We start from the raw sequence: 55675 nt of genomic DNA, 5'->3' as shown, positions 1-55675 counted from the left end.
CTGGGCGAGGATGCGCTGACCAAGCGGATCGAGAGTGAGCGAGTGACGGCGACGGCGCTCCGGTAGGACCTGTCCGGCCGGACAGGTCCTGGGTGGGGCGGGTGTTGGTTGCGGGGATTCCTTTCCCGGCGGGGCGCTCCTGCGGGGATCCGTAACGCCGTGCCGCCGGGAGGTTGTCCGGAAGCTGCGGGCCGTCGCGGCCGGGCGCACGGTTCCCCGCACCCCTGACGGGGCCCGCCCCCGGACACCCCACCAGATGCGCACCCACGCCGCGCCCGGCCCCGCCAGAGGCCGTCTCGAAACTGCCGGGCCGTCGCGGCCGGGCGCACGGTTCCCCGCACCCCTGACGGGGCCCGCCCCCGGACACCCCACCAGATGCGCACCCACGCCACGCCCGGCCCCACCAGAGGCCGTCTCGAAACTGCCGGGCCGTCGCGGCCGGGCGCGCGGTTCCCCGCACCCCTGACGGGGCCCGCCCCCGGACGAGGGTGCACCCGTGCGAAGTCGCGCGGGGCGTCGGCCGCGTCGTCTGACGCGGGGCGGCCGGGGTCATCCGTTCGGCGCAGTATCGGTCACCCTCATGGGCGGCCCCGGGACATGGTCGTAGGAGCACGCACCGTCGCACGGGACGCTCGTACGCCATGAGGGGGGACTCAGACGTGATCGACAGCGCAGGCACGTCTTCCGGGCAGCCGGAGGGGTCGGGAACGGGGGCGTCGCCGACCGGCGACGGGCTGATACGCCGGCGGCGGCGCTGGCTGCGGTACTCGACCCTCGGTCTCACCGTCCTCGTATTCGGCGCCGCCGGAATCGGCTGGGCCGTGTACGAGAAGCTGAACGCGAACATCACGCCGGACGAGGCCGCCGCCGCCGAGCTCGCCCGCTACGAGAAGGAGCGGCCCACCGCTCTGGTGCGCGACGCGCAGAACATCCTGCTGATCGGGTCGGACTCGCGGTCGGGGGAAAGGAACCAGCAGTACGGGAGGGATACCGGGACCGAGCGGTCGGATACCGCCATTCTTCTGCATCTTGGCGCGAACCGGCACAGCGCGACCGCCGTCTCGCTGCCCCGTGACCTGATGGTGGACGTGCCGAGCTGCCGCCGGCCCGACGGCAGCCGCACCCGGCCCATGTTCGCGATGTTCAACTACGCCTTCGAGACGGGTGGCTCGGCCTGCACGATCCGGACCGTCGAGAAGCTCACCGACATCCGCGTCGACCACCACGTGGTCGTGGACTTCAGCGGGTTCAAGGACATGGTCGACGCCGTGGACGGCGTCGAGGTGTGCCTGAAGGAGCCCATCGACGACAAGGACGCCCAGCTGAAGCTGCCCGCGGGCAAGGTGCTGCTCGACGGTGAACAGTCCCTCGGCTACGTACGCGCCCGCAAAAGCCTCGGCGACGGCAGCGACACCGACCGCATGGACCGTCAGCAGCGATTCCTGGGCGCGCTGGTCAACAAGGTGCAGAGCAACGGCGTCCTGCTCAATCCGGCGAAGCTCTATCCCCTGCTCGACGCGGCCACCTCGTCGCTCACCACGGACCCCGCCCTGGCGAACCTGCGCGGTCTGTACGACCTGGTTCGCGGCCTGCGCGATATCCCCGCGGAACGTGTGCAATTCCTGACGGTGCCGCGGACTTCCTACGTCCACAACGCCAATCGCGACCAACTCGTGGAACCCGAGGCCGACAAGCTCTTCGCCCGACTGCGCGAGGACGCCCCGGTGGCCGTCAGCCAGGACCTTCCGGATGATTCAACCGACATGAGCAGAAATACGGCATCGGGACGTCCGAGCAGTGCGGAGAACTCGAACAGGGGTGGTGATGACGGCACACACGACTCCCCATTCGATTACGAAGAGGAGTCGCGCGACGACGGGAAGTCGGGCGGAAAGCGGGCTTCCGGCTCCGCCGACACCGCCACTCCCATGCCGACTTTCCGCGGGAACACGGCGGCCGAGGACGCCTGTGAGTAAAGCGCACACCAAGCGGGGAACCGCGGAACTAAGAAGTCTCTGAGAAATAGGGCGGATTGCCCAGTTGTAGGCACATCGAATTGGTCACCTTCGTCGCTGGACATCGAACTGGGCGGATAGTGTGAGCGATCCGGTGCACCCGGCCACGAGGTCCGTCCTGGGGGTCGCGCACTGGTTGACCGAGACCCGAGCGCCTTTTGAGGGGGAAGGGCGCCGCGTGGCCCCGACGGAGGATTCAGACAACCGTGGACGCGCAAGGCCGTGGGCGGGCGGACGACATCGATCCCGCAGACCAGTGGGTACTCAATCCGAGCACCGGCGAATACGAACTGCGACTGACTCCTTCCGCACCGCAGTCGGGAGTCCCCAGACCGCGCCGCGGATCACCCGCGGAAGCCGCGGGGGGAAGGCGTGCGCGTAGCGCGCCAGGTCGCGAGAGTCCCGCGGCTGCGGGCACCGGCGTGCCCGGGCCGCGCCGACGCCGCGGCACCCCGGAGGAACCGCCGCCGGGCCGCCGCCGCACGCGGACGAAGCCCAAGAAGTCGAGGGCGAAGAAGATACTTCTGTGGACCGGCGGCACCATGGCCTTCGTCCTGGTGGGCGTCTCCGCCGCCGCGTACGCCTACCTCAAGCACCTTGAGGGCAACGTCAGCACGACGGACGTCGGCAGCGCGGGCAAGAAGGGCTTCAGCAAGGACGAGGCCTTCAACATCCTGATCATCGGCACGGACAAGCGCACCGGCTCGGGCAACGAGGGCTACGGCGACACGGGCAGCGTCGGGCACGCCGACACCAACATCCTGCTGCACGTCTCCAAGGACCGTACGAACGCGACCGCGTTGAGCATTCCGCGTGACCTGATCGTCGATGTGCCCGACTGCACGACGAAGGATTCGGACGGCACCGAGACAGTCATCCCGGGCACGCAGAACGTCCGCTTCAACACGAGCCTCGGCCAGGACGGCCGGAACGCGGGCTGCACCATGCTCACGGTCAAGGAGGCCACGGGCATCACGCCCGACCACTTCATGATGGCCGACTTCAACGCGGTCAAGACGCTGACCACCGCGGTGGACGGCGTCGAGGTCTGCCTCGCCAAGGACGTCGACGACGACGACTCGCATCTCAAGCTCTCCAAGGGCAAGCACACGATCCAGGGTGAGACGGCGCTCGCCTTCCTGCGCACCCGGCACAGTTTCGGCAACTCGGGTGACCTCGACCGCATCAAGGTGCAGCAGCAGTTCCTGGGTTCGCTGATGCGCAAGATGTCCTCCAGCGACACTCTCACCAGCCCCACCAAGCTGGTGAAGCTGGCGGAGGCCGCCACCAAGGCGCTGACCGTGGACACCGGCATCGGCAAGGTCAGCACGCTCAAGGACGTGGCCCTGGAGTTGAAGGAGGTGCCGCCGAAGAACATCTCCTTCACCACGGTGCCGGTCGTCGACAACCCCGCCGAGACGGTCAAGGCGACGGTCGTCGTCGACCCGACCAGGGCTCAGCCGGTCTTCGACCTGATCAGGGACGATGTGTCGTTCACCGCGGTGAAGCAGAAGGCCAAGAAGGAGAAGGCCGCGGTGACCGCCCGCCTCAAGGGCACCCGTTCCTCGGCCGCCGACATCCGAGTCAACATCTACAACGGCGGCGCCGAGTCCGGCAGCGCACAGGAGACTCTCAACTGGCTGCAGAATGATGAGGGCGTGACCAAGTCCAGCCAGCTCGGAAACGCCGACGAAACACTCAGTAAGACGACCCTGGAGTACTCTCCCGACCAGGCCGATCAGGCGCGCAAACTGGCGGATCTCATGGGGTTGTCCGCCTCGGCGATGAAGCCTGGCAAGAGCGAGACGAACTCACAGGGTCTGCCCGCGATCGTGCTGACCCTGGGCAAGGACTTCAAGGGCGCCGGGGTGTCCATGACGACGCCGACGACGGCGCCTTCGACTGTCGAGAAGTCCACGGCGGACAAGACGGTGTGCGCCAGTTGATGACCTAACGGGTCTGTCGAGCGTCTAAGAAGACGCAGGAGTGTCCGAAGCGGCCGCGGAGGCGTCCGCACCGGGCGCAGTCGTGACCGCACCGGACGTAGGGGTGTCCGGTGCGAGGCGCGCGCGTCCGGCAGGGCGCGGGACGACGGACCCGTTTGTCAGGTGCAGGGTGGGGAGGGGCAGGAAGATGGCGCGAAGCGGTGTGCGTGGGAAGGGGGCTCGACCACGTGTCCGGCAGGCCGGTGATCTGGGCTGGGACGACGGCCTGTACGACAAGGACGGGAATCCCGCCGACGGAGGTGGCGATCCCCCCGAGGGGCGTGGCAATCCCGTCGGCAGTGGTGGCGATGCCTCCGGCAAAGGCGGCAATCCCACTGACGAAGACGGTGATTCCGCCCAGGGGAGCGGTGGTCGTGCGGACGAGAAGGGCGGCGGTCCGCCGTCCGAACCCCGGGGCCAGGGTCGGCACGGTGGTGGCAAGGGACGGCCACGGCGCAGACGTCGCGTCCTGCGCTGGTCGGCGACGGTCCTGTCGGTACTGATACTTGGGACCGCGGGCGCCGGTTACCTCTACTACCAGCATCTGAACGACAACATCAAGAAGGAAGACCTGTACCTCGGCGACGACGAGGACCGGCCGGCCAAGAGCAAGGCGAACGCGGCCGGGCAGACCCCGCTGAACATCCTTCTGATCGGCTCGGACGCCCGGGACACCAAGGAGAACCAAAAACTCGGCGGCGCCAAGGACACCTTCGGCGGCATCCCGCTCGCGGACGTCCAGATGCTGCTGCACCTCTCCGCCGACCGCACCAACATGTCGGTGATCAGCATGCCGCGCGACACGCTGGTGGACATCCCCAAGTGCACCGACCCGGACAACGACGAGGTGTACGAGGCGTCCACCGTGCCGGTGATGACCAACCGGTCGCTGGGGCGCGGTGGTCCGGGCTGCACGGTGGCCACCTGGGAGAAGCTGACCAAGATCCACATCGATCACTTCATGCAGATCGACTTCTCGGGTGTGGTGTCGATGGCGGACGCGATCGGCGGCGTCCCGGTCTGCGTGGACGCCAACATCGAGTCCAAGGACAGCGAGGGCCACGGTTCCGGGCTGAAGCTGACGGAGGGCACGCACTCCGTCAAGGGCGAGCAGGCCCTGCAGTGGCTGCGGACGCGGTACGGCTTCGAGGACAACACCGACATCGGCCGGGCCAAGGCCCAGCACCAGTACATGAACTCGATGGTCCGCCAGCTGCGCAAGAACGCCACAATCACCAACCCGGGCAAGCTGCGCAGCCTCGCGGAGACGGCCACCAACGCACTGACCGTCGACAAGGGCCTGGGCACGGTGAAGGAGCTCTACGACCTCGGCACCCAGCTCAGGAAGGTCGAGCCGAAGCGGATCACGATGACCACGATGCCCTGGCAGCCGGCCGTGTCGGACATCAATCGTGTGGAGCCCAAGCCGGTCGAGGCCGAGCAGTTGTTCCGGCTGGTCCGCGAGGACATCGCGCTCGACGGCAAGGACAAGAAGAAGGCGACGACCGAGGAGAAGGCGCCCTCCGACCCGGCCGCGGCGGACGACCAGATCGGCGTGACCGTGCAGAACGGCACCCGGACCGACACGCTGGCCCCGGTCGGCGGGCGTGCGCGCACGGTGAGCCAGTTGCTCGTCGACGAGGGCTTCACCCAGGCGTCGGCGGAGACGACGACGGCGACCTCCGAGGCCACCACGGTGATCCGCTACCCGAGCGCCGACCTTGAGGGCGACGCCCGAGCGGTCGCCAAGGCGCTGGGGATTCCGACGAGTTCGGTGAAGAAGTCGACGGACGTCTCCGGTGTCACGCTGGTGGTCGGCGCCGACTGGCGCGACGGTACGACGTACAAGGCACCGGTGAAGGACGACACCACCCCGGAGTCCGCGGACGCGCTCAACGGCGCCGACACCGACGCCTGCATGCATGTGAACCCGAACTACATCTGGTCGTAGGCCGGTTGGGTGAACAGTTGGGCCCCTCTCGATCCGAGAGGGGCCCAACTGTCGTACAAAAAGCCTTAGTTGGAGGCGGCCTCGGCGGAGGTCTCGGTGGAAGTGAGAACCGCCGGGCGGCGCGATGCGATGACCTTCTTCGCCAGCGCCTTCGGGCTGGCGAGGAAGCCGAAGCCCCACGACATGTGCATCGTCGCGAGGGCGACGGGGATCTGGGCGCGGGCCTTCAGCGGCAGCCCCTTGCCCGCGGGCAGCGAGCCCGCGACTATCGCCGCGAGATAGCCGCCGGGGATCAGGAAACCCCAGGGCGTCAGCGCCGCGCCCACCACGACGCCCGCCGCGATCGCGCACACGGCGGTCGGCGGGGCGAGGTAACGCAGGTTGATGGAGCCCTCGTGGTAGCGGGCGACGACATGCCGCCAACGCCCGTAGTCCTTGTACTGCTTGGCGAGGGCCTTGACCGACGGCCGCGGCCGGTACGACACCTTCAGCTCGGGCGAGAACCAGATCAGCCCGCCCGCCTCCCGGATCCGGAAGTTCAGCTCCCAGTCCTGGGCGCGGATGAACTCCTCGTTGTAGCCGCCCTGCCGCTCCAGCGCCTCGCGCCGGAAGACACCGAGGTACACCGTCTCCGCCGGTCCCGCCTCGCCACCCGTGTGGAAGGCGGCGTTGCCGACGCCGATCTTCGAGGTCATCGCGGCGGCGACCGCGTGCTCCCAGTCGTTCTCGCCCTCGGCGTGCATGATGCCGCCGACGTTCTGCGCGCCGGTCTCCTCCAGGAGGCGTACGGCCGTCGCGATGTAGTTCGGCGAGAGCATGCCGTGCCCGTCCACGCGCACGACGACCGGGTGCCGGGACGCCTTGATCGCCGCGTTGAGCGCGGCGGGGGTGCGGCCGGTCGGGTTCGGCACGGTATGGACGCGCTTGTTCTCATGGGACGCCGTCTCACGTACGAGCTCGGCGGCGATCTCCTCGGTACGGTCCGAGGACGGACCGATGGCGATGACCACCTCCATCTCGCCGTCGTACTGCTGCGCCAGGATCGCTTGGACGGCCCCGCGCAGATGCCGTTCCTCATTGAGGACGGGCATGATCACGGATACGGCGGGGGGCTGCACGTCAGACTTGTCGCTCATCGGACGTCACGTTACCGCGAATGGGGGACACGGGCGCGCGCCGCCCGGTCCACGAGCCGGGCAGCAGATCGTATGGACCTACGGTGCTCACGGATCCCACGCCCAGCCTCGCGGAGGTGTCCCCCCCTTGTCCACGCCGCCCCGGTCCCCCGCCCGCCCCCGGACTCGCCCCCAGCCGTCACCCGCCCGGCGGCCCCCCGTGCAGCGGCCCCCCGTACGGAGGAAGAAGCCGCGCTGGGCCATGCGGGTGGTCACCACGATCTCGGTGGTGGTCCTCGCCTCGGCGGGCATCGGCCACGCGGTCGTCACCAGCCTGGACGCGGAAATCGCACGGGTCGACCCCTTCAAGGACATGAAGAACCGCCCCGCGGCGGGCCACGGCATGAACGTCCTTCTGGTCGGCACCGACGGCCGCGACCGGATCACGGAGGCGGAGCGCCGGAAGTACCGCCTCGGCGGCGCCCCCTGCCACTGCACCGACACGGTCATGATCGTGCACATCGCGGAGGGCCGGGAACGCGCCAGCATCGTGAGCCTGCCGCGCGACTCGTACGCCGAGACGCCCGCGCACACCGACCAGGTGACCGGCAAACAGCACGGCCCGCACCCGCTCAAGCTCAACGCGGCGTACGCGGAGGGCGGCCCGCAGCTGACCGTCCGCACCGTGGAGAGCATGACCCACGTCAAGATCGACCACTATCTGGAGGTCGACTTCACCAGCTTCATGCGGACGGTGGACGTGCTGGGCGGCGTGGAGGTCTGCACCGTACGGCCCCTGAAGGACTCGTACAGCGGACTCGACCTTCCGGCCGGCTCGCACACGCTCAACGGCGGGCAGTCCCTCCAGTACGTCCGCTCCCGGCACGTCGACGGGGCCTCCGACCTCGGCCGGATGCAGCGCCAGCAGCGGTTCCTGGCAGCGCTGATCGAGCGGGCCACGTCCTCCGGGGTGCTGCTGAACCCGCTGAAGTTCCGCGACGTCACCCGGGCCGTGCTCGGCTCGGTCCGCGCGGACAAGGGGTTCGGCACGGACGAGCTGCTGGAGCTCGGGCGGGCGATGCGGAACTTCTCCCTCTCCTCCTCCGAGTTCACGACCGTGCCGATCGGGAAGATGGGATACGCCGTCAAGGGCATCGGCTCGACCCTGAAGTGGGACGAAGAGAAGTCCGCCCGCCTCTTCCAGTCGCTGCGCGACGACCAGCCGCTCGCGGCGCCCCGCAAGACGGAGCGCGAGGTGGAGCGTGCCAAGGCCCTGCCCGTCGACGTGGCCCCGCAGCAGATCCGGGTCCAGGTCGAGAACGGGACGCCCACGGAGGGCCTCGCCAGACGCGTGGACGGCGCGCTCGCCGCCACCGGGTTCCGTACGACGCGGCAGCCCGTCAACGCGCCCGACCGGACCTTCAAGCGCACCGTCATCGCCTATGACCCGCGCTGGGACCGCTCAGCGAAGTCCCTCGCGACCGCGCTGCCCGGCAGCGAGCTGCGCGCGGTCAAGGGGCGGGGGCCGCTGATGAAGGTGATCGTGGGGGCGGACTTCAAAGAGATCGAGCGGGTGCGGGCGGAGGATCCGCAGCGGGGGGAGGCCGGGGTGGTGACAGGGGATCAGGTGGTTTGTCCGTAGTCAGCGGTTGGTTGTCCGTAGTCACTGGCCGGCTTGCCCGTTGTGACTGGTTGATCTGTTCGTTGTCACTGAGCGGCGGCGGTCTCAGTCGTCCAGGCCCTTCGCCGCGCGCCGCTCCCGCAGCTCCAGGATCGCGCGGCGGCGGGCGAGCCGGTGGGTGCGGCGGATCTGGGCCTCCTGGCAGCGGCGCTCGTCGCGCTCGGTCTCCGGGAGCACGGGCGGCACGCGGCGCGGCTTGCCGTCGGCGTCGACGGCGGCGAAGACGAGATAGGCCGTGCCGACCTGCTGGGCCGGCGTGGACTCGTTCCACCGCTCGGCGAGGACGCGGACGCCGACCTCCATGGACGTACGTCCCGTCCAGTTCACCTGGGCCTTCACATGGACGAGGTCGCCTACGCGGACGGGTTCGAGGAAGGCCATCTCGTCCATGGAGGCGGTGACGGCGGGCCCGCCGGAGTGCCGCCCGGCCACCGCGCCCGCCGCGTCGTCGACGAGCTTCATGATGACTCCGCCGTGCACCGTACCGAGAAGGTTGGTGTCGTTGTGGGTCATGATGTGGCTGAGGGTGGTCCGGGACGCGGAGGTCGGCTTGCCCGGAATATCGGATTCCGGGGCGGGCGCCTGGTCTGTCATGCCGTCCACCCTATGCGGGGGCGCGCAACGCCGACTTTGCATCAGCTCTGCAACAGGCGTGACGCAGATCTCCCCCCTCCCTTGTAAGGCGCACAGTGCGGCCCTGCACACTGGTCCGCATGAATGACTGGCCCGACGGGTGGGACGACAACCGCAACAACGGCGGCAACCGCTACGGACGCGGCAGCGCAGGCGGACAGCCTGAGAGCGCCCGCGTCATGCGGCAGGTTCGGCGGGGCCCGGCGGGGCCCGGTCCGGGTCCGGGCCAGGCCGCCCCGCCGTACGGCGGGGTGCCGCAGCAGCCGTCGTACAACGACGGGCAGGGGTACGACAACGCGTACAACTCCGGCTACAACACCGGGCAGGTCTACGGCACGCCGAACGGCCCCGGCGGTCCGCAGGGCCCCGGCTCCACCGACGGGTTCGGCCCGCGCCCCGCGCCGAACTGGCGGCGGCGCATCAAGTGGACCGCGATCACGCTGGTCACGCTGCTGGTCGTGGTCTCCGTCAGCACGTACTTCTGGGCCGACTCCAAGCTCAACCGTGACGTGGATCTCTCGAAGGTCATCGACCGGCCCGAGGCGGGCGAGGGCACGAACTATCTGATCGTCGGTTCCGACAGCCGCGCCGGCATGTCCGCCGAGGAGAAGAAGAAACTGCACACCGGGTCCGCCGACGGCAAGCGCACGGACTCGATGATGATCCTGCACACCGGCGGCAACGGCTCCACGCTGATCTCGCTGCCGCGTGACTCCGACGTCGAGATACCGACGTTCAAGGGATCCGAATCCGGCAAGACGTACGAGGGCACGGGCCGGCACGTGAAGCTGAACGCGGCGTACGCGGAGGACGGGCCCGAGCTGCTGGTGCGCACCGTCGAGTACAACACCGGGCTGCACATCGACCACTACGTGGAGATCGGCTTCGCAGGATTCGCGAACATCGTCGACTCGGTCGGCGGCGTGGAGATCGAGATCCCCAAGGGCGGCATGAAGGACACCAAGTCCGGCGCCGACTTCGAAGCCGGCAAGCAGACCCTCGACGGCGAGCAGGCCCTCGCGTTCGTCCGCACCCGGTACGCGCTCGCGGGCAGCGACCTGGACCGTACGAAGAACCAGCAGAAGTTCCTCTCCGCCCTCGCCAACCAGGTCGCGACGCCGACCACGGTCCTGAACCCCTTCAAGCTCTACCCGACGATGGGCGCGGGCCTCGACACCCTGATCGTCGACAAGGACATGGGCCTGTTCGACCTCGCCGACATGTTCTGGGCGATGAAGAGCGTCAGCGGCGGCGACGGCAAGTCCATGAACATGCCGATCTCCGGCTCCACGGGCGGCAACCTCGTCTGGGACAAGGCCAAGGTCAAGACGCTGGTGGACGAGTTGAAGAACGACCAGAAGGTGACGGTGTCGGGCAACTGACCACCATGACCGGCTCCTCGCCCCGCCGGCTTTTCGACGCCGTGCTCTGTGACGTCGACAACGTGATCCGCGTCTACGACCCGGCCCACCTGCACGCCCTGGAACGCGCCGCCGGACTCGCCGAGGGCACCACCATGAAGGTGGCCTTCGCACCCGACACCGTGCTGCCGCTGGTGCTCGGCCGGATCACGCCGGACGAGTGGGCGTGGTCGGCCGCGCGGGGCCTGACCGGGCTCGTGTCCGAGGTGATCGCCGTGGAACTGGCCACGGCGCTGGCCCGGTCGCCGTTCCGGGCCGACGAGGCGGTGGTGACGCTGCTGCGGGGCGCCCGTACCCGGGTGCCGCTGGTCCTCGTCACCAACGCGTCCGTGCAACTGGAGGCGGACCTGGAGGTCCTGGGCCTGACCGACCTCGCCGACCACGTGGTCAGCAGCGCGCGGGTCGGGATCGCCAAGCCGGACCGGCGGATCTATGACATCGCTGTGGACCGGGCGGGCGTACCGGCCGAGCGGTGCCTGTTCGTGGACGACACCCTGGAGAACGTGGACGCGGCGACCGCGCTCGGTATGCGGACCGTCCATTACCGCGAGTCGGGGGATCTGCGGCGCGCGCTGAACGGCCTGTGATCGGGTGAGTGACGTGAGCAATCGCGCAGGTTGATCCGCCCCGGCGGCGGGGACGAAGGACTGATCCCCACTCCTTCACCCGGAACGGACGACACCACGGGTGCGCCCCTTGCCCCGGCCTCAGGAGAGACGGGGCAGGGGGCGCAGCAAGAAAGCGCGCGTTTACGGGAGGTTGCGGGCCATCACGATGCGCTGGACCTGGTTCGTGCCTTCGTAGATCTGCGTAATTTTCGCGTCGCGCATCATGCGCTCGACCGGGTAGTCGCGGGTGTAGCCGTAGCCGCCGAGGAGCTGGACGGCGTCCGTGGTGACCTCCATGGCGACGTCGGAGGCGAAGCACTTGGCGGCGGCACCCTGGAAGGTGAGGTCGCTGTCGCCGCGCTCGGACTTGGCAGCCGCCGCGTACGTGAGCTGGCGGGCGGCCTCGATCTTCATGGCCATGTCGGCGAGCATGAACTGGATGCCCTGGAAGTCGGCGATGGGCTTGCCGAACTGCTTGCGCTCCTGGACGTAGCCCTTGGCGTAGTCCAACGCGCCCTGCGCGATGCCCAGCGCCTGGGCCGCGATCGTGATGCGGGTGTGGTCCAGGGTTTTCATCGCCGTCGCGAAGCCGGTGCCCTCTTCGCCGATCATGCGGTCGGCGGGGATGCGGACGTTGTCGAGGTAGACCTCGCGGGTCGGGGAGCCCTTGATGCCGAGCTTCTTCTCCGGGGCGCCGAAGGAGACGCCCTCGTCCGACTTCTCGACCACGAAGGCCGAGATGCCCTTCGAGCGCTTGGTGGGGTCGGTGACCGCCATCACCGTGTAGTACTCGGACTCGCCCGCGTTGGTGATCCAGCGCTTCACGCCGTTGAGGACGTAGAAGTCGCCGTCGCGGACGGCCTTCGTCTTCATGCCCGCCGCGTCGGAGCCCGCGTCCGGCTCGGAGAGGCAGTACGAGAACATCCCGTCACCCTTGGCGAGGGGGGTCAGGTACTTCTGCTTCAGGGCCTCGGAACCGGAGAGGATCACCGGGAGCGAGCCCAACTTGTTCACGGCCGGGATCAGGGAGGAGCTGGCGCAGACGCGGGCCACCTCCTCGATCACGATCACCGTGGCGAGCGCGTCGGCGCCCGCGCCGCCGTACGTCTCCGGTACGTGCACGGCGTGCAGGTCGGAGGAGACCAGGGCGTCCAGGGCCTCCTGCGGGAAACGGGCTTCCTCGTCCACCACGGCCGCGTACGGCGCGATCTTCGCCTCGGCCAGCGAACGGATTGCGTCACGGAGCATGTCGTGCTCCTCGGACGGGCGGTACAGGTCGAAATCAGCCGATCCGGCCAAGGTCTCTCACGCTCCAAAGACGCTAATTACCGTTAAGTAACCCAAATTTTAGGGGCCTGCCCACCGGACGGATACGTGAGCTTGGCGACAGAGGGAAACGTGCCCGATGAGGGGCCCGAACATGCCCCGACTATGCTCGGGCAGCGCACTCGAGTCGTACACCCCAGGAGCACCCATGGCCCTCAAGATCACCGTGATCGGCACCGGCTATCTCGGCGCCACCCACGCCGCGGCCATGGCCGAGCTCGGCTTCGAGGTGCTCGGGCTGGACGTCGTCCCCGAGAAGATCGAAATGCTTCAGCGGGGCGAGGTACCGATGTACGAGCCCGGGCTCGAGGAGCTGCTGCGCAAGCATGTGGCGGGCATCGAGGGATCCTCGGGGCGGCTGCGGTTCACCATGGACTGGGCCGAGGTCGGGGAGTTCGGTGACGTCCACTTCGTCTGCGTGAACACGCCGCAGAAGCACGGTGAGTACGCGTGCGACATGTCGTACGTCGACTCGGCCTTCGAGCTCCTCGCCCCGCACCTGAAGGGGCCCGCCCTCGTCGTCGGCAAGTCGACCGTGCCCGTCGGCTCCGCGGAGCGGCTGGCGCGGACGCTCGCCGAGCTCGCCCCGGCCGGCGAGGACGCCGAGCTGGCCTGGAACCCGGAGTTCCTGCGCGAGGGCTTCGCCGTCCAGGACACGCTGCACCCCGACCGGGTCGTGGTGGGTGTGCGCAGTGAGCGTGCCGAGAAGCTGTTGCGCGAGGTGTACACGACACCGGTCACCGAGGGCTCGCCGTTCGTGGTGACCGACTTCCCGACCGCCGAGCTGGTGAAGACCTCCGCGAACTCCTTCCTCGCGACCAAGATCTCCTTCATCAACGCCATGGCCGAGGTCTGCGAGGCCGCCGGCGGAGATGTCGCCAAGCTCGCCGAGGCGATCGGCCACGACGACCGGATCGGGAAGAAGTTCCTGCGGGCGGGGATCGGTTTCGGTGGTGGATGTCTGCCCAAGGACATCCGCGCCTTCATGGCCCGCGCCGGCGAGCTCGGCGCCGACCAGGCGCTGACCTTCCTGCGCGAGATCGACTCCATCAACATGCGCCAGCGCGGGCAGATGGTGGAACTCGCGCGCGAGGCGCTCGGCGGCGGCTCCTTCCTGGGCAAGCGGGTCGCCGTGCTGGGCGCCACCTTCAAGCCCGACTCGGACGACGTCCGCGACTCGCCCGCGCTGAACGTCGCCGGGCAGATCCACCTCCAGGGCGGCCAGGTGACGGTGTACGACCCCAAGGGCATGGCCAACGCCAAGCGGCTCTTCCCGACGCTCGGGTACGCCGACTCCGCCATCGAGGCCGTGCGCGGCGCCGATGTCGTCCTGCACCTCACCGAGTGGCGCGAGTTCCGCGAGCTGGACCCGGCGGCGCTGGGCGAGGTGGCCTCGGCCCGGGTGCTGCTGGACGGGCGCAACGCCCTGGACCCGGAGCTGTGGCGGCGGTCCGGGTGGACGTATCGGGCGATGGGGCGGCCCACCGCCTAAGGCCTGTCCGGCCGGACAGGTCCTGGAACTTCACGGGTGACGCCGGTCCGGCCGAGGCTCAGTCGGCCGGACCGGCGTCGTCCCATATTCTCCACGGACGTCGCTGCGAGCGTGGCCGGATGTTCTACTTCGCTCGATACCGGCGCATCTTCGCGCGGGCCCCGCAGACCGACATCGAACACCAGCGGCCGCGTCCCCCCGGGGAGCGGTCGTAGTACACCCAGTGACAGGTCGGCGCCTCGCACGCCTTCAGACGCTGCCAGGTGCCCGCCACGAGGGCTTCCGCGACGGCCGCCGCGACGGTGGACGTGAGGGAGGCGGCGGCGGGGGCGAATCCCGCACTGCCGTCGTGCTCGTCGACCGTCACGCGCAGGGGTGACCGGGCCAGCAGCTCGCCGAGGGGGGTCACCGTGCGGTGCGGCGGGTGGCCCGCGTGCGCCAGACAGGCCGCGCGCAGCGACTCGCGCAGCTCACGCGCCGCCGCCACCTCCTCCGCCACGCCCTCCGCTCCCGCCGTCGCGAGACCGAAGTGCGCCCGGCTCTCGGGCGTGTCCAGCGAGTCCGCGCCGGACTCGATGTCGAGGGTGTTCACCAGGGACTGGATCAAGGCCAGGCTTCCGGGCGCGGGCGCACGGTCATTCATGGTTGCGACGTTACCTCCCATGCGGGACCATGCAGTAACCGTTACCTCTTGATGGGGTTTATCGGTAACTCTCACTCCTGGAGGAAGTCATGACTCTCGCCAAGCTGGGTGTCGTCGTCCTGGACTGTCCCGACCCCCGCGCCCTCGCCGCGTTCTACGCGGAGGTGCTCGGCGGCACGGTCGAGGGCGACGGGGACTGGGTGGATCTGAAGGTGACCGACGGGCAGTCGCTGGCGTTCCAGGCCGCCCCCGGCCACGTACCGCCGAAGTGGCCCGCGCCCGACGCCTCGCAGCAGTTCCACCTGGATCTGACCGTCGACGACATGGACGCCGCCGAGAAGGGCGTGCTCGCGCTCGGCGCCCGCCCGCTGGACACGGCGGACCGCTCGCGCGGCTGGCGGGTGTACGCGGACCCGGCGGGGCACCCGTTCTGCCTCTGCTCCAACTGAAAGAGGGCCGGGTACACCCCCACCCACCGGGCATGGCGGTGAAGGAGTGACGCCACGTCAGCCGTCCAGCTGCTCCAGTGTCGCGTTCGACGGCCCCCGCCGCGCCTGCAGATCCCGGGCCACGTCCTCGGCCGCGCCCAGCACCCGTACGGCGTTCTGCCAGGTCAGTTTGGCGAGGTCGGCGCGGGACCAGCCGCGGTCGTACAGCTCCGCGATCAGGTTCGGGTAGCCGGAGACGTCGTCCAGGCCGTCGGGCGTGAACGCCGTGCCGTCGTAGTCGCCGCCGATGCCGAGGTGGTCGACGCCGGCGGCCTCGCGCATGTGGTCCAGGTGGTCCGCCACCGTCGACACCGTGGCGATGGGGCGCGGGTTCGACTCCTCGAAGACACGGTGGACCTTCATGCCCTCCGCGGTCGTGTCCAGGTGGTGGAAGCCGTTCGCCCGCATGTTCTCGTCGGCCGCGGCGGTCCAGTCGACCGCCGCCTGGAGCACGAACTTCGGTACGAACGTCACCATCGCCACTCCCCCGTTGGCGGGCAGCCGCTCCAGGACGTCGTCCGGGATGTTGCGCGGGTGGTCGCACACCGCGCGGGACGAGGAGTGGGAGAAGATGACCGGCGCGGCCGTCGTGTCGAGCGCGTCCCGCATGGTCGTCGCGGCGACGTGCGAGAGGTCGACGAGCATGCCCTCGCGGTTCATCTCCCGTACGACCTCGCGGCCGAAGGCCGTCAGGCCGCCCACGGCGGGGACGTCCGTCGCCGAGTCCGCCCACGCGATGTTGTCGTTGTGGGTGAGGGTCATGTAGCGGACACCCAGGGCGTACAAGCCGCGCAGCGCGCCGAGGGAGTTGTCGATCGAGTGACCGCCCTCCGCGCCCATCAGCGACGCGATACGACCCTCGCCGCGCGCCGCTTCCATGTCGGCGGCAGTCAGCGCGGCGCGCAGGTCGGACGGGTGACGGTCGATCAGCTGCCGTACGCCGTCGATCTGTTCGAGCGTCGCGGTGAGCGCACCGGGCAGATCCGAGCGGACGTACACCGACCAGAACTGCGCGCCGACGCCGCCCGCGCGCAGCCGCGCCAGGTCGGTGTGCAGGTGGGCGCTCTGGTCGGTGGTGAGGTCGCGGGCGTCGAGGTCGTAGCGGACCTGCTGGCGCAGTGCCCAGGGGAGGTCGTTGTGGCCGTCGACGACGGGGAACTCGGCGAGGAGTTCGCGGGCCTGGTCGAGGTGGGGGGACGGCGCGTGCGTCACTTCGGTCACTTCCGTCACTCCCCCGAGCCGAAACCGAAGCCGCCGCTCGCGCCCTCCACCTTGGCGCGCAGCCGCTTGCCCTTCTCCCGGGCCTGATCGCCCAGCTCCTGTTGGAACTCCCGCATCCGGCCGAGGAGTTCCTCGTCGTGGGCGGCCAGCATGCGGGCGGCGAGGAGGCCCGCGTTGCGCGCGCCGCCGACCGAGACGGTCGCGACCGGCACCCCGGCCGGCATCTGCACGATGGACAGGAGCGAGTCCATCCCGTCCAGGTACTTCAGCGGGACCGGCACGCCGATGACGGGCAGCGGGGTGACGGAGGCCAGCATGCCGGGCAGGTGGGCGGCGCCACCCGCGCCCGCGATGATCGCCTTGAGCCCGCGCTCGGCGGCCTGCTCGCCGTACGCGATCATCTCGTGCGGCATGCGGTGCGCGGAGACGACATCGACCTCGTACGCGATCTCGAACTCGTCGAGGGCCTCGGCGGCGGCCTCCATGACGGGCCAGTCGGAGTCGGACCCCATGACAATGCCTACAACAGGGCTCATTCGGTGATGGTCCCTCTCAGGTAACCGGCTGCGTGGCGGGCACGCTCGAGGACGTCGTCCAGGTCGTCGCCGTAGGTGTTGACGTGGCCGACCTTGCGGCCGGGCTTCACGTCCTTGCCGTACATGTGGATCTTGAGCTGGGGGTCGCGGGCCATGCAGTGCAGGTACGCGGAGTACATGTCCGGGTAGTCGCCGCCCAGGACGTTCGCCATGACCGTCCACTTGGCGCGTGGGCGCGGGTCGCCGAGGGGGAGGTCGAGGACGGCCCGTACGTGGTTGGCGAACTGGGAGGTGATCGCGCCGTCCTGGGTCCAGTGGCCCGAGTTGTGCGGGCGCATGGCCAGTTCGTTGACGAGGATGCGACCGTCGGCCGTTTCGAACAGCTCTACGGCCAGGTGGCCTACGACACCGAGCTCCTTGGCGATGCGCAGGGCGAGCTCCTCGGCCCGCAGGGCCAGCTCGTCCGCCATGCCGGGCGCGGGGGCGATCACCGTGTCGCAGACGCCGTCGACCTGCTGGGACTCGACGACGGGGTACGCGACGGCCTGGCCGTGCGGCGAGCGGACGACGTTCGCGGCGAGTTCCCGTACGAAGTCGACCTTCTCCTCGGCGAGGACGGGGACGCCGGCGCGGAAGGGCTCGACAAGAGCCGCGTCCTCGGCGGAGCGGATGAACCACACGCCCTTGCCGTCGTAGCCGCCGCGGACGGTCTTCAGGATGATCGGGAAGCCGTCTCCCTCCGCCGCGAACGCTGCGGCGTCGTCGACGTCCGACACGATGCGGTGCCGTGGGCACGGCACTCCGATCGCGTCGAGCTTCGCGCGCATCACGCCCTTGTCCTGGGCGTGCACGAGGGCGTCGGGTCCGGGACGGACGGGGATGCCGTCCGCCTCCAGGGCGCGCAGGTGCTCGGTGGGGACGTGTTCGTGATCGAAGGTGATCACGTCGCAGCCCCGCGCGAAGTCACGCAGTGTGTCGAGGTCGCGGTAGTCGCCTATGACGACATCGCCGACGACCTGCGCCGCGGAGTCCTGAGGGGTGTCACTGAGGAGCTTGAACTTGATGCCGAGCGGGATGCCAGCCTCGTGCGTCATACGAGCGAGCTGACCGCCGCCGACCATGCCGACTACCGGGAATGTCACGCTCCAAGAGTATCGGCCACGCCACCGCGGCCGGTTTCCGCTCCTGTGGCGGGCCTGTGACCCGCTCTTTCCGGAGCCTGCGCCCGCTCTTTCCGGACCTGTGAGCCCGTCCTCAGGCATTGCCCAGGGTCGCTGGTTAGCATGGTTTGGTTGAAACATCCGACCGATGTCCGATCTACGGGGGCTGGCGACACCATGGGCAGTGCTTCATCGGGGCATCATTCGGCGCCCCGCAGCGCGGTGCGCCGCCGGTTCGACCAGCTCTTCCGTGAGATCGCCAAGTTCGGAGCGGTCGGTGGTGCGGGGCTCCTCGTCAACCTCGTCACCTTCAACCTGGTGCGCCATGCGACCGGGCTGCAGGTCGTGCGGGCGAGTGTCATCGCCACGGTCGTCGCCATCGCCTTCAACTACGTCGGGTTCCGCTACTTCACGTACCGCGACCGCGACCGGAGCGGCCGTACCAAGGAGATGGGCCTCTTCGTGCTGTTCAGCGCGGTGGGGCTGGTCATCGAGAACGGTGTGCTGTACGTGGCGACGTACGGCTTCGGCTGGGACAGCCCGCTGCAGAGCAACATCTTCAAGTTCCTCGGCATCGGCATCGCGACGCTGTTCCGCTTCTGGTCGTACCGCACGTGGGTGTTCCGTGCGTTGCCTGTGCAGGAGAGCGTGGAGGGCGCGACGAAAGCCGTGGTGGGCGCGAGGGCGTTCCGGGACGTCGAGGCCGAGCGGCCACCGGTCAGGGTGAACTGAGCGGCTCGGTTGCCGAAGCCGGAACCGGAGTCGGCGCAGGCCGGCCCTACCGCACCGTCCGCTCCTCCTCTTCCTCCTCCACCGACACCTTCGTCAGCGGCTCACGCGACAGGAACAGTCCGAACACCGGCGGCTGTGCCTGGAGCATCTCCAGCCGCCCTCCGTCCGCCTCCGCCAGGTCGCGGGCGACGGCAAGGCCGATGCCCGTGGAGTTGCGGCCGCTGATCGTGCGCTCGAAGATGCGGGCGCCCAGGTCGGCGGGGACACCGGGCCCCTCGTCCGTGATCTCGATGACGGCCTGGTTGCCGGTCACCCGGGTGCGCAGGGCGACGGTGCCGCCCCCGTGCATGAGGGAGTTCTCGATGAGCGCGGCGAGGACCTGGGCGACCGCCCCCGGGGTACCCACGGCCTGCAGATGCCGCTTGCCGGAGCTGACGATCGCGCGGCCCTCGCTGCGGTAGGCCGGGCGCCACTCCTCCAGCTGCTGCTTGATGACCTCGTCGAGGTCGAAGGAGACGGCGGAGCCGGTACGGGGGTCGCGGGCGTTGGTCAGCAGCCGCTCCACGACGTCCGTGAGGCGTTCGACCTGCGTCAGCGCGATCGTCGCCTCCTCCTTCACCGTGTCGGGGTCGTCGGTGAGGGTGATCTCCTCCAGCCGCATGGACAGCGCCGTGAGGGGCGTACGGAGCTGGTGGGAGGCGTCGGCGGCGAGGCGGCGCTCGGCGGTGAGCATGCGCGCGATCCGCTCCGCGCTGCCGTCCAGGACGTCCGCGACCCGGTCCAGCTCCGGGACGCCGTACCGCTTGTGGCGCGGGCGGGGGTCGCCGGAGCCCAGCCGTTCGGCGGTCTCCGCTAGGTCGGTGAGCGGGGAGGCGAGGCGGTTGGCCTGGCGTACGGCGAGCAGGACGGCGGCGATGATCGCGAGAAATGCGACCGCGCTGATGATCAGGAGCGTACGGCCGACCTCGCGGGTCACCGCCGAGCGCGGCTCCTGGACGGTGACCGTCTCGCCCTCCTCGCCCTTGGCCGTGGAGTCGATGACGTCGCCGCGGGGCGGGGTGCCGATCTCGATGGGCGGCTGGCCGGGGATGCGGATCACGGCGTGCCGGTCGTCCGCGACCTGGTTCTTGAGGATCTCCGCGTTGATGTGTTCGTCGCCGAGGATGCGGCTGTCCACGATGCTGGCCAGGCGCAGGGCCTCGGAGTCCACCCGCTCCTGGGCGCTGTTGCTGATGGTGCGGGTCTCGACGATCACGAGGGAGACGCCGAAGACGGCGATCACGACGAGTACGACGGCGAGCGTGGATTGGATGAGACGGCGACGCACGGTGGCCCTCCGGGGGCGGGTGGCTTTATGTGGACCAGTGTGCCTTGCCGTTGCACCGGGCTTGGGCGGGACAGGGTCTCGCCCCCACCGCCCCTACCCGTCCCGTCCCCGGGGGCTCCGCCCCCGGACCCCGGCAGGTTGTTCTTTTGCTGCGGGGCGGTGGGGGCTGGGCGCGCAGTTCCCCGCGCCCCTGGGCATCTCAGCCCGTCCGGCGTTTGAGGACGAGGCCGTTCAGGCCGAACAGGGGTCTGGGGGCGGAGCCCCCAGGTACAGATGGGACGGGTAGGGGCGGCGGGGGCGAAGAAACCCGACCAGCCCCCCGCTCAGCTCTTTTCGAAGCGGAAGCCCACGCCCCGTACCGTCGCGATGTACCGAGGATTCGCCGCATCGTCACCGAGCTTCTTGCGGAGCCAGGAGATGTGCATGTCGAGGGTCTTGGTCGACGACCACCACGTCGTGTCCCAGACCTCCCGCATCAACTGGTCACGTGTGACCACCCGCCCCGCATCCCGCACCAGCACCCGAAGCAGGTCGAACTCCTTCGCGGTGAGCTGGAGTTCCTCGTCGCCCATCCAGGCCCGGTGCGACTCGACGTCGATACGCACACCGTGCGTGGCGGGCGGCTGCTGCGGTTCCGCGGCGCCGCGCCGCAGGAGGGCCCGGACGCGGGCGAGCAGTTCGGCGAGCCGGAACGGCTTGGTCACGTAGTCGTCGGCGCCCGCGTCGAGACCGACGACGGTGTCCACCTCGTCGGCACGCGCGGTCAGGATGAGGATCGGGATGGTGTGGCCTTCGGCACGGAGTCGGCGGGCCACTTCCAGGCCGTCCATTCCGGGCAGGCCCAGGTCCAGGACGACCAGGTCGACGCCGCCCTGCATTCCGGCGTCGAGCGCGGTGGGTCCGTCCTCGCGCACTTCGACCTCGTAACCCTCCCGGCGCAGGGCGCGGGCCAGTGGCTCCGAGATGGACGCGTCGTCCTCGGCGAGCAGTACACGGGTCATGGGGTGATGGTAGTCCGCCACGGAGGACGCCTGCGGCGCGATCGGTATCCGCAATTCTTACCTGCGGCTGTACGATTTCTTACCTTCAGCTGTGCGATTCGATCATGGGACACGCCTTCGAATAGGTGTCCTTGGTTCCGTTTTTACCTGTGATCCATCTCTCAAGTCCTTCCATATGCCGCATTGACATGCCGTATGGTGACCACACGCCTGTAGCACCACACCGTGACCTTTGGCGAGTAATTGACGCTAAGGGTCTCTTTTGTGTGCGGGTTGGTGATTGCCAGCCTTGAAAGGAATGACCTGTGGCCGGGCCCGAGCGCATCGACGCGTGACGGGCGTGGATCCCGGTGGTCGGCCTCCACCGCTTCGCAATCCGGAGCGGACTCCCCGTGGGCGTGGGGTGGACGGTCGAGCATCCGCCGGTGCCGGCCTCCCCCCACCGGGCGCGCGACGCTCAAGCAGCGCGTCCCGACCAAGCAAGGAACGACCATGGCGTCCAGCCTGACGAAGGACACAAACCCGGGCACCCCCGGTGTCGAGCGCTCCTTCTTCGGCCACCCCCGCGGACTGGCCACTCTCTTCATGACCGAGATGTGGGAGCGGTTTTCCTACTACGGCATGAGGGCTCTGCTCCCGCTGTACCTGGTCGCGCCGGGCGGCCTGCACATGAGCGCGGCCTCCGCCACGGCGATCTACTCCGTGTACCTGTCGCTCGTATACCTGCTCGCCCTTCCCGGCGGCTGGTTCGCGGACCGCCTGCTCGGCCCCCGCAAGACCGTGGCCGTCGCCGGCCTCGTCATCATGCTGGGTCACCTGACGCTGGCGCTGCCGTCGTCCGGCACCTTCTTCGCGGGTCTGGGCCTGGTCGCGATCGGTTCCGGTCTGCTGAAGGCCAACATCTCCACGATGGTCGGCCACCTCTACGACGGCCCGGACGACCCGCGCCGCGACGGTGGCTTCACGCTCTTCTACGTGGGCATCAACATCGGCGCCTTCGCCGCGCCGCTGATCATCGGCACCGTCGGTGAGAACGTGAACTGGCACCTGGGCTTCGCGCTCGCCGCGCTCGGCATGGCGCTGGGTCTGGCGCAGTTCCTGCTGGGCGGCCGTCACCTGAGCGCGCGTTCCAGCGTCGTCCCGACGCCGCTGACCGCAGCTGAGAAGTCCGCCACGCTGCGCAAGTCCGCCCTGTGGGCGGCCGTCGCCGCGGTCTTCTACTGCATCGTCGGCTTCTCGGGCCACTACACGCTGAACTGGCTGCTGGTCCCGATCACGATCGCCGGTCTGCTCATCCCGGTCATGGTCATCGCCCGTATCAAGCGGGACAAGGACCTGGACCGCGTCGAGCAGTCGAAGATGTCCGCGTACATCTGGTTCTTCGTGGCCGCGGCCATCTTCTGGATGATCTACGACCAGGGTGGCTCAACCCTGTCGATCTTCGCCGACTCCTCGGCCGAGAACACGATCTTCGGCTGGGAGTTCCCGGTCTCCTGGTACCAGTCCGTCAACCCGGTCATGATCATGGCGTTCGCCCCGGTCTTCGCCTGGATGTGGCTGGCGCTGAACCGGCGCGGCAAGGAGCCGAGCACGGCCGTGAAGTTCGCCTCGGGTCTGCTCCTGATCGGCGCGTCCTTCTTCCTCTTCCTGGCCCCGCTGTCGATCGCCGAGGGCGGTCACAAGGCGGCCGCGATGTGGCTGGTCGCGATCTACTTCGTGCAGACCGTCGGCGAGCTGACCGTCTCCCCGGTCGGCCTGTCCGTCACGACGAAGATGGCTCCCGCGAAGTACGCCTCCCAGATGATGGGTGTCTGGTTCCTGGCCGTCACCGCCGGTGACGCCACGACCGGCCTCCTCTCCATCGCCGGTGTCGACCTCAACAAGACGGGCATCGTCGCCCTGCAGGCCACGCTCGCCGTGGTCGCCGGTGTCGCGGTGTGGATGTACCGCAAGAAGGTCAAGGAACTCATGGGCGACGTGCACTGACGTACGTCCCAGGCCGCGTGGAGGGGCCGCTGCATCCGGTTGGGTGCGGCGGCTCTTCACGTTTCCCGGCACACTCCGGTATTCACTAGTATTCTTACGCCATGGCTGACACCACCATCAAGATCAGCGAGTCGATAAGGGATCGTCTGCGCACCCTCGCCGAGGAACGCGGGCTGAGTACACGCGCTTACGTGGAGCGTGTCGTCGCCGCGACGCCTACAGAGGAGGAGCGCGCGGAGCGTACGGCCCGCGCAATCGCCTACGTCCGGGCCAACCTTTGCCCCGACCTCACAGAGGCTGATGTACACGCGGCGCAGGAATGGCGTGCCGCAATCGCGGCCGGGCAAGTAGGGGAACGCCGTTGATCATCCTGGACCACACGGCAGTCCTTGCCCTGTGTCGCGGCCACCGGATGCTGTCGGGGCTGGTTGTCGTCGAGGTTGACGACCCCCATCTGCGCGCGCACGTGCCGACGCTGTGTCTGGTGGCTGCGAGTCTCGAACTCCCGGGGGCAGCCGCACACGTAGGCGCTCTGCCGGGTCTGGAGTTCCTGCCGCTCGACTTCGCCGGCACCGCCACGGTCGAGCAGACGGTGGCAGCCGGCCTGGAGTGGGCTTACGGGCACGCCGTCCATGCCGCAGCCATGGGGGTCGCCCCAGGAAGGGTGATGACCGCCACGCCCGAGGCCTACGACCGTACGGGCGTCTGGGCCGTCGACATCGGCAAGCCCTGAGCGTCAGGCGCCGGGCAGCTCGTCACGTCGTACGGCCGTGACGAAGGAGGCCCAGGCGGTGGCGGGGAGTATGAGGGCGGGGCCCTCGGGGTTCTTGGAGTCGCGGACGGGGACGAGGGGGGTGGGGGTCGGGAGGTTGTCGGCGACTTCGAGGCATGCGCCGCCGTCCGGGTTGCTGTAGCTGCTCTTGCGCCAAGTGGCGGAGGCCAGCAGGTCGTCGGAGACCTCGACGCACTCGCCACCGTCCGGGTTGCTGTAGCTGCTCTTGCGCCATGTCACGGCTGTCAGGTCGACGGATCGCATGGTGCTTCCTCCAGCATCTGCCCGATGAACTTCCGCGACTCGGCCGGGGACAGCGCCAGGTCGCGCATCGAATCGTACGCACGTTGCAGACGCTCAACCTCCCTGTTTTCTTCGACCAGTTCACCACGGTACGCAGTCTCGGTGTAGGCCACCGTTTGCCCGTTGAGCAGCCTCATGAACATCACAGCGGTACCGACCAGACCGTGCAGCCCGGCGGCCAGCGGCAGCACTTGAAGCGTGACGTTCGGGCGCTCAGCCACCTCCGCCAGGTGTTCGAGCTGCTCTCTCCAGGCCTTGGCGTCCCGCAACGGTGTGCGCAGCACAGCCTCGGACAGGATGGTGCGGAACGGCGGTGCGTCCTCGCCCGACAGCAACGCGCGGCGGCCAACCCGCGCCTCCACCTGCTGGGCCAGCTCCTCGCCCTTGGTGCCGCCCGCCGCGAGCACTTCACGCGCGTACCCATTAGCCTGAAGCAGGCCCGGCAGGATGCTTACGGCGAAGTGCCACAAGCTCACCGCTTCCGCCTCCAGCAGCATGTACCTGCGGTACTGCTCCTTGAACTGCGTCGGATCGCCCACCGCCAGTTCCCACAACGCCAACAACAACCCCGGCGTCCCGTAATGCCGGTCCAGCGCCTGGGCCACCTCAGGGCTCCCCAGGGTGTGTCCGGTCTCCAGCTTCCCGAGCGTCGACCAGTCCCAGCCCAGTTGCTCCGCGAGCTGGCGCAGGCTGGCGCCGCTCTGCTCGCGTAACTCCCTCACCTCCTCGGCGAATCGCCTGCGCGGCTCCTGGCTGCGGCTCGTCACCGTCCGTCTCTGCGGCATCCCGGCGCTCCCCCTCCGACGGCTGCGGCTGTGGAATTTGTGGAATTTGGAGTGCTCGGTGTGGAACCAGCGCCCTTCCACAGCATTTCCGCCCTGCTCACACGGCATGCTCGTACTGCCCGCCTGAACACGCACCGTAATCCATCCGGTGCGCTCCGCACAGGCATGTCCGCGACCACGCAACCAAGGAGTGAGCCCCATGACCACCACGACCCTCCCCCGACTCCCCCGCCGCACCCGTCCCCACAGCACCACCTCATCCCCCTGGACCCCGCCCGGCGGCTGGGCGCGCCCGACCCCCGCCGCCCTGCGGGCGATCGAGGCGGCGCTCGCGCAGTGGTCGGCGTGACGGCGCGTACGGCGGTGGCGGCGCCGACACCCCCGTACGGCGGCGGCTGCGACGTATGCGCGGCGCTGCTGGCCCAGCGGACGGCCGCGAAGGAAGCGGGCCGCACGGGCGAAGTCGCCGAATGTGACCGGGAGTTGCGGGCGCACGGCAGACACGGGGAGGGGCGTACGCCATGACCGGGCCGACGTACGACGTGAGCCGCTCCCCCGTTCCCGTCGACGATTGCGAGGCCTGCCTGGAGCTCGCCGCACGGCGGGACACGGCGCGGGCGGTGTTCGACCACAGCGCGGTGAGCGACGCGAACGTACGGATGCGCGCGCACCTGCGGCAGGAACACGGCGGGTGAGGAGGAGACGGCGGACCCCGCTCGACGACGCGTTCTGGAGCGGGGTCCTCACACGGTCCGGCGTGGCCGTGCCGCTTGTGGTGCTCTTCGTGCGGGGGGGGGGGAGGTGCGGGGCTAAGCGCGTGCCTCCGGCGGGAAGCCGGTCCAGCGCAGGTCCTCGGACAGGTGGGACATGTCGTTGTAGACGAGGACCGAGGCCGCGCGGCCCGGTGTGTAGCGGATGACGGACAGGGCGGCGTTGCAGTGGTTGAGGCCCATCCAGCGCCAGGGCGGGGCGTCCAGCGCGGCGCGTACCAGCCAGCCGATGAGGAAGTTGTGGGTGACGACCAGCTCGTGCCGGTCCTCGGCGCCGTCCACCGGCCCGGTGAACCGCTCTTCGGCCTCGCGGGCCAGCGCCGCTCCCTCCTCACGCTCCTGAGCCGTGACCTGCTCAAGGAACGCCAGCAGCCGCTCCGCCTCGTCCGCGGGCAGTTCCTCCTTGCCGGGCACGTACGGCACATAGTCCCCGGCCGCCTCGACCTGCCGTACCGGCACGTCCTTCAGACGGTCGCCGATCAGCCGGGCCGTCTGCGCCGCGCGCGGCAGCGGCCCGTGGTGGACCGCCGCCAAGGGAACGTCCCGGAGCCGGTCGCCCAGGAGTTGGGCCTGGCGGCGGCCGTTCTCGGTCAGCCCGCTCTCGTCGGCCGTCGCCTCACCGTGGCGGGCGAGGTACAGATAGCGGGTGGCCTTCGCGGTCATGTGCGGATTCCTCCTGTGGTGGGTCCTGGAGCCGGAGCCGGTCGAGGACTTCGGCAGCGTGCTGGTCGGGTGGGAAGACGAGGTAGAAGACGGGGTGGAAGACGTACTCGATCGCGCCCCGGTTTCACGACCGTGGTCAGGACAGCGCTGAACCCGCACCCCGGGGTCCACGTCAAGCGGACCCCGGGGTGCGGACGGTGCGCGGGGAGCGTCAGCGCACGCGGCGGTGCGGCATGAACGTGAACACCGCTCCGCCGAGCAGGATCGCCGTGCCGGCCACAAAGCCGAGGGCCCGAAGCCCGCCGTTGTCGTTCGCGCCGGTCTCGGCCAGGCCTCCGCCGGAAGAGGACGAAGACGAGGACGAAGACCCGGACGAGGACGACCCTGAGCCCGACGTCGTCGCGCCGGAGACGCCGCCTGCCTGCTTCTGGACGTCAAGTTCCAGTGAGACAGCGGTCTTTGTCGCCTTGCAGGGAATCGTGATCGGGTCGGCCCCGGCACTCAGCGTCACGACGATCGTCAGATCGCCTGGGCTGAGCGTGGCCTTGCCGTCCGCTCCGGGCTTGTACGTGCCCGTCATATCGCTGAGCGAGACCGGGTCGCCCGTGTTGAGGGCGTCCTTGTTGGCAGCGCCCTCGACCTTGAGCGAGCCGCTGTCATCGCCGCCGACCGTGATCACCATGGAGGGCTTCAGCGCGCCCGCGGGCAGCGGTGCGGGACTGTCCATCACACCCTCGGCGGTCTTCACCGTGAGGTCATAACTCCCGTCGTTCTTCTTGGCGTTGATCGTCGCCGAAGACTCGATCTTGGCGGGGCCGGGCGAGGCGCAGGTGAAGGACGTGGTCACCGTCTTGCCGGCGAAGTCGGTCTGGCCGTCACCGCCGCCGGAGGTTGCCCCACCGGACGTCGAACCACCAGTGGTCGAACCACCGGACGTCGACCCGCCGGTCGTCGTGCCACCGCCGGTCGTACCTCCGGTCGTGGATCCACCCGAAGTCGTACCGCCGGTGTCACCACCCGTCGCCGTACCTCCGGAGGTAGTCGTCCCGCCGGAGGTTGAACCGCCCGAGGTCGTCGAACCGCCCTCGGCGGCCGTCACCTTGATGGTGGCAGCGGCCGGCACCGCCTCCTGGGGCGTGCACTTGGTGTCCGTCGAGTAGGCGGTGACGGTGTACGCGTCCGGGGTCAACGTGACATCACCCGCCGTCGTCAGCTTGACCTTGCCCGTCATGTCGGACAGCACCATGTCGCCGCCCTTGGGAATCTCCGGGTTCTCCTGCGGCCCCTCCATCGCGATGTCCGCGGTCTGCGCACCGGACGCCTTGAGAGTTCCCGTGGGCTTGACCGAGTCCTTCGGCAGGTCGATGAGGTCCGGATTCTTGGACGCCGCCTGGACGAACTTCCACACGACCTCGATCTCGTCACCCACCTTCGCCGTCGCCGGTGCGGTGATCTCCACCTTGGTGGTGCCCTCGACCGGGGGCAGGCCGGCGGCCGCGGGCGGAACGCACTTGGTCGCGTACGACACCTCGGCGGCCTGGGCGGGAACCGCGGCCAGCCCCAGCAGAATGCCCGCGCCGCCGAGCATCAGCACGATTCCGGCCGCGCCCGTTCTGTGACCGCCGGACACAACTCTCCGTCGCATACTCACGTGTTCCCCTTCGTCGTCGGACTGTTCTCTTGCGGTGCGGAGAGCTGAGCGTTCGCCGAGGTCCCCGGATCGTTGTCCGGCGTGAACCACGGCAGGGCCGTAGAAGTAGCGGCAGAAGCAGCAGTGGCGGCAGAAGCAGCGGTGGCGGGAGCGGTCGCGGATGTCGTCGCTGTGCTCGGCGACGAGCTCAGCCTGGGCATACGGAAGGTGAGCTCCGGCAGCCGCAACCCGCGGTGGCGGCCCGCCCGCCCCGCCGACCTGCGCGGCCGCATCCGGTCCACCACCGCCATCCCGACCCGGAACACCGCCGCCGGTACGACCACGCAGAGCAGAATCCAGAAAAGGGTCACGCCCCAGGGGCGGCCCACGCCCCACGGCTGCTCGGCGAGCACTTTCCCGCCGTACCGCAGCGAGACCGTGTAGTCGCCGTGCGCCCCGGCCGCGAGCTCGACGGGGAGGGTGATCCGGGCCTTCTTGCCGGGGGCGATCGTGCCCCGCCACTGCTGTTCCTCCCACTGCGGGGCGAACACCCCGTGGGAGGTGCCGACTTGGAAGACGGGGTCCTTGACGGCGGCGGTGCCGACGTTGCCGACGGTGAAGACGAGCTCACGGGCGGGCGGCGAGCCGAACCAGGTGAGCAGTCCGCTCGACCCGTCCAGCCGGGTGTCCGTCAGGACCGACAGCCGACCGCCGTTCTCCTCCTGCGGCAGCGGCTCGACCGAGTGCCCGGCCACCATGAAGATCGCGTCCGCCTGCGCCTCTTCTCCCATGACCGTGGCGACGTGCACCACACAGGGGCAGGGTTCGGGGGGCTCGGCGACCGGCAGCTTCTTGCTGAAGTTCCCCTCGGCGTCGGTGGTGACGGCCCGGCCGTCGGCATTGGCACAGGAGTTGGTGCCGCCGATCACACCCCGGGACGGCACGGACTGCCCGCAGATCACCATCATCAGCAGCGCCTTCGGCCGCCATCCGGACCCGGACACGGTGATCGAACCGCCGGTCCCGGCCTGGGACTTGGACAGCTTCACATCCGGTCGGTCAGCAGCAAAAGCCGAGCCCAAGGGCCCCATGAGCGCGACCAGGACCAGCCCGGCCACCGCCACCAGCGCCGTCATTCGAACCTTGCCGCTCACGACACCGCTCCCGTCCACTCGACTTCCGTACGCGGCTGTTCACACGCCCCGCCGACCGGCGTACGGCGTCTGTGGCGTCGTACGACGAGAAGCGCGACGACCGCCGCGAGGCCGCCCCCGACGCCCGCCACCGCACCCCACGGCACGAACCGCGCCGAGGCGGACGCCGTGGCGTGCGCCCCGCCCGCCGCCGTCACCGTCAGCCGTACGTCGACCGCGTCCAGGGCCGGGGCGTCGCGCCACGGCTCGCTGAGCGTGACGCGGCGGCCCGGGAGGAGTTCGACGGGCAGGGTGCGCGGGGCGCGGTCGAGGACCCGGCCGAGGACGCCGTCGGCGCGTACCGCGAGCTTCGGGGCGAGGACGGTGTTGCCGCGGTTGACCAGCTGGTACGAGATGCGCCCGGCCCCGACGACGACGCGCTCGACCGTGAGGGCCGACAACGTCGGTCCCGCGACGCGGAGTTGGATCCGGACCGTCGAGGACCGGCCGCCCGCGCTCGCGACGATCGCACCGGGATGATCGCCAGGTGTCGCGCCCGCCGGGACGCTCACGGTGAACGGCACATCGGCGCGGGTGCGCGCGGGGACCCGCACGGACAGCTCGCCCACCGGCACCCGGCGCCCGTCCCGCTTCCCCGCGAAGGCGATCCACGCGCCGGTGTCCGCCGACTCCCCGCGTGCGGCGACGTTGTCGGCGTCCGCGCCGCTCAGCCGGACCGTCAGCGGCTTCGCGCCCTGGTTGAGTACGGCCACGGTGTCCTGGAGGACCGTGCCGGGCGCGCCCTCCGCGTAGACGTACGGCCGCCCGTCCGTCGCGGTGGTAGACGCGGTCGCGTTCGACGACGGCACGACGGACCAGCCGCCGTCGGCCACGGCCACCGGCGCGGCAGCCGACAGCAGCACGGCAGTGGCGGCGGTGGCGGTAGCGGTGACGGCGACGAGGACACGGGCGTACGGCATCGGCGGCTCCTGGGCGTCGTACGAGATCAGCTCGCTTCAGCGACGTATCGTCTGATGCCTGCGCGTCAGCCACAGTGCGCCCGCCGCGCCCACGAGCAGCACCGTGCCGCCGAGCGTGCCGAGGGCGATCGCCGAGTCCTCGGGGCCGGTCTGCGGGAGCTGCCCGTCGGAGCCCGAGCCCGCCTGGGGCTGACCTGAGCCCTCGCCCTCCGAACCGGATCCGCCGCCCGCGGCCGTGACATCGAGGGTCAGGGGCGGCTTGGGGTCGTTCGTGGGCGTGCACGTGGTCGTCGTACCGAGCGCCTTGATGGTGAGCACGCCCGGAGTGAAGGTGACCTTGCCGGTCTCCTTCGATGTGTACGTGCCGCTCAAGTCACTGATTTTGATAGGAGTGTCGGCGGGGATCGCCTCCGCGTTGGCCGGACCGGTCACGGCCACCGTGCCGCTGTCCGCACCGCCCACCTCGATCACGGCACTCGGCTTCATCGCGCCCTTGCCCAGTTCCACCGGGCTGGAGGAGACGCCCTTCTGCCAGGACATGGTGAGCTTGTAGGCGCTGCCGCTCTTGACGCTCTTGATGTCGATGGGCGAGACGGCACTCTTGTCGCCGATCGGCGTCTTGCACTGGTAGTTGACGTCCACCACATCGGCCCGGGCTGCGGGGGCGGCCATCAGCACCGCCGAGCCGGCCAGGGCCGCGGCGAACGCGAGCGCGGCGGTTCGTTTCTGGTACGTCCGGTACGACACCACGGGGCCTCATTCCTGACGGAACATCAGATCGGCCGTCAAGGTACGCCCGGGGTCTTGTGGAGGGAAGACAAAATGCGCGCCGGATCTGAGGAGATCCGGCGCGCATACGGCGACGTACGAAGAAGGACCGAGCAAGGACCGAAAGAAGGGCCGAAGAAGGGCCGAAGAAGGGCCGAAGAAGGGTTCGAACCGCGGGTAACCCCAAGGTGGGAGTTACGCGGGCGCCCCGAGCTCCGCCCAGACGGTCTTGCCCGCGACCCCCGGAGTCCGTACGACCCCCCAGTCCAGGCACAGCCGCTGCACGATGAACATGCCGTGGCCGCCCGGGCGCCCTGCGCGGTGCGGGGTGCGCGGGGCAGGCTGCCCCGTGCCCCGGTCGGAGACCTCGACGCGCAACACCTTGTTGCCGCAGGCGATCCGCAGCTCGTCCGGACCCTCGGCGTGCAGGCAGGCGTTGGTGACGAGTTCGGAGACGACCAGCAGAACGTCCTCGGCGGCGGCCCGCTGGTCGGCGCTCGCGGCGGGCAGCCAGCCCCACGCGCGCAGCGCCTGGCGGGCGAAGTCACGGGCGAGCGGCACGACGGCGCTCTGGCCGTCGAAGTTCAGCCTGCGGGCTCGCAGGCCGGCCGACGGGGCGGTCACGTCAGCGCCCGCGCGTCCGGACAGGCCGTCTCGGGGCACGGCCATGTGCGGGCCGTCCCCGGACACGGTCACGGCGTCTCCCGACGCCCCGGAAGCGCCGCCGTCGCCCGACTCCGGGCCGCGGTCGCCCGGCGAGCCAGGCCGGGTGGTGCTCATCAGCGCTTCACCTCACCGATTCACCATGTGCAAGATTTCACGATTCAAGACTCAGTACTCAGCATGTGATACGCGTACTAGGCGCTTTCGCACTCAGGACGTTCGGGATGAATTTCTACGACGTTCCCACCGATTGTTGCCGACATATTCAGGATGTCTCCTGCCCGGCCGAACCGTCGGAACACCCACTCGTTCGACCTTGTTCGACGGGGGATGTGTGACACGCGCCCCACCTAGTCGGACAGGGCAGCGTCGAGCGTCTCGTGGACGGTGAAGACGGCCTCGGCCCCGGTGATCTCGAAGACCCGGGCCACCACCGGCAGCATCCCCGCCAGATGGACCCCACCACCCGCGGCCTCGGCCTTCAGCCGGGCACCGAGCAGCACATTGAGCCCGGTGGAGTCACAGAACTCGAGCCGTGAACAGTCGACGACCAAGCGGGCGTACCCCTTCTCGAGGCAGTCCTCGAGTGGCTCACGCAACAGATCGGCCGTGTGGTGATCCAGCTCACCCGCGGGGGTCACGACGGCACTCGAGCCCTCTTCCCTCACCCCGACAAGAAGTCGGCCCGACTGTGCGCTACCGACCGTCCCGCGGTCCATGCCGTCTCTCTCCTGAGCGTCGCGACTGCTGATTCGACTGCTGATTCGACTGCTGATTCGACTGCTGATTCGACTGCTGGTTCAACTGCCGATTTACGCACTCGAACACTACGCCTTCCTTACGTCCCCCGACACCCGAACAACCCCCCGAAAATGGACATTTCACAATGAAACGCACTTGCGATGATGTCACGAAAGCGGGTAGGGCTAGTAGAGACACCTATTCGACACGGCCGGCTTCGGAGGCGCCGCACACCGCAGTGCACTGATTGGCATCGGCGGCCATATGCCGAGAACGATGGAGGACACCATGTCACCCCGGCTCGACGAATCGCAGACCCAGAGGGCGACGTCGGCACCCTCTCCGGAACGCCCGGAGCCCCTTGCCGCGAGCGACGGACTCGCCGACAGCGGCGAACTCGCCGGACCTGCCGGACTTGCCGGACTTCCGGAGATCCCCCCTTACGACGAGGTGGGGCCGGTGGACGCACGGGCCCTGTCCAAGACGCTGTTCGCGCGGCTGGAGTCCCTCGAAGAAGGCACCCACGAATACTCGTACGTCCGCAACACGCTGGTCGAACTCAACCTCGCGCTGGTGAAGTTCGCCGCCTCCCGCTTCCGCTCCCGCAGCGAGCCGATGGAGGACATCATCCAGGTCGGCACGATCGGCCTGATCAAGGCGATCGACCGCTTCGAACTGAGCCGCGGCGTCGAGTTCCCCACCTTCGCGATGCCGACCATCATCGGCGAGATCAAGCGCTTCTTCCGCGACACGTCCTGGTCCGTGCGCGTACCGCGCCGACTGCAGGAACTCCGCCTCGACCTGGCCAAGGCGGGCGACGAACTCGCGCAGCAGCTCGACCGCGCGCCCACGGTGGGCGAGTTGGCCGAGCGCCTGGGCATCGCCAACGACGAGGTCGTCGAAGGCATGGCCGCCTCGAACGCCTACACGGCCAGTTCGCTGGACGCCCAGCCCGAGGAGGACGACTCCGAGGGTGCGCTCGCGGACCGCATCGGTTACGAGGACCACGGGCTCGAAGGCATCGAGTACGTGGAGTCCCTCAAGCCCCTGATCGCCGAACTCCCGCCGCGCGACCGCCAGATCCTCTCGCTGCGCTTCGTCGCCAACATGACCCAGTCCGAGATCGGCGACGAACTCGGGATCTCGCAGATGCACGTATCGCGGCTTTTGACGCGGACGCTGGTGCGGCTGCGCCGGGGGCTGACGGTCGTGGAGTGACGAAGCCGTCGCTCCAGGAGCGCAGTGGCAAAACCTTCGCACGCGCTCCAGGAGCGGGGTAGCGGATCCTTCGCACGCGCTCCAGGAGCGGAGTGGCGAAACCTTCGCACGGAGAGCGGTCCGGCCCACCGGGTCGGACCGCTCCGCCCCGGGACTTCTTTCCTCAAAGGTCCTCCTCCATCACAGCGGTCACCCCAAACTGGCTGGTACGTCAGTACAGGGAACGGTCGTACGAGGTGCGAGGAGGCGCAAGGATGGCACAGGGCGACCAAGCCGACAACGATGCCGAGCCCGAAGGTGCCCGCGAGCTCGCGGGCGCGTCCGACGCGCGGCTGACCGAACTGCTGGGCGCCGACACGCCCACCGTCTATCCGGCCCTGCGAGAGCTCCGCGGCCGCCACCGCCCGGCGGTCCTCGCCTACGCCCGCCTGTGCACCACGAGCGGGACCACGGCACGGCAGCTCGCGGCACAGGCGTTCACCCTCGCCGCCCGGGAGGCGGCCCGCGGCACCGACCCCGGCGTCCCGTGGCGCTGCCACCTCCTGCTGCTGACCGAGCGGGTGGCCGCGTCGTGGGCCACGGACGAACGGGCCGCCGGCCTCGACGCCGGTCTGCTCCTCGTACGGAACACGGCAGGTCCCGACGGTCCCGTCCCGCCGATGCTCACGGCGTTCCGGTCCCTCCCGTCCCGCGCTCAGGGCCTGATCTGGTACCGAGTCGTGGAACGGGAGTCCGAGGACCGGACGGCCACCCTGCTGGGCCTCACCCAGGACGTGGCAGTGGCCTACGGAACGGACCGGGCGCTCCAGTCCATGGGCCAGGCCTGTCTGAAGTCCCGTCTCGCCGCCTCCGACGATCCGCGCTGCGGGGACTTCCGCCGGCTGATCGAGGAGTCGGTACGGCCCGACAACCCCCGTTACAGCTCGGATCTGGACGCCCATATGGCGCACTGCGCCCACTGCACGACGGCGTACGAGGAGCTGTCCGCGCTACGGGACACCCCGCGCACCGCCCTGGCCGAGGGCCTGCTGCCGTGGGCGGGGACGGCGTACGTCATGAACGACGCGAGCGGGTCGAGGGCCACCACGCGGACGACGCCGGATCGGGTCACGGCAAGGACGCCTGCACCGACGCCCACGCCCATGCCCATGCCCATGCCCATGCCCATGCCCACCGCCACGCAGGCCACCACAGGTGCGATGACGGGGGTTTGGCCACCGTCCCGCCGTGTCGTCCTGGCCTCGGCGGCGCTCGGCGTGGCCCTGGCCCCGTTGCTGCTCTTCCTGCTGCCGTCGGGCGGCTCGTCGTCCCCGTCCACGGGCGCGGCGGGCTCGGTCGACACCCCGGCCGGTCCACCGCCGGTGACGGTGACGGCGACGGTCTCCACGACTCCCTCGGCGACCGCCTCCGCCCCGTCGGCTTCACCGACCACCAAGTCCCCGTCGCCCACGAGGAGTTCGACGCCGTCGAAAACGGCACGCCCGGCCCCGCCGTCCCCCACGCGCTCCCCGACGTATCCGCCGAGCGGTGCCTACGCCCAGGTGGTGAACGTCTCTTCGGGCCGGTGCCTGGACATCCGCGACGGCTACCTGGAGAAGGGCACGGACGTCGTCACCGCCCCCTGCACCTCGGCCCTCACCCAGCTGTGGCGGGTCGACTCCGGGCGCGGCGTCCTTCAGTCGTACGCCGACTCCGACCTGTGCCTGGACAGCCGCGGCTCCGTGGACAACGGCGTCGGGATCTGGGAGTGCGCATCGGTCGACGGCAGCAACGGAGAGAACCTGGGGTTCACGGTGGACGACGACGGCGTGATCCGCCCGGCCATCGCCATCGCCACCGCGGTCTCTCCGGGCGACGGCAATGGCAACGGCCTGTCCCTGCTGCCGCTCAGCGGGGGCGCGGAGCAGCGGTGGAGGGCGGGAGCGAGCGCACCCTGACCGGAAGGGGGCGGCTCAGACCTCGCGCACGCCCCGCCGCCAGACACCGGTGACCAGCGGCACGCCCGGGCGGTAGGCGAGGTGGACGTGGCTGGGCGCGTCCAGAAGGGTCAGGTCGGCGCGGGCGCCGACGGTGAGGCGGCCGATGTCGTCGCGGCGCAGGGCCGCCGCGCCGCCCGCCGTGGCGGACCAGACGGCCTCGTCGGGGGTCATCCCCATGTCCCGTACCGCCAGCGCGATGCAGAACGGGACGGACGAGGTGAAGGACGAACCCGGGTTGCAGTCGGTGGAGAGGGCTACGGTCACGCCCGCGTCCAGGATCCGCCGGGCGTCGGGCCACTCGGCGCGCGTGGAGAACTCCGCACCCGGGAGCAGGGTCGCGACCGTCCGACTGTTGGCCAGGGCGTCCACGTCCGCGTCCGTCAGGTGCGTGCAGTGGTCGGCGCTCGCCGCGTCCAGTTCCACGGCGAGCTGGACGCCGGGGCCGTACGAGAGCTGGTTGGCGTGGACGCGCGGGTGCAGGCCTTTCGCCTTGCCCGCCGTGAGGATCGCGCGGGCCTGGTCGCCGTCGAAGGCGCCCTTCTCGCAGAAGACGTCGACCCAACGGGCGTACGGGGCGCAGGCGTCGAGCATCTCGCCGGTCACCAGGGCCACGTACGCGGCAGGGTCCTCGGCGTAGTCCGGGGAGACGATGTGCGCGCCGAGGTAGGTGACCTCGTCGGTGTGCGCCGAGGCGATGCGCAGCGCGCGGGCCTCGTCCTCGACCGTGAGTCCGTAGCCCGACTTCGTCTCGAAGGTGGTGGTGCCCTGGCGGAGCGCCTCGTCGAGGTAACGGAGGAGGTTCGCCTCCAGTTCCGCGTCGGTCGCGGCGCGCGTCGCCGCCACCGTCGTACGGATGCCGCCCGCCGTGTAGCTGCGGCCCGACATGCGGGCGTTGAACTCCTGGGTACGGTCGCCCGCGAAGACGAGGTGCGAGTGGGAGTCCACGAAGCCCGGGATCACGGCCCGGCCCCCGGCGTCGACCCGATTGTCAGTGGCGGGTGCTTTGCTTGTTTCACCGGTCCACGCGATGCGGTCGCCGTCGATGACGACGGCCGCGTCCTGGATCAGACCGAGGGGCGACCCGTCACCGAGGGAGGGATCGTTGGTGACCAGACTGGCGATGTTGGTGATGACGGTAGTGGTGCTGCTCATGGCGTCCTCATGGGTGGCGGGACTGCGGGTCAGGCACGCAGGGCGTCGATGGCGTCCGCGAGGGCTGTCGGCACCTGCGGTACGAGGGTGTGCGCACCGTCTCGTACGACGTGCCGACCGCCCACGATCGTGTGGCGCACGTCAGCGGCTGTCGCGGCGAATACGGCCGTCTCGGCACCGAGTCGCGGAAGCGGTCCCGCTGTTCTGACCGAGTCGAGGGCGATCGTCGTGAAGTCGGCGAGCGCGCCCGGTTCGAGGGTGCCCGCGTCGTCCCAGCCCAGGGCCGCGTGGCCGTCAGCGGAGGCGGCGCGCAGGAGGGCGGCCGCCGTCCAGTGACCGCGGGTGCGGGTGCGCAGGCGCTCGTTCAGCTCCATCGCGCGGGCCTCTTCGAGGAGGTCGATGACGGCGTGGCTGTCGGAGCCGAGGGAGAGCGGCGAGCCCGCGTGCTGGAGGGCGACGGCGGGGCCGATGCCGTCGGCGAGGTCGCGCTCGGTGGTGGGACACATGCAGGTGCCGGTCGTGGAGCCGCCGAGCAGGGCGATGTCCTCGTCCGTGAGGTGCGTGCTGTGGACGCCGGTCGTGCGCGGGCCGAGGACTCCGTGGTCGGCGAGCAGCCGGGTGGGCGTGCAGCCGTGCGCTTCCTGGCAGGCGTCGTTCTCCGCCGTCTGCTCCGACAGGTGCACATGGAGCGGGGCCCGCCGCTCCTCGGCCCAGCGCGCGACCGTCTCCAACTGCCCGGCCGGCACGGCCCGTACGGAGTGGATGGCCGCACCGATCCGTGCGTGATCCTGGTCCTTGAGAAGTGAAGAGCGTTGCGCCCAGGCGTCGGCCGTGCCGTCGGAGAAGCGGAGTTGGTGCCGGTTGGGCGGCTGTCCGAAGCCGGCGGAGAGGTAGGCCGTGTCGAGGAGGGTGATCCGGATCCCGGCCTCGCCCGCCGCGGCGATGAGCGCCTCGCCCATCGCGTTCGGGTCGGCGTACGGGGTGCCGCCGGGGGCGTGGTGCACGTAGTGGAACTCGCCGACGGCCGTGATGCCGGCCAGCGCCATCTCCGCGTACACGGCGCGGGCGAGTGCGTGGTAGGTCTCCGGGGTCAGCCGGTCCGCGAAGGAGTACATGATCTCGCGCCAGGTCCAGAAGGTGCCGGAGCCGACCTGGACGGTGCCGCGCAGGGCGCGGTGGAAGGCGTGCGAGTGGGCGTTGGCGAGACCGGGGAGGGTGAGTCCGCGGAGGATCTCGGCGCCGGGGGGCGGGGTGTCGACACCGGTGCGGACGGCGGTGATGCGGCCGTCCGTCACGTCCAGGGCGACGCCCGGCTCGACGTTGGTGTCGAGCCAGGCGTGTTCAAGCCAGTACGTCTGCGTCACCTGCAGGCCAGCCCTTCGAGTACATCGGCGAGTGCGGTCACCCCAGCCTCGCAGTCGTCCTCGGCGGCGTACTCGGCCGGGGAGTGCGAGACACCCGTGGGGTTGCGTACGAACAGCATGGCGGTCGGGACGGTCCCGGAGAGGATTCCGGCGTCGTGTCCGGCCCCGGTCCCCAGGACGGGCACCTTGAGAGGAGTGTCGGTGTCCTTGCCGAGGATGCGGGCGAGCTCGTCGCGCAGGGCGTGCTCGAACTCGACGACGGGGGTGAACGATTCGCGGACGACGTCGAGTTCGACGCCGTGTGCGTCCGCGTACTCGCGGGCCGCCTTCTCGACGCCGGTGACGACCGTGTCGAGAGTCGGCTGGTCGGCGGCGCGGGAGTCGAGCCAGCCGCGGACGAGGGAGGGGATGGCGTTCACGCCGTTCGGCTCGACGGAGATCTTGCCGAAGGTGGCGACGGCACCGGCGAGCTGGGCCTCCCGGCGGGCGGCGAGCACTGTCTCGGCGTAGGACAGCATCGGGTCGCGGCGGTCCACGAGCCGGGTGGTGCCCGCGTGGTTGGCCTCGCCCCGGAAGTCGAAACGCCAGCGGCCGTGCGGCCAGATGGCGCTGGCGATGCCGACCTGGTCGCCGCTCAGGTCGAGGGCGCGGCCCTGTTCCACATGCAGTTCGACGAAGGCGCCGATGCGGGAGAGGCGCTCGGGGTCCGGGCCGATGGTGCCGGGGTCGTATCCGGCGGCCTCCATGGCCTGCGGGAGCGTGATGCCGTCGGCGTCGGTCAGCCGGTGCGCCTGCTCGACGGTGAGCTGTCCGGCGGCCAGCCGGGAGCCGACGCAGGCGAGCCCGAAGCGGGCACCCTCCTCGTCACCGAAGTTGACGATGGCGAGGGGACGGGTGAACTCGACGCCGCGGGCGCGCAGTTCGTCCAGGGCGGCGAAGGAGGACACGACTCCGAGGGGCCCGTCGAAGGCGCCGCCGTCGGGCACGGAGTCCAGGTGGGACCCGGTGACGACGGCGTCCCCTGCGGCGGGGTCGCCGAGCCAGGCCCACTGGTTGCCGTTCCGGTCCAGTTCGTAGGTCAGTCCGCGTGACTCGGCCTGTGCCCGGAACCAGGCCCGGCAGTCGGCGTCGGCGGTCGTCCACGCGAACCTCCGGTACCCCCCGGAGGCGGAGCTGCGGCCGATCGGCAGCAGCTCCGCCCACATGCTGTGGAAGGTCACGCGTCGTCACCCTCGCGCATCGGCACCCGCACACCGCGCTCGTCGGCGACCGACTCGGCGATGTCGTAGCCGGCGTCGACGTGGCGGATGACACCCATGCCGGGGTCGTTCGTGAGGACGCGGCGGATCTTCTCGCCGGCGAGCTTGGTGCCGTCCGCGACGGAGACCTGGCCGGCGTGGATGGAGCGGCCCATGCCGACACCGCCGCCGTGGTGGATGGAGACCCAGGAGGCACCGGAGGCGACGTTCACCATGGCGTTCAGGAGCGGCCAGTCGGCGATCGCGTCGGAGCCGTCGAGCATGGCCTCCGTCTCGCGGTACGGGGAGGCGACGGAGCCGCAGTCGAGGTGGTCGCGGCCGATGGCCAGGGGGGCGGCGAGTTCGCCGCTCGCGACCATGTCGTTGAAGCGCTCGCCGGCCTTGTCGCGCTCGCCGTAGCCGAGCCAGCAGATACGGGCCGGGAGGCCCTGGAAGTGGACCCTCTCCCCCGCCATCTTCATCCAGCGGTGCAGGGACTCGTTCTCCGGGAAGAGGTCGAGGATCGCCTTGTCGGTCTTGGCGATGTCCTGCGGGTCACCGGAGAGAGCGGCCCAGCGGAAGGGGCCCTTGCCCTCGCAGAAGAGCGGGCGGATGTAGGCGGGGACGAAGCCGGGGAAGGCGAACGCCCGCTCGTACCCGGCGAGCTGGGCCTCGCCGCGGATCGAGTTGCCGTAGTCGAAGACCTCGGCGCCGGCGTCCATGAAGCCGACCATCGCCTCGACGTGCTTGGCCATGGACTCGCGAGCGCGGCTGGTGAAGCCCGCCGGGTCCTTGGCGGCGGCCGCGGCCATGTCGTCGAAGTCGACGCCGACGGGGAGGTAGGACAGCGGGTCGTGGGCCGAGGTCTGGTCGGTCACGATGTCGATGGGGGCGCCCTCGGCGAGCATCCGGGGCAGCAGTTCGGCGGCGTTGCCCAGGAGGCCGATGGAGAGCGGCTTACGCTGGTCGCGGGCCTCGACGGCGAGCTGGAGGGCGTGCTCCAGGGAGTCTGCCTTCACATCCAGGTAGCGGTGCTCGATGCGGCGCTCGATGGCGCGCGGGTCGACGTCGATACAGATCGCGACGCCGTCGTTCATCGTCACGGCGAGCGGCTGGGCGCCGCCCATGCCGCCGAGACCGGCGGTCAGCGTGATGGTGCCGGCGAGGGTGCCGTTGAACTTCTTCGCGGCGACGGCGGCGAAGGTCTCGTAGGTGCCCTGGAGGATGCCCTGGGTGCCGATGTAGATCCAGGAACCGGCCGTCATCTGGCCGTACATGGTCAGGCCCAGCTGCTCAAGGCGCCGGAACTCCTCCCAGTTCGCCCAGTCGCCGACCAGGTTGGAGTTGGCGATGAGGACGCGCGGGGCCCACTCGTGGGTCTGCATGACGCCGACGGGACGGCCGGACTGGACGAGCATCGTCTCGTCCTGCTTGAGGGTCCGCAGCGTGCGCACCATGGCGTCGAAGGAGCGCCAGTCACGGGCGGCCTTGCCGGTGCCGCCGTAGACGACGAGCTTGTCGGGGTGTTCGGCGACCTCGGGGTCGAGGTTGTTCTGCAGCATCCGCAGGGCGGCTTCCTGCTGCCATCCCAGGGCGCTCAGTTCCGTACCGCGCGGCGCTCGTACGGGGCGGGGTCCTGACATGGTCTGCCTCCTATGCGGACTGTCGCAGTAGTCCTTGTAGTCCTTTGCCGACTGTTGCAGTAGCTATTCACATCCTGTCTTCCTGAATAGAACTAGTCAATAGGTGCGTAGGCCACGCGCGTGCGCGCCACGGATGTTTGGCTGGGATGTATGGGCGCAGACAGGGACAGGCCGGGGGATTCGGTGGGCGACTGGGCGAGTGGGGCCGAGGTGTCTCCACCGGGCGAGGGCGAGTCACACTCCGATCCGCACTCCGATCGCGCCTCGCGCTCGCGCCCCGATCTCGTCGCGCGTTCGCGCCTCGATCGCGTCTCGCGGCGCGACGAAGCGGTGCGGGCCGCCGTGGAGCAGGGACTGCTGGGACCCGGGACCCCCATCGTCGCCCTCCTCGACGTCCCCGGCATCAAGGCCTCGGCGGCCGAGCTGCGGGCCGCCTTCGACGCGGTGGCGGCGCCGGGCACGCCCGTACTGCACGCCTTCGCGGTGAAGGCGACCCCGCTCGTGCCCGTACTGCGGCTGCTGTACGAGCACGGCATCGGCGCCGAGGTGGCGAGCCCGGGCGAGCTCGCCCTCGCGCGGGCGGCCGGCGTGCCACCGTCCCGTACCGTGCTCGACTCCCCCGCCAAGACGACCGCCGAACTGCGCGAGGCACTGACACTGGGCATCGCCGTCAACGCGGACAATCCCCAGGAGCTCAGCCGTATCGACGCGCTACTGGGGTCCGAGCGCCCCGCCTCCCCCATCGGAATCCGGGTGAACCCGCAGGTCGGCGGGGGTTCCATCGAGGCGCTCTCCACCGCGACGGCGACCTCGAAGTTCGGCGTCGCACTGCGCGACGAGGGTGCCCGGGAGTGGATCGTCCAGGCGTACGCCGACCGCCCCTGGCTGACCCGGCTGCACGCGCACACCGGGTCGCAGGGCATCCCGCTCTCGCTGATGGCGCGGGGGATCGCGGAGACGTACGCGCTCGCCGAGGAGGTCAACCGGCATGTCGGGCGGCAGCAGATCGACACGCTCGACATCGGCGGCGGACTGCCGGTCAACTTCGGCTCCGACGCCACCACCCCGACGTACGCGCAGTACGCGCGACTGCTGGCGGAGGCCGTACCGGGGCTCTTCGACGGGCGGTACGGGCTGGTCACCGAGTTCGGGCGCTCACTGCTCGCCAAGCACGGGAGTGCGGTCGCACGGGTCGAGTACGCGAAGTCCGCCGGGGGCCGGGCCGTCGCCGTCACCCACGCCGGGGTGCAGATCGCGGCCCGTACGGTGTACGCGCCCGCGTCCTGGCCGCTGCGTATCGCCGCGTACGACGCGAAGGGGCGCCCCAAGTCGGGGGCCGAGGTGGTGCAGGACATCGCGGGTCCCGCCTGTTTCGCGGGCGACCTGCTCGCCGAGGGACGCACGCTCCCCCTGCTCGAACAGGGCGACTACGCGGCCGTGTTGGACACCGGCGCCTACTACTTCGCGCACCACTACTCCTACAACTCCCTGGCCCGCCCCGGCATTTACGGCTTCACACCGGACCCGGAAACCGGGGCACGTTTCGCGGTCGTACGGGAGCCCCAGACCCTCGACGAGATCGTCACGGAATCGGGCGGAGCCCAGGCGTCGGCGCTCACAGGCATGTAGGGCAGGGCGCAGTCGGGAGCGCGTGCGCCCCGATGGATCGGCGAACGCCCCATCGTGCGGCCTTGCGCGCCCTCAAGACCGCCTCATCAGCCCCCGCGCCACCCCAACCGGACAGAAAATATGGTCAGTTGACCCACCTTAGTCACCGCGCGCATGTTCCACAGGAAAATGCCGGAAGCCTCACCCCTCGCGCACACGTTGCGTAACTTCGGCGTCACTCGGCCGAACCCTTGGTGGGAGGGGATACACGGTGCCCGGAATCGACGAGTGCCTACTGGAAGCCATGAGAGTGCCCGGTGCCCGGGGTGCCTCGGTGGTCGACTGGACCAGCGGCCTGGCCCTGGGCACCGTCGGGGACGCGCCGGGCGGTGACCACGAGACGACCGCAGCCGAGGCCGCCGAGCTCGCCCGGCTCGCCGCGGAACACCGGGCGTTCGCCCCGGCGGACGGTTCCGACTGGTCCGAGCAGGAGACACCGGTCGAGGACCTGATCATCAGCAACCGGGACAGCTACCACCTGTTGCGGTTCGTCAGGACCACGTTCGACAGCAGCGTGTTCCTGCATCTGTGGCTGGGCCGCGAGGAAGGCAACCTCGCACTGGCCCGGATCCGGCTGGGCGAGATGGCCGGACGGCTGGTGCTGGGATGACGGCGGTCAGAACTCCTCCCGCGCTCGACATTCCCGCGCGCGACGGGACGGCGGGCGGCCCCGGTGCCGGTGTCTCGCCCATGCTCAACCGGCTCGCCACCGAGCGGGCCACCGGCGTCCTCGTACGCGAACACGGCGTGCTCTACCTCGCCGACGGGACGGTCGTGCACGCCGAGAGCCCCGCCACCCCCGGGCTCGACGTGCTGCTCACCGCGCGCGGGGTCCTGGCGGCCGAGGCCTGGCGGGAGGCGGTCGCCGAGGCCGGGGCACGGCGCCGGGTCGGCCGGTTCCTGGTCGACAACGGCCGGATCGCCGAGGGCGCGCTTGAGCTGTGCCATCTCGGGGCGCTGTACGACGCGGCGTACTTCGTGCTCGGGCCGAGCAGCGCCCCGGCCCGCTTCCGGTACGGGGCCGCGCACTGGCTCGGCCCGGTGCGCCCCGTACCGGTGGCCGCCCTGGAGCGGGAGACGCTGCGCCGCCGCGAGCTGCTGCACCGGGTCTGGCCCGACCCGGCGACGGACACGGCGCCGCTGGTGCGCTCCCGTCGCGCCGCCGAGCCGTCGGTCCCGATCCGCCAGGAGGCCGTACTCGGCCGGGTGGACGGCCTGCGTACGGCGGCGGACATCTCGCTCGCGCTGGGGCGGCCCGCGTTCCACACCCTGGTCGACGTCCGCCGGCTGGCCGCCGCCGGGATCGTGACGGCGGCGACCCCGCCGGAGCGGGCGCCGGTACCCAGTGTGCTCACCCAGTCCTCCGCCGATCCCGACGTCGCCCTGCTGCGCCGGCTCCGAGACGCGCTGGAGGCACTGTGACCCCGGTCCCGCGGGAGGTCCCTGCGATGCCGGAACGGCGGGAGGCCCTGTGATCCGCGCGCTGCGACAGCGTGCCGAGAGGAGACTACTGATGGCGGCGGAACCCGAAGTCCTCGACGAACTCCACCGGTTGAGGGCCCGCGTGCCCCAGTTGACCGGCGCCCTGGCGGCGAGCGTCGACGGCCTCGTGCTCGCCCATGACACGCCCGGAGTGGAGCCCGAGGGCGTGGCCGCGCTCACCGCGGCCGCGCTGGGGGTGGCCCTGCGGATGGCGGACGCCACCGGGCAGGGCGAGTTCCGCGAGTTGCTCGTGCGTGGTGTCAACGGCTATGTGGCGACGTACGCGGCGGGTGCCTCCGCCGTGCTCACGCTGCTGGCCCAGGACCGGGTCAACGTCGGCAGGCTGCATCTGGAGGGGCGCCGCTCCGGGACCCGGATCGGCGAGCTCGTGGAGGCCGCGACGGCGCGCGGCGAACTGGTCACCCCTCCCGCGCGGGCCGCCCCGGCCCCCTCGCGCTCCCGCACGGCGCGCGGCATGCCCCGTAGACCCACGACCCCTACCCCCAACACCCCGACCGCATCCGAAAGTTGATCGAAAACCGATCGGCAAGTCGAACTGAAACCTGAAGGAAAGGACCACGTCATGACCAACACCGAAACCGCTCTGAAAGAGGCGCTGGCCTCCATCGAGGGCGCGACCGGAGCCGCCCTCGTCGACTACACCAGTGGAATGGCGCTGGGCACGATCGGCGGCAGCAAGGGCTTCGACCTCACCGTCGCGGCGGCCGGCAACACCGATGTCGTACGCGCCAAGCTCCGCACCATGGAGCACCTCGGGCTGAAGGGCGAGATCGAGGACATCCTGATCACGCTGTCCGACCAGTACCACCTGATCCGGCTGATCAAGGGGCGCGGCGGCAACGGGCTCTTCCTGTACGTGGTGCTCGACGCCAAGCGGTCCAACCTGGCGATGGCCCGGCATCAGTTGAAGAGGATCGAGGCGGACCTGGAGGTGTAGCGGGTCCGATCGGGTCAGCGGCGTCGCGCTCCTCCGGGCGCGGCGTCGCCGGCCGCGACCCCGGTGGCCCGGAAGGCCTTGACCGGCTTGCCTACGGGGGCACCGGCGCCCCGGCCGAGCCAGTCCACCCGCACCCAGATCAGCGCCTCCTCGGCACGCTCGCGGCGCCCGAGCCGGCCGGCCTTCAGCCACAGACCGACGCCCGCACCGGCGAGCAGCATGCCGCCCGCGGCGGGCACCACGAAGGAGCTGCCGAGCGCGGCCACGAAGGCGAGCAGCAGCCACCAGCGGTGGCCCCGGCGCCAGTTGCGTATCGTCACGGCCCGGTCCTGGAGCACATCGTGCTTGCTCGCGCGCGCGGCGGAGCGGACCAGGGCGACGTACCGCTTCCGCCGGGAGTACGTCACCACGGCGGCCGCCACGATGAACAGCACCGCCCCGGCCATCACCCCGATCCGGCGCCCGGTCAACCCCGGCACCAGCACCCCGATACCGGCCGCGAACACCCCGAACCACCACACCGGTGCGGCCCCGGCCCGTACGACGACCGCCACCCGAGCCAGCCCCTGCCCTCCGCGCGCCACGCTCCGCCTCCCGTTCCTGTCCCTGCTCTCTCAGCGTCTTCGGCCGCGCACGCTAACGACCGAAGGTGAGACGAATCTGAGAACACAGGTCACACAGGCCGTACAGGCCCCGGAGACACCCCCGATTCCCTACTCCACGAACAGGCTCCGCGCCGTGGCCCGTACGTCGAACTCCTCCAGCCTCGCCTGGGCGTCCGGCAGGTCGTCGCACATGGCCTCGAGGAGGACACGGCCGAGGAGCATCGGGGCACAGGCCGTGTCGAAGGCGAGGCCGGTGCCGACAGCGGCGGGAAGGAGGAGATCCGAGACCTTCGCCACCGGCGCGAATGCGGAGTCCGCGACCGTGACCACCTTCAGCCCCGCCTCCTTCGCGTAGGCGAGGGACTCCACGACCTCACGCGGGTGGCGGGGCAGCGCGAAGCACAGCAGCGCGGTGGCCCCGGCGTGCACGGCCGCGTCGATGCGGTCGTGCAGCATCGTGCCGCCGTCGTCCAGCAGCCGCACGTCCGGGTGGACCTTGGCGGCGAAGTACGCGAAGCCGTACGCCTGGGAGGCCGCCGCTCGCAGCCCGAGGACCGGAAGCGGGCGCGAGGCGGCCAGCAGCCGTCCGGCGCGCTGCACCGGGCGCGGGTCGGCCAGCACCTCCGCGAGATGCCTCAGGTTCGCGATCTCGGCCTCGACGGCCTGCTGGTATTCGTTGTACGACCCCGAGTCCACCGTCTGTTCGGCGGGCGCGACCTCGCGCAGGTGTTTGCGCAGCGCCGGGTAGCCGTCGAAGCCGAGCGCGACCGCGAAGCGGGTGACGGACGGCTGGCTGACCCCGGCCAGCTCCGCGAGCTCGACGCTCGACAGGAACGGCACGTCGGCGGCCCGCCGCACCATGCTGTGCGCGATGCGCCGCTGGGTCGGTGTCAGCCGGTGCCCCTCGAAGAGCGCCTGCAGGCGCCCGGCGGGACTGTCCGTCACGTTCCCGTTCACGCTCTTGTCCGCACTGACGTCCGTGTCGGCGCTCATGTCCCTGTCCACGCTCACGACTCGCTCCCCCTCCAGATGTCCGTGAACCGGTCGAGCAGTGCGGCCGCCGCCGTCACGTCGTCCGTGAGCGGCCGGTCGGCCTGGTCCGGGCCGAGCACCGACTCGGCCAGCTCCAGCGCCCGCCCGACCGGCAGCTCCGGATCGGGCCGCAGATCGCGCTGGCGCAGCGCCCGCACGGCGGCGACGAGCTCACAGCCGACGACAAGACGGTAGGCACCGCACGCTCGCAGTGTCTGCCGTGCGGCGAGCGAGGCGAAGCTCGCCTGTTCCTCGACGCCCCGGGAGAGTACAGCGTGGCCGAGCGAGGCGGGCGCGGAGAAGGCCCGCAGATCACCGAGGGCGGCTCCGGCGGCGTACTCCAGGATCATCACGCCGGAGGACGCGGGCTCGTGGTCGGCGAGGAAGGGGCGCAGGCGGGTGTAAGCGGGTTCGTTGAGGGTGGAGAGCCTGGACGTGGACAGACGCGCCACCTGCGTCACGGCCAGCCTGAAGTGGTCCAGGGCAAGGGCGAGTTGGGCCTGATAGAAGCCGCCGTGGTGGTACGCGGCCATGTCCTCGGGCGAGATGAGGGGGTTCTCGGCGGCGGCGTTGATCTCGACGGCGAGGACGCCCTCGAGGGCGTCCGCCGCGTCGTGCGCGGGGCCGTGGATCTGCGGGACGCAGCGGAAGCCGTACGGGTCCTGGATCCGCCCGAGCGGCGGGGTGGGCCGGTCCGCCGCCCCGATCAACTCCCGCATGCGCCGCGCCACTTCGGTCGACCCCTTGTGCGGCCGCGCGGCGTGCACGGGGGCCGCGTACGCCTCGTGCGACCCGTCGACGGCCAGCAGTGACAGGGCGGCGACGATCTGCGTGGCCGCGATCAGTCCCCGCAGCTCGTGCAGGGCGAGGGCGGCCTGTCCGAGGGTCAGCGCATTGCTGCTGATCAGCGCGAGCGCGTCATTGTTGTCGAGGGACTGAGGCTCGGGAGCGAGGCCGTGCGGGGCATCAGCGGCAGGCACCCCGGCCACGTCAGCCGCAGCCACGTCAGCCGCAGGCACCCCGCCCGCGGGCGCCTCATCCGCAACCACCCCGTCCGCGGGCCCCCAAGCGACGGCCCCGCGCCCAGAGCCTTCGCCCCCCGGCGCCCACACCCTGCCCTCCGGCCCCCGCCACGGATGCTCCCCCACCAGTGCCAGCCCCAGCTGCGCCAGCGCCGCGATGTCCCCGGTGCCGACCGACCCGAACTCGTTGACGACGGGATACGCGCCGTTCTCCAGCGCCTCGCAGAGGGCCGTGACGACGGTGGGCCGCAGGCCCGCGCCGCCCGCGAGGAGCTGGTTGGCACGCACGGCGAGCATCGCCCGGACCTGGCGGGCGGGGAGCTCCTCGCCGATGGCGCCTGCGTGGCTGCGCAGCAGGCGCAGGCCGTGCTCGGCGGCGGCCTCGGTCGGCACATCCTCGTTCCGGTTGGCGCCGACGCCGGTGGAGCGCCCGTACACTCGGCCGGTCGCGGCGATCTGCCGGGCCGCGTCCCAGGCCTCCTCGACGCGCTTCATCGCCTCGGTGCCGGGGACCGGCCGCGCGGCCCCGTCGGCGAGCCGCACCACGTCGGCGACGCCGGTGCTGCACCCGTCGAGAACCACGATGCCCGCGGTCACCGCACTCGACGCGTCCACATTCCGAGACGACATAAAGCCCAAACTCCCCTCAATCCGGACATTGGATCCTGCTTAACGGTCATAAGTAACCGGCGATTAACGCTGGACCGTTGACAACCTATTCAGATACAGAGAACTCTGCATGACGATATGCAGACCGGGCAAGGGACACCTCATGATCCAGTTCGACACGGTCCACAAGCGCTTCCCCAATGGCACCACCGCAGTCCACGACCTCTCTCTGGAGATGCCGGAAGGCGGCGTGACCGTCCTCGTCGGATCTTCCGGTTGCGGTAAGACCACCACGCTCAGGATGGTCAACCGGATGGTCGATCCGACCTCCGGCACCATCCGCGTCGGCGGCAAGGACATCCTGGAACAGGACGCCGCCGACCTGCGCCGATCCATCGGCTACGTCATCCAGCAGTCCGGGCTCTTCCCGCACCGCACGGTGCTCGACAACATCGCCACCGTGCCGCTGCTCCTCGGCTGGGGCCGCAAGAAGGCACGGGCCAGAGCGGCCGAGCTCCTGGAGACCGTCGGTCTCGCCGCCGACGCGGGCAAGCGGTACCCGCACCAGCTCTCCGGCGGCCAGCAGCAGCGCGTCGGCGTGGCCCGCGCGCTCGCCGCCGACCCGCCCGTCCTGCTCATGGACGAACCCTTCGGCGCGGTCGACCCGGTCGTGCGCACCCAGCTCCAGGACGAGCTGCTCAGGCTCCAGAAGGAGCTGAGCAAGACCATCGTCTTCGTCACACACGACATCGACGAGGCGGTCCGGCTCGGCGACCAGATCGCCGTCTTCCGCACCGGCGGGCACCTGGTGCAGTGCGCCGAGCCCGCCGAACTGCTGGCCCGCCCCGCGGACGGCTTCGTCGCCGACTTCCTGGGCGCCGAGCGCGGCCTGAAGCTCCTCTCGCTGAAGACCCTGGAAGACGTCCCCCAGGCCCCCGCTCCCGAGGGCGGCGCCTGGACCCTCGTACTCGATGAGGCGCGCAAGCCGCAGAGCTGGCGCTCCAAGGCCGACGACGCCGAACTCCCCGTACGGCCGCTCAAGGACACCGACTCCCTGCTGTCGGCCCTCAACGAGTCGATCGCCTCCCCCACCGGTCTGGTGGCACGTGTCGACGCGAGCGGCGCGCTCACCGGTGTGACCTCCCGCGACGAGATCCACGAGCAGGCCGGCCGGGCCCACGCCTCCGCGAGCGTCGCCATATGACCATCGACTGGTCGTGGATAGGCGACCACACCGACGACCTCACCACCCTCACGGTGTCCCACCTCCAAGCCGCGCTCTCCGCCGTCTTCTTCGGTCTGCTGATCTCCCTCCCGCTGGCCGTGGTCGCGCACCGGATCCGCCCCCTGCGCGGCCTGCTCCTCGGGCTCTCGAACGTCCTGTTCACGATCCCGTCGATCGCGATCTTCGTGCTCCTGCTGCCGGTGTCCGGTCTCACCCGCACCACCACCGTCATCGGCCTGACGATCTACACGCTCGTCGTCCTGCTCCGGAACACGGTCGAGGGCCTCGACTCCGTCCCGGTGAGGACGAAGGAGGCCGCGAAGGCCATGGGCACCCGCCCGCTGCGCACCCTCCTCACCGTCGAACTCCCCCTCGCCCTCCCGGTGATCATGGCGGGCGTCCGGATCGCGACGGTCATGTCGATCTCGCTGGTCTCCGTCGCCACGTACATCGGCGACGGCGGACTCGGCCAGCTCTTCACGGACGGCTTCCAGCGCAACTTCCCGACGCCGGTGATCGTCGGCGTCGTACTGACCCTGCTGCTGGCCCTGGTCGCGGACGCACTGCTGGTCGCGATCCAGTACGTACTCACCCCGTGGACGAGGCGGCGAGCCTGACATGTACGAACTGTTCAAAGACCTCGGCAAGTGGCTGGTCGACGGCGACCAGTGGTCCGGCAGCGACGGCATCGCACACCGCCTCGCCGAGCACCTCCAGTACTCCCTGCTCGCCACGCTCGTCGCGGCCGCGATCGCGCTCCCCCTGGGCCTGCTGATCGGCCACACCGGCCGCGGCGCCTTCCTCGCGATCAACCTGGCGTCGTTCGGCCGCGCGCTGCCGACCGTCGGCCTGGTCGTGCTCGTCTTCCTGGCCAGCGGCCTGTCGATGTGGCCGGTGTACATCGCGCTGGTCGCGCTCGCGGTCCCGTCGATCGTGACGAACACGTACGCCGGCATGACCGCCGTCGACCCGGACATCAAGGACGCCGCGCGCGGCCAGGGCATGCGCTGGCACCAGGTCCTGTTCCAGGTCGAGCTGCCTCTCGCGCTCCCGCTGATCATGACGGGCCTGCGGCTCGCGCTGATCCAGGTGGTCGCGACGGCCACGATCGCCGCGTACGTCTCCTTCGGAGGCCTGGGTCGCTACGTCTTCGACGGTCTCGCCCAGCGCGACCTGGTGCAGGTGCTCGGCGGCGCGGTGCTGGTCGCCGTGATCGCCGTCGTCCTGGACCTCGCTCTGTCCGCGCTCCAGCGCATCCTCTTCCGCCACCGCCCCGCCTAGGAGCACCCCAGCCATGAATCGTCGTACCCTCCTCGGCGCGCTCGCCGGAGCGGCCGTCTCCGTCCCCGTCCTGTCCGCGTGCAGCAGCGGCGTCACCTCGCTCGACGGCGGCGGGTCCGCCGCGGGCGGCGGTGGCTCCAGTGCGGACGGCATCACCATCGGCACCGCCAACTTCACCGAGAACCAGGTGCTCGGCTACCTCTACGCCGCCACCCTGGAAGCGGCCGGCATCAAGACGACCGTCCGCCCCAACCTCGGCACCCGCGAGATCCTCATCCCCGCCCTCAGGGGCGGTGACATCGACCTGCTGCCCGAGTACCAGGGCGCCCTGCTGCACTACCTCTCCCCCAAGGCGACGGCCACGGAGGAGGGCGAGATGCAGAACGCCCTCGCCGTCGCCCTCCCGGCGGGCCTGCAGATCCTCCCCTACGGCATGGCCGAGGACTCGGACGCCTTCGCGGTCACCCAGGAGACGGCGAAGAAGTACGGGCTGACCTCCCTCGCCGACCTGAAGAAACATAACGGCAAGCTGATCATCGGCGCCGCGCCCGAGGTGAAGAAGCGCGAGGTCGGCGCGGTAGGCCTGAAGGACGTGTACGGGGTGGAGTTCAAGGAGTTCAAGTCGCTCGACTCCTCCGGGCCGCTGGTCAAGGGCGCCCTGAAGAAGGGCGACGTCGACGTGGCGAACCTCTTCACCACGGACACCGACATCGTGGCCAACGACTGGGTGGTCCTGAGCGACCCCAAGAACCTGATCCCCGGCCAGCACATCGTCCCCCTCATCGCCGACCGCAAGGCCGACTCCGCGGTCCGCAAGGCCCTGGCCGAACTCGGCAACATCCTCACCACCGCCCAGCTCACCGAGCTCAACCGCCAGGTGGACAAGGACAAGAAGGACCCGGAGGACGTGGCGAACGACTACGCCAGGCAGCACGGGCTGACGAAGAAGTAGCCGGCGTGCTTGATGCTCGTGCCGGTAGCCCACCCTGACAAAGACCGCCTGATGGCTCCCGCCGGAGGCGGGGGTGTGGCCCAGCCTCAACAGGGGGGCTGTCCCCAGTGTCACGGGGTCTTCGGATCCCTAGCCTGAACTTCATGACTGGTAGGGAACCCCGCGACGACGCCGAACTGAAGAAGGAGCTCGACGCCACTCTGCACGCGCGCAGGGAGCTGGGCGACGAGTACGAGTCCGCGCTGGTCGACTCGTTCCTGGAAAAGGTCGAGCAGCAGCTCGATGGCGCGGTCGACCGCCGGGTGCGACGGCAACTCGCCGAACAGCAGATGGTGGTGGCCCGCGGCTCGCGCTCCCCGCAGGGATCCGACAGCTGGGGCGAGCGCTTCGGGTTCGGGATCGTCTCACTCGTCCTGGCTATCCCCCTCTCCGCGATAGGCGGCGGTGTGGCACACCTGCCCGGCCTGCTGGTCGCGTGGGCCGGCATCGTGGGGGTCAACGTGGTCCAGGCCGCGCGGCTGTCCCCGGACTTCTTCGGCCGCCGCAAGGGCAAGTCGGACTCGGACTGGGAAGAGTAAGCAACGCGGAAGGGCCCGGAACCTGTTGTAGGTGCCGGGCCCTTCCCACGTGTTGCGCGGGGACCGCCGCACCCCCGTTGACGGGGGGCGGGACGACGGCGGTCCCCGCGAGGGACGCGGGCCGGGTCAGGGCCAGGCTTGCGCGTCCATGGCGTCCATGGAGGTCCGGGAGCCGCTCCGGAGGTCCTTGGCGCCGTTTTCGGTGTCGGCCGGGGCGGGGAGCCGCTCCCGCCCTGCCGACACCCACTAATGTGCCGGACCCGTGTTAAGCCGGTGCTGCGCGGACGTGACGCGCTCGTACCACTTCCGCGAAGTTCCCCGCCGAAACAGCCGAAAGATCCCTCACGGAAGGGGAACTTCGGGAGATTTCTTCCTGTCTCCCACGTTTACCCGCAGCTGGAGACCTCGGCGCTCCTGGTGTCCGGCGCCCCACTCCTACTGCTTGGCGCCACCCTTGGCGAGGAACGACAGCAGGTCCTGACGGCTGACCACCCCGGTGGGCTTTCCCTCCACCAGCACGATCGCCGCGTCGGCACTGCCGAGCACGGACATCAGGTCCCCGACCGGTTCGCCGGAACCGACCTGCGGCAGCGGATCCGACATGTGCTTCTCCAACGGGTCGTCCAGAGAGGCCCGCTGGTTGAACAGCGCGTCGAGCAGCTCCCGTTCGACCACCGACCCGACGACCTCGGCGGCCATCACGTCCGGGTGACCGGCGCCGGGCTTGACGATCGGCATCTGCGAGACGCCGTACTCGCGCAGCACCTCGATGGCCTGGCCGACGGTTTCGTCCGGGTGCATGTGGACGAGGGACGGCATGGAGCCGGCCACCTTGTCGTTCAGGACGTCAGCGACGCGCGCGCTGGGACCCGAGTCCTCCAGGAACCCGTAGTCGGCCATCCACTCGTCGTTGAAGATCTTGCTGAGGTACCCGCGCCCGCTGTCGGGGAGGAGCACGACCACGACGTCGTCGGGCCCGAGCCGCTCGGCCACCCGCAGCGCCGCGACGACGGCCATCCCGCAGGAGCCGCCGACCAGCAGGCCCTCTTCCTTCGCGAGCCGCCGCGTCATCTGGAAGGAGTCCTTGTCCGAGACCGCGACGATCTCGTCCGCGACGGTCCGGTCGTACGCCGTCGGCCAGAAGTCCTCGCCGACGCCCTCGACGAGGTACGGCCGCCCGGACCCGCCGGAGTACACGGACCCCTCGGGGTCGGCGCCGATGACCTGGACCTTGCCGTCGCTGGCGTCCTTCAGGTAGCGCCCGGTGCCGGAGATGGTGCCGCCGGTGCCGACGCCCGCCACGAAGTGGGTGATCCGCCCGTCCGTCTGCTCCCACAGCTCGGGGCCGGTCGAGTGATAGTGCGAGAGGGGGTTGTTCGGGTTGGAGTACTGGTCGGGCTTCCAGGCACCGGGGGTCTCGCGCACCAGCCGGTCGGAGACGTTGTAGTACGAGTCCGGGTGCTCGGGATCGACAGCGGTCGGGCAGACGACGACCTCAGCCCCGTACGCCCGCAGCACGTTGATCTTGTCCGTGGAGACCTTGTCCGGGCAGACGAAGATGCACTTGTACCCCTTCTGCTGCGCCACGATGGCAAGCCCTACACCGGTGTTTCCGCTGGTCGGCTCCACAATGGTGCCGCCGGGCTTGAGGGCGCCGCTCTCCTCCGCGGCCTCGATCATGCGCAGGGCGATGCGGTCCTTCACGGACCCGCCGGGGTTGAAGTACTCAACCTTCGCCAGGACGGTCGCCTGGATGCCTGCGGCCACGTTGTTGAGCCTCACCAGCGGGGTGTTGCCGACGAGACTGATCATCGAGTCGTGGAATTGCACCGTTGTCTCCGGAGCTGCGTCTAAAAGGGATGGTCACGTCAGCCTAAGGCCCCGGGTCACCGTTCACTCGACGTTGAGATTGGCCGACCTGCTCCACGGGGCAAGCAGTGGTTGTACGGCTACGAGGAGGTGGCGGCGACGTATGTCGAGCTTGTCGAGGGCGAGGGTGGCACGGCGGATCGCGGCGGGCGCGGCGTACGGCGGCGGCGGGATCGGGCTGGTCGGCGCCGCCGCGGTCGGTGTCGTGCTGGCCGAGGTACAGCTGGCGAAGCGCCATGTGGGCAACGGGCACAGCAATCCGCCGCGCGCGGACGGGCTGTACGGGTACATGTACAGCGGGCAGGACGGGCCGCCGCTGCGGCTCACCATGCTCGGCGACTCGACCGCGGCCGGACAGGGCGTGCACCGGGCCCGCCAGACCCCGGGCGCGCTGCTCGCCTCCGGCCTCGCGGCGGTGGCCGAACGCCCGGTGGAACTCTGCAACGTCGCACTGCCCGGCGCCCAGTCCGACGACCTCGACCGGCAGGTCGCGCTCGCGCTCGCGGACACCTCCCGGGTGCCCGACGTCTGCGTGATCATGATCGGCGCGAACGATGTGACGCATCGCATGCCGCCCACCCGCTCCGTCCGCCACCTCTCGGCGGCGGTACGCCGACTGCGCACCGCCGGTGCGGAGGTCGTCGTCGGCACCTGTCCCGACCTGGGCACGGTCGAGCAGGTCCAGCAGCCGTTGCGGTGGCTGGCCCGACGGGCGTCGCGCCAGCTGGCGGCGGCGCAGACGATCGGTACGGTCGAGCAGGGCGGCCGTACCGTCTCGTTGGGCGACCTGCTGGGCCCCGAGTTCGAGGCGAACCCCCGCGAGCTCTTCGGCCCCGACAACTACCACCCCTCCGCCGAGGGCTACGCCACCGCGGCGATGGCCGTCCTCCCCACGATGTGCGCGGCGCTGGGCCTCTGGCCGGCGGAGGAGGAGCGGCCGGACGTCTCGCGTCGCGAAGGGTTCCTGCCGGTGGCGCGGGCCGCGGCGGAGGCTGCGTCCGAGGCCGGTACGGAGGTCACGGCCGCCATGCCGACGGGTCCGCGAGGTCCCTGGGCCCTCCTCAAACGCCGTCGGCGCCGCCGCGTCCCGGAAACGGACCCGGCCCCCACGCCAACGCCGTCTCCCTGACGCACGAGGTGGTGTCGAGGGGTTCCGTACCTGGGGGCTGCCGCCCGCACGGGCAGCCCCTGGCGGGGGTCCAGGGGGCGCAGCGCCCCTGGCGGGGGTCTGGGGCCGGTCTTTCCCTCGACCACCGGCCAGCCGTAATTGC

General features: G+C 70.3%; 55 protein-coding genes (1 of these 55 cut by a window edge). 29 read left to right on the top strand and 26 right to left on the bottom strand.

The features are described 5' to 3' along the window. The 4 genes from AB0D57_RS22155 to AB0D57_RS22140 form a co-directional block, all read left to right on the top strand. A protein-coding gene (locus AB0D57_RS22155; protein ID WP_362075407.1) for a TIGR03089 family protein crosses the window boundary here: on the top strand, nt 1-66 show its 3' portion. It extends 693 nt beyond the left edge of the window; the window shows 66 of its 759 coding nt (coding positions 694-759); the start codon falls outside the window, past its left edge; the stop codon is at nt 64-66. A gap of 593 nt (nt 67-659) precedes the next feature. After that, the gene (locus AB0D57_RS22150; RefSeq protein WP_362075404.1) at nt 660-1976 is read left to right on the top strand and encodes an LCP family protein; all 1317 of its coding nucleotides are present in this window, start codon (nt 660-662) and stop codon (nt 1974-1976) included. A 245-nt stretch (nt 1977-2221) separates the two neighbouring features. Further along, entirely contained in the window at nt 2222-3961 is a 1740-nt protein-coding gene (locus tag AB0D57_RS22145) for an LCP family protein (RefSeq protein WP_362075401.1), read from the top strand. Nucleotides 3962-4148: 187 nt separating this feature from the next. Next, a complete protein-coding gene (locus AB0D57_RS22140) occupies nt 4149-5951 on the top strand; it encodes an LCP family protein (RefSeq protein ID WP_362075398.1) in 1803 nt (600 codons plus the stop codon). A 65-nt stretch (nt 5952-6016) separates the two neighbouring features. Here the strand turns inward: AB0D57_RS22140 and AB0D57_RS22135 are convergent, their stop codons facing one another. Further along, nucleotides 6017-7087 (bottom strand): glycosyltransferase family 2 protein, encoded by a 1071-nt coding sequence (locus tag AB0D57_RS22135; RefSeq protein WP_362075395.1) that lies wholly within the window; start codon nt 7085-7087, stop codon nt 6017-6019. A gap of 241 nt (nt 7088-7328) precedes the next feature. Between AB0D57_RS22135 and AB0D57_RS22130 the strand changes: the two genes are divergently transcribed. After that, complete coding sequence (locus AB0D57_RS22130; RefSeq protein WP_362075392.1) at nt 7329-8708, top strand: LCP family protein; 1380 nt, start codon at nt 7329-7331, stop codon at nt 8706-8708. A gap of 84 nt (nt 8709-8792) precedes the next feature. On the opposite strand, the gene AB0D57_RS22125 is transcribed toward AB0D57_RS22130, so the two are convergent. Continuing rightward, nucleotides 8793-9341, bottom strand: coding sequence for an acyl-CoA thioesterase (locus AB0D57_RS22125; RefSeq protein WP_362075389.1), 549 nt, complete (start codon nt 9339-9341; stop codon nt 8793-8795). A 119-nt stretch (nt 9342-9460) separates the two neighbouring features. Here AB0D57_RS22125 and AB0D57_RS22120 point away from each other — a divergent pair, with 119 nt between their 5' ends. Together AB0D57_RS22120 and AB0D57_RS22115 are read left to right on the top strand one after the other, a co-directional pair. Continuing rightward, nucleotides 9461-10762, top strand: coding sequence for an LCP family protein (locus AB0D57_RS22120; protein WP_362075386.1), 1302 nt, complete (start codon nt 9461-9463; stop codon nt 10760-10762). Nucleotides 10763-10767: 5 nt separating this feature from the next. Continuing rightward, nucleotides 10768-11388, top strand: a complete 621-nt coding sequence (locus tag AB0D57_RS22115) for an HAD-IA family hydrolase (RefSeq protein WP_362075383.1) — start codon at nt 10768-10770, stop codon at nt 11386-11388. A 162-nt stretch (nt 11389-11550) separates the two neighbouring features. Here the strand turns inward: AB0D57_RS22115 and AB0D57_RS22110 are convergent, their stop codons facing one another. Next, complete coding sequence (locus tag AB0D57_RS22110; RefSeq protein ID WP_362075380.1) at nt 11551-12708, bottom strand: acyl-CoA dehydrogenase; 1158 nt, start codon at nt 12706-12708, stop codon at nt 11551-11553. A 175-nt stretch (nt 12709-12883) separates the two neighbouring features. On the opposite strand from AB0D57_RS22110, the gene AB0D57_RS22105 reads away from it, so the two are divergent. Further along, entirely contained in the window at nt 12884-14227 is a 1344-nt protein-coding gene (locus tag AB0D57_RS22105) for a UDP-glucose/GDP-mannose dehydrogenase family protein (RefSeq protein WP_362075377.1), read from the top strand. Nucleotides 14228-14351: 124 nt separating this feature from the next. Here AB0D57_RS22105 and AB0D57_RS22100 read toward each other — a convergent pair whose 3' ends face one another. Further along, complete coding sequence (locus AB0D57_RS22100) at nt 14352-14870, bottom strand: CGNR zinc finger domain-containing protein (RefSeq protein ID WP_362075374.1); 519 nt, start codon at nt 14868-14870, stop codon at nt 14352-14354. Nucleotides 14871-14959: 89 nt separating this feature from the next. Between AB0D57_RS22100 and AB0D57_RS22095 the strand changes: the two genes are divergently transcribed. Continuing rightward, the gene (locus AB0D57_RS22095; RefSeq protein ID WP_362075371.1) at nt 14960-15319 is read left to right on the top strand and encodes a VOC family protein; all 360 of its coding nucleotides are present in this window, start codon (nt 14960-14962) and stop codon (nt 15317-15319) included. A gap of 57 nt (nt 15320-15376) precedes the next feature. Here the strand turns inward: AB0D57_RS22095 and AB0D57_RS22090 are convergent, their stop codons facing one another. Genes AB0D57_RS22090 through AB0D57_RS22080 form a run of 3 tightly spaced genes read right to left on the bottom strand, consistent with a single transcriptional unit; the run spans nt 15377 to nt 18257 of the window. Then, complete coding sequence (locus AB0D57_RS22090) at nt 15377-16570, bottom strand: dipeptidase (RefSeq protein ID WP_362075471.1); 1194 nt, start codon at nt 16568-16570, stop codon at nt 15377-15379. Between the two features lie 14 nt (nt 16571-16584). After that, the gene (gene purE / locus AB0D57_RS22085; protein ID WP_362075368.1) at nt 16585-17115 is read right to left on the bottom strand and encodes a 5-(carboxyamino)imidazole ribonucleotide mutase; all 531 of its coding nucleotides are present in this window, start codon (nt 17113-17115) and stop codon (nt 16585-16587) included. After that, entirely contained in the window at nt 17112-18257 is a 1146-nt protein-coding gene (locus AB0D57_RS22080) for a 5-(carboxyamino)imidazole ribonucleotide synthase (protein WP_362075365.1), read from the bottom strand. Before AB0D57_RS22080 ends, purE begins: the two co-directional genes overlap by 4 nt. A gap of 195 nt (nt 18258-18452) precedes the next feature. Here AB0D57_RS22080 and AB0D57_RS22075 point away from each other — a divergent pair, with 195 nt between their 5' ends. Beyond that, nucleotides 18453-19007: a GtrA family protein gene (locus AB0D57_RS22075; protein WP_362075362.1), complete on the top strand. Its 555-nt coding sequence runs from the start codon at nt 18453-18455 to the stop codon at nt 19005-19007. A gap of 46 nt (nt 19008-19053) precedes the next feature. On the opposite strand, the gene AB0D57_RS22070 is transcribed toward AB0D57_RS22075, so the two are convergent. Together AB0D57_RS22070 and AB0D57_RS22065 are read right to left on the bottom strand one after the other, a co-directional pair. Beyond that, nucleotides 19054-20334: an ATP-binding protein gene (locus AB0D57_RS22070; RefSeq protein WP_362075359.1), complete on the bottom strand. Its 1281-nt coding sequence runs from the start codon at nt 20332-20334 to the stop codon at nt 19054-19056. A gap of 323 nt (nt 20335-20657) precedes the next feature. Continuing rightward, nucleotides 20658-21335, bottom strand: a complete 678-nt coding sequence (locus AB0D57_RS22065) for a response regulator transcription factor (RefSeq protein ID WP_010984912.1) — start codon at nt 21333-21335, stop codon at nt 20658-20660. Between the two features lie 492 nt (nt 21336-21827). Between AB0D57_RS22065 and AB0D57_RS22060 the strand changes: the two genes are divergently transcribed. The 3 genes from AB0D57_RS22060 (at nt 21828) to AB0D57_RS22050 (ending at nt 24054) form a co-directional block, all read left to right on the top strand. Then, nucleotides 21828-23321 (top strand): oligopeptide:H+ symporter, encoded by a 1494-nt coding sequence (locus tag AB0D57_RS22060; RefSeq protein ID WP_362075354.1) that lies wholly within the window; start codon nt 21828-21830, stop codon nt 23319-23321. Nucleotides 23322-23422: 101 nt separating this feature from the next. Further along, nucleotides 23423-23686 (top strand): hypothetical protein, encoded by a 264-nt coding sequence (locus AB0D57_RS22055; protein WP_362075351.1) that lies wholly within the window; start codon nt 23423-23425, stop codon nt 23684-23686. Further along, nucleotides 23683-24054, top strand: a complete 372-nt coding sequence (locus AB0D57_RS22050; protein ID WP_362075348.1) for a hypothetical protein — start codon at nt 23683-23685, stop codon at nt 24052-24054. The genes AB0D57_RS22055 and AB0D57_RS22050 overlap by 4 nt, the downstream gene beginning before the upstream one ends. Before the next feature lie 3 nt (nt 24055-24057). On the opposite strand, the gene AB0D57_RS22045 is transcribed toward AB0D57_RS22050, so the two are convergent. Together AB0D57_RS22045 and AB0D57_RS22040 are read right to left on the bottom strand one after the other, a co-directional pair. Further along, nucleotides 24058-24357: a DUF397 domain-containing protein gene (locus AB0D57_RS22045; RefSeq protein ID WP_362075345.1), complete on the bottom strand. Its 300-nt coding sequence runs from the start codon at nt 24355-24357 to the stop codon at nt 24058-24060. After that, the gene (locus AB0D57_RS22040; RefSeq protein WP_362075342.1) at nt 24339-25181 is read right to left on the bottom strand and encodes a helix-turn-helix transcriptional regulator; all 843 of its coding nucleotides are present in this window, start codon (nt 25179-25181) and stop codon (nt 24339-24341) included. The genes AB0D57_RS22045 and AB0D57_RS22040 overlap by 19 nt, the downstream gene beginning before the upstream one ends. A gap of 199 nt (nt 25182-25380) precedes the next feature. Between AB0D57_RS22040 and AB0D57_RS22035 the strand changes: the two genes are divergently transcribed. The 3 genes from AB0D57_RS22035 to AB0D57_RS22025 are packed head-to-tail and all read left to right on the top strand — an operon-like array spanning nt 25381 to nt 25876. Next, nucleotides 25381-25530: a hypothetical protein gene (locus AB0D57_RS22035; protein WP_362075339.1), complete on the top strand. Its 150-nt coding sequence runs from the start codon at nt 25381-25383 to the stop codon at nt 25528-25530. Continuing rightward, entirely contained in the window at nt 25527-25706 is a 180-nt protein-coding gene (locus AB0D57_RS22030) for a hypothetical protein (RefSeq protein ID WP_362075336.1), read from the top strand. The genes AB0D57_RS22035 and AB0D57_RS22030 overlap by 4 nt, the downstream gene beginning before the upstream one ends. Further along, nucleotides 25703-25876, top strand: coding sequence for a hypothetical protein (locus AB0D57_RS22025; protein ID WP_362075333.1), 174 nt, complete (start codon nt 25703-25705; stop codon nt 25874-25876). Before AB0D57_RS22030 ends, AB0D57_RS22025 begins: the two co-directional genes overlap by 4 nt. A gap of 114 nt (nt 25877-25990) precedes the next feature. Here AB0D57_RS22025 and AB0D57_RS22020 read toward each other — a convergent pair whose 3' ends face one another. From AB0D57_RS22020 to AB0D57_RS21990, 7 genes are all read right to left on the bottom strand, one after another. Then, a complete protein-coding gene (locus AB0D57_RS22020) occupies nt 25991-26614 on the bottom strand; it encodes a histidine phosphatase family protein (RefSeq protein ID WP_362075330.1) in 624 nt (207 codons plus the stop codon). A gap of 211 nt (nt 26615-26825) precedes the next feature. Beyond that, entirely contained in the window at nt 26826-28259 is a 1434-nt protein-coding gene (locus AB0D57_RS22015; RefSeq protein WP_362075468.1) for a hypothetical protein, read from the bottom strand. Between the two features lie 2 nt (nt 28260-28261). Continuing rightward, nucleotides 28262-29398 (bottom strand): hypothetical protein, encoded by a 1137-nt coding sequence (locus AB0D57_RS22010; protein ID WP_362075327.1) that lies wholly within the window; start codon nt 29396-29398, stop codon nt 28262-28264. Further along, nucleotides 29395-30357 (bottom strand): hypothetical protein, encoded by a 963-nt coding sequence (locus tag AB0D57_RS22005; protein ID WP_362075324.1) that lies wholly within the window; start codon nt 30355-30357, stop codon nt 29395-29397. Before AB0D57_RS22005 ends, AB0D57_RS22010 begins: the two co-directional genes overlap by 4 nt. Nucleotides 30358-30393: 36 nt before the next feature. After that, nucleotides 30394-31104 carry an LPXTG cell wall anchor domain-containing protein gene (locus tag AB0D57_RS22000; protein WP_362075465.1) on the bottom strand — a complete coding sequence of 237 codons (711 nt, stop codon included), beginning with the start codon at nt 31102-31104 and terminating at the stop codon, nt 30394-30396. A 216-nt stretch (nt 31105-31320) separates the two neighbouring features. Next, nucleotides 31321-31905 carry an ATP-binding protein gene (locus AB0D57_RS21995; protein WP_362075321.1) on the bottom strand — a complete coding sequence of 195 codons (585 nt, stop codon included), beginning with the start codon at nt 31903-31905 and terminating at the stop codon, nt 31321-31323. Nucleotides 31906-32138: 233 nt separating this feature from the next. After that, complete coding sequence (locus AB0D57_RS21990) at nt 32139-32507, bottom strand: STAS domain-containing protein (RefSeq protein ID WP_362075318.1); 369 nt, start codon at nt 32505-32507, stop codon at nt 32139-32141. 310 nt (nt 32508-32817) lie between these two features. Between AB0D57_RS21990 and AB0D57_RS21985 the strand changes: the two genes are divergently transcribed. Continuing rightward, on the top strand, nt 32818-33747 hold the full coding sequence (locus AB0D57_RS21985; protein WP_362075315.1) for an RNA polymerase sigma factor SigF: 930 nt from the start codon (nt 32818-32820) through the stop codon (nt 33745-33747). A 254-nt stretch (nt 33748-34001) separates the two neighbouring features. Beyond that, nucleotides 34002-35684 carry an RICIN domain-containing protein gene (locus AB0D57_RS21980; protein WP_362075312.1) on the top strand — a complete coding sequence of 561 codons (1683 nt, stop codon included), beginning with the start codon at nt 34002-34004 and terminating at the stop codon, nt 35682-35684. Nucleotides 35685-35699: 15 nt separating this feature from the next. Here AB0D57_RS21980 and hutI read toward each other — a convergent pair whose 3' ends face one another. Genes hutI through hutU form a run of 4 tightly spaced genes read right to left on the bottom strand, consistent with a single transcriptional unit; the run spans nt 35700 to nt 41123 of the window. Next, nucleotides 35700-36878, bottom strand: a complete 1179-nt coding sequence (gene hutI, locus AB0D57_RS21975) for an imidazolonepropionase (protein ID WP_362075309.1) — start codon at nt 36876-36878, stop codon at nt 35700-35702. 29 nt (nt 36879-36907) lie between these two features. Next, entirely contained in the window at nt 36908-38248 is a 1341-nt protein-coding gene (locus AB0D57_RS21970; RefSeq protein ID WP_362075462.1) for a formimidoylglutamate deiminase, read from the bottom strand. Further along, nucleotides 38239-39462 (bottom strand): allantoate amidohydrolase, encoded by a 1224-nt coding sequence (locus tag AB0D57_RS21965; protein ID WP_362075306.1) that lies wholly within the window; start codon nt 39460-39462, stop codon nt 38239-38241. The genes AB0D57_RS21970 and AB0D57_RS21965 overlap by 10 nt, the downstream gene beginning before the upstream one ends. Continuing rightward, nucleotides 39459-41123 (bottom strand): urocanate hydratase, encoded by a 1665-nt coding sequence (gene hutU / locus AB0D57_RS21960; RefSeq protein WP_362075303.1) that lies wholly within the window; start codon nt 41121-41123, stop codon nt 39459-39461. Before hutU ends, AB0D57_RS21965 begins: the two co-directional genes overlap by 4 nt. 150 nt (nt 41124-41273) lie before the next feature. Between hutU and AB0D57_RS21955 the strand changes: the two genes are divergently transcribed. The 5 genes from AB0D57_RS21955 to AB0D57_RS21935 all read left to right on the top strand — a co-directional run bounded on the left by AB0D57_RS21955 (nt 41274) and on the right by AB0D57_RS21935 (nt 45231). After that, nucleotides 41274-42752, top strand: coding sequence for a diaminopimelate decarboxylase (locus AB0D57_RS21955; RefSeq protein ID WP_362075300.1), 1479 nt, complete (start codon nt 41274-41276; stop codon nt 42750-42752). Nucleotides 42753-43002: 250 nt separating this feature from the next. Further along, nucleotides 43003-43401, top strand: coding sequence for a hypothetical protein (locus AB0D57_RS21950; RefSeq protein WP_362075297.1), 399 nt, complete (start codon nt 43003-43005; stop codon nt 43399-43401). A gap of 80 nt (nt 43402-43481) precedes the next feature. Further along, nucleotides 43482-44213 (top strand): transcriptional regulator, encoded by a 732-nt coding sequence (locus AB0D57_RS21945; RefSeq protein ID WP_362075459.1) that lies wholly within the window; start codon nt 43482-43484, stop codon nt 44211-44213. A gap of 91 nt (nt 44214-44304) precedes the next feature. Continuing rightward, nucleotides 44305-44805, top strand: coding sequence for a roadblock/LC7 domain-containing protein (locus AB0D57_RS21940; protein ID WP_362075294.1), 501 nt, complete (start codon nt 44305-44307; stop codon nt 44803-44805). A gap of 51 nt (nt 44806-44856) precedes the next feature. Then, entirely contained in the window at nt 44857-45231 is a 375-nt protein-coding gene (locus tag AB0D57_RS21935; RefSeq protein WP_362075291.1) for a hypothetical protein, read from the top strand. A 14-nt stretch (nt 45232-45245) separates the two neighbouring features. Here the strand turns inward: AB0D57_RS21935 and AB0D57_RS21930 are convergent, their stop codons facing one another. The 3 genes from AB0D57_RS21930 to AB0D57_RS21920 form a co-directional block, all read right to left on the bottom strand. Continuing rightward, complete coding sequence (locus AB0D57_RS21930) at nt 45246-45815, bottom strand: hypothetical protein (RefSeq protein WP_362075288.1); 570 nt, start codon at nt 45813-45815, stop codon at nt 45246-45248. Nucleotides 45816-45944: 129 nt separating this feature from the next. After that, nucleotides 45945-46829, bottom strand: coding sequence for a MurR/RpiR family transcriptional regulator (locus AB0D57_RS21925; RefSeq protein ID WP_362075456.1), 885 nt, complete (start codon nt 46827-46829; stop codon nt 45945-45947). A gap of 14 nt (nt 46830-46843) precedes the next feature. Then, nucleotides 46844-48520 (bottom strand): aromatic amino acid ammonia-lyase, encoded by a 1677-nt coding sequence (locus tag AB0D57_RS21920; RefSeq protein WP_362075285.1) that lies wholly within the window; start codon nt 48518-48520, stop codon nt 46844-46846. Between the two features lie 142 nt (nt 48521-48662). On the opposite strand from AB0D57_RS21920, the gene AB0D57_RS21915 reads away from it, so the two are divergent. From AB0D57_RS21915 to AB0D57_RS21895, 5 genes are all read left to right on the top strand, one after another. Further along, nucleotides 48663-49703 carry an ABC transporter ATP-binding protein gene (locus AB0D57_RS21915; protein WP_362075282.1) on the top strand — a complete coding sequence of 347 codons (1041 nt, stop codon included), beginning with the start codon at nt 48663-48665 and terminating at the stop codon, nt 49701-49703. Continuing rightward, nucleotides 49700-50341: an ABC transporter permease gene (locus AB0D57_RS21910; protein ID WP_362075279.1), complete on the top strand. Its 642-nt coding sequence runs from the start codon at nt 49700-49702 to the stop codon at nt 50339-50341. Before AB0D57_RS21915 ends, AB0D57_RS21910 begins: the two co-directional genes overlap by 4 nt. Before the next feature lies 1 nt (nt 50342). Continuing rightward, nucleotides 50343-51005: an ABC transporter permease gene (locus tag AB0D57_RS21905; protein ID WP_362075276.1), complete on the top strand. Its 663-nt coding sequence runs from the start codon at nt 50343-50345 to the stop codon at nt 51003-51005. Between the two features lie 13 nt (nt 51006-51018). Continuing rightward, nucleotides 51019-51957: an ABC transporter substrate-binding protein gene (locus AB0D57_RS21900; protein WP_362075273.1), complete on the top strand. Its 939-nt coding sequence runs from the start codon at nt 51019-51021 to the stop codon at nt 51955-51957. A 143-nt stretch (nt 51958-52100) separates the two neighbouring features. After that, nucleotides 52101-52535: a hypothetical protein gene (locus tag AB0D57_RS21895; RefSeq protein WP_362075270.1), complete on the top strand. Its 435-nt coding sequence runs from the start codon at nt 52101-52103 to the stop codon at nt 52533-52535. 435 nt (nt 52536-52970) lie between these two features. On the opposite strand, the gene AB0D57_RS21890 is transcribed toward AB0D57_RS21895, so the two are convergent. Next, nucleotides 52971-54365, bottom strand: a complete 1395-nt coding sequence (locus AB0D57_RS21890; protein WP_362075267.1) for a cystathionine beta-synthase — start codon at nt 54363-54365, stop codon at nt 52971-52973. A gap of 142 nt (nt 54366-54507) precedes the next feature. Here AB0D57_RS21890 and AB0D57_RS21885 point away from each other — a divergent pair, with 142 nt between their 5' ends. Beyond that, nucleotides 54508-55533: an SGNH/GDSL hydrolase family protein gene (locus tag AB0D57_RS21885; RefSeq protein ID WP_362075264.1), complete on the top strand. Its 1026-nt coding sequence runs from the start codon at nt 54508-54510 to the stop codon at nt 55531-55533. Nucleotides 55534-55675 lie beyond the last annotated feature (142 nt).

The sequence above is a fragment of the Streptomyces sp. NPDC048275 genome (genome assembly GCF_040652275.1).
Classification (GTDB): Bacteria; Actinomycetota; Actinomycetes; order Streptomycetales; family Streptomycetaceae; genus Streptomyces.
This window is presented reverse-complemented; position numbering and strand designations above follow the sequence as displayed.

Excerpts from the sequence above, each read along its gene's own strand:
- AB0D57_RS22035 (WP_362075339.1), top strand. The coding sequence starts at position 25,381 with ATGACCACCACGACCCTCCCCCGACTCCCCCGCCGCACCCGTCCCCAC.
- AB0D57_RS22060 (WP_362075354.1), top strand. The coding sequence starts at position 21,828 with ATGGCGTCCAGCCTGACGAAGGACACAAACCCGGGCACCCCCGGTGTC.
- AB0D57_RS22140 (WP_362075398.1), top strand. The coding sequence starts at position 4,149 with ATGGCGCGAAGCGGTGTGCGTGGGAAGGGGGCTCGACCACGTGTCCGG.
- AB0D57_RS22005 (WP_362075324.1), bottom strand. The coding sequence starts at position 30,357 with ATGCCGTACGCCCGTGTCCTCGTCGCCGTCACCGCTACCGCCACCGCC.
- AB0D57_RS22130 (WP_362075392.1), top strand. The coding sequence starts at position 7,329 with ATGCGGGTGGTCACCACGATCTCGGTGGTGGTCCTCGCCTCGGCGGGC.
- AB0D57_RS21900 (WP_362075273.1), top strand. The coding sequence starts at position 51,019 with ATGAATCGTCGTACCCTCCTCGGCGCGCTCGCCGGAGCGGCCGTCTCC.
- AB0D57_RS22025 (WP_362075333.1), top strand. The coding sequence starts at position 25,703 with ATGACCGGGCCGACGTACGACGTGAGCCGCTCCCCCGTTCCCGTCGAC.
- AB0D57_RS21915 (WP_362075282.1), top strand. The coding sequence starts at position 48,663 with ATGATCCAGTTCGACACGGTCCACAAGCGCTTCCCCAATGGCACCACC.
- AB0D57_RS22020 (WP_362075330.1), bottom strand. The coding sequence starts at position 26,614 with ATGACCGCGAAGGCCACCCGCTATCTGTACCTCGCCCGCCACGGTGAG.
- AB0D57_RS22125 (WP_362075389.1), bottom strand. The coding sequence starts at position 9,341 with ATGACAGACCAGGCGCCCGCCCCGGAATCCGATATTCCGGGCAAGCCG.
- purE (WP_362075368.1), bottom strand. The coding sequence starts at position 17,115 with ATGAGCCCTGTTGTAGGCATTGTCATGGGGTCCGACTCCGACTGGCCC.
- AB0D57_RS22015 (WP_362075468.1), bottom strand. The coding sequence starts at position 28,259 with ATGCGACGGAGAGTTGTGTCCGGCGGTCACAGAACGGGCGCGGCCGGA.
- AB0D57_RS22100 (WP_362075374.1), bottom strand. The coding sequence starts at position 14,870 with ATGAATGACCGTGCGCCCGCGCCCGGAAGCCTGGCCTTGATCCAGTCC.
- AB0D57_RS21885 (WP_362075264.1), top strand. The coding sequence starts at position 54,508 with ATGTCGAGCTTGTCGAGGGCGAGGGTGGCACGGCGGATCGCGGCGGGC.
- AB0D57_RS21940 (WP_362075294.1), top strand. The coding sequence starts at position 44,305 with ATGGCGGCGGAACCCGAAGTCCTCGACGAACTCCACCGGTTGAGGGCC.
- AB0D57_RS22075 (WP_362075362.1), top strand. The coding sequence starts at position 18,453 with ATGGGCAGTGCTTCATCGGGGCATCATTCGGCGCCCCGCAGCGCGGTG.
- AB0D57_RS22135 (WP_362075395.1), bottom strand. The coding sequence starts at position 7,087 with ATGAGCGACAAGTCTGACGTGCAGCCCCCCGCCGTATCCGTGATCATG.
- AB0D57_RS21990 (WP_362075318.1), bottom strand. The coding sequence starts at position 32,507 with ATGGACCGCGGGACGGTCGGTAGCGCACAGTCGGGCCGACTTCTTGTC.
- AB0D57_RS21895 (WP_362075270.1), top strand. The coding sequence starts at position 52,101 with ATGACTGGTAGGGAACCCCGCGACGACGCCGAACTGAAGAAGGAGCTC.
- AB0D57_RS21995 (WP_362075321.1), bottom strand. The coding sequence starts at position 31,905 with ATGAGCACCACCCGGCCTGGCTCGCCGGGCGACCGCGGCCCGGAGTCG.
- AB0D57_RS22055 (WP_362075351.1), top strand. The coding sequence starts at position 23,423 with ATGGCTGACACCACCATCAAGATCAGCGAGTCGATAAGGGATCGTCTG.
- AB0D57_RS21945 (WP_362075459.1), top strand. The coding sequence starts at position 43,482 with ATGCTCAACCGGCTCGCCACCGAGCGGGCCACCGGCGTCCTCGTACGC.
- AB0D57_RS21925 (WP_362075456.1), bottom strand. The coding sequence starts at position 46,829 with ATGAGCGCCGACACGGACGTCAGTGCGGACAAGAGCGTGAACGGGAAC.
- AB0D57_RS21955 (WP_362075300.1), top strand. The coding sequence starts at position 41,274 with ATGGGCGCAGACAGGGACAGGCCGGGGGATTCGGTGGGCGACTGGGCG.
- AB0D57_RS21910 (WP_362075279.1), top strand. The coding sequence starts at position 49,700 with ATGACCATCGACTGGTCGTGGATAGGCGACCACACCGACGACCTCACC.
- hutU (WP_362075303.1), bottom strand. The coding sequence starts at position 41,123 with ATGTCAGGACCCCGCCCCGTACGAGCGCCGCGCGGTACGGAACTGAGC.
- AB0D57_RS21920 (WP_362075285.1), bottom strand. The coding sequence starts at position 48,520 with ATGTCGTCTCGGAATGTGGACGCGTCGAGTGCGGTGACCGCGGGCATC.
- AB0D57_RS22095 (WP_362075371.1), top strand. The coding sequence starts at position 14,960 with ATGACTCTCGCCAAGCTGGGTGTCGTCGTCCTGGACTGTCCCGACCCC.
- AB0D57_RS22040 (WP_362075342.1), bottom strand. The coding sequence starts at position 25,181 with ATGCCGCAGAGACGGACGGTGACGAGCCGCAGCCAGGAGCCGCGCAGG.
- AB0D57_RS22065 (WP_010984912.1), bottom strand. The coding sequence starts at position 21,335 with ATGACCCGTGTACTGCTCGCCGAGGACGACGCGTCCATCTCGGAGCCA.
- AB0D57_RS22120 (WP_362075386.1), top strand. The coding sequence starts at position 9,461 with ATGAATGACTGGCCCGACGGGTGGGACGACAACCGCAACAACGGCGGC.
- AB0D57_RS21980 (WP_362075312.1), top strand. The coding sequence starts at position 34,002 with ATGGCACAGGGCGACCAAGCCGACAACGATGCCGAGCCCGAAGGTGCC.
- hutI (WP_362075309.1), bottom strand. The coding sequence starts at position 36,878 with ATGAGCAGCACCACTACCGTCATCACCAACATCGCCAGTCTGGTCACC.
- AB0D57_RS21985 (WP_362075315.1), top strand. The coding sequence starts at position 32,818 with ATGTCACCCCGGCTCGACGAATCGCAGACCCAGAGGGCGACGTCGGCA.
- AB0D57_RS22045 (WP_362075345.1), bottom strand. The coding sequence starts at position 24,357 with ATGCGATCCGTCGACCTGACAGCCGTGACATGGCGCAAGAGCAGCTAC.
- AB0D57_RS22105 (WP_362075377.1), top strand. The coding sequence starts at position 12,884 with ATGGCCCTCAAGATCACCGTGATCGGCACCGGCTATCTCGGCGCCACC.
- AB0D57_RS22115 (WP_362075383.1), top strand. The coding sequence starts at position 10,768 with ATGACCGGCTCCTCGCCCCGCCGGCTTTTCGACGCCGTGCTCTGTGAC.
- AB0D57_RS21935 (WP_362075291.1), top strand. The coding sequence starts at position 44,857 with ATGACCAACACCGAAACCGCTCTGAAAGAGGCGCTGGCCTCCATCGAG.
- AB0D57_RS21905 (WP_362075276.1), top strand. The coding sequence starts at position 50,343 with ATGTACGAACTGTTCAAAGACCTCGGCAAGTGGCTGGTCGACGGCGAC.